The 57671-nt window shown below is 61.6% G+C and carries 48 protein-coding genes, 4 tRNA genes and 1 pseudogene (2 of these 53 only partly in view); 16 read left to right on the top strand and 37 right to left on the bottom strand.

Translation table 11 applies throughout. The features are described 5' to 3' along the window. Positions 1-1536 carry the 5' portion of a BCCT family transporter gene (locus tag J9893_RS06190; RefSeq protein ID WP_010672815.1) on the bottom strand. Its footprint begins 63 nt before the window's first position, so the window shows 1536 of its 1599 coding nt (coding positions 1-1536); its start codon is at positions 1534-1536; the stop codon falls past the left edge of the window. Between the two features lie 9 nt (positions 1537-1545). Beyond that, complete coding sequence (locus tag J9893_RS06185) at positions 1546-2073, bottom strand: hypothetical protein (RefSeq protein ID WP_210600923.1); 528 nt, start codon at positions 2071-2073, stop codon at positions 1546-1548. Positions 2074-2236: 163 nt separating this feature from the next. On the opposite strand from J9893_RS06185, the gene J9893_RS06180 reads away from it, so the two are divergent. Further along, entirely contained in the window at positions 2237-2716 is a 480-nt protein-coding gene (locus tag J9893_RS06180) for a MarR family transcriptional regulator (RefSeq protein ID WP_010672813.1), read from the top strand. A 267-nt stretch (positions 2717-2983) separates the two neighbouring features. Here the strand turns inward: J9893_RS06180 and J9893_RS21600 are convergent, their stop codons facing one another. The 7 genes and pseudogenes from J9893_RS21600 to plsY all read right to left on the bottom strand — a co-directional run bounded on the left by J9893_RS21600 (position 2984) and on the right by plsY (position 5102). Next, positions 2984-3352: a hypothetical protein gene (locus tag J9893_RS21600; RefSeq protein WP_246875514.1), complete on the bottom strand. Its 369-nt coding sequence runs from the start codon at positions 3350-3352 to the stop codon at positions 2984-2986. Between the two features lie 395 nt (positions 3353-3747). Continuing rightward, positions 3748-3927 (bottom strand): annotated as a pseudogene (locus J9893_RS21595) (IS3 family transposase); the annotation flags it as partial. A 98-nt stretch (positions 3928-4025) separates the two neighbouring features. Continuing rightward, positions 4026-4101, bottom strand: a tRNA-Asn gene (locus J9893_RS06170). 8 nt (positions 4102-4109) lie between these two features. Continuing rightward, positions 4110-4185 (bottom strand) — tRNA-Phe (locus J9893_RS06165). Between the two features lie 3 nt (positions 4186-4188). Then, a tRNA-Thr gene (locus J9893_RS06160) sits at positions 4189-4264 on the bottom strand. A gap of 52 nt (positions 4265-4316) precedes the next feature. Then, a tRNA-Phe gene (locus J9893_RS06155) sits at positions 4317-4392 on the bottom strand. A gap of 47 nt (positions 4393-4439) precedes the next feature. Then, positions 4440-5102, bottom strand: a complete 663-nt coding sequence (gene plsY / locus J9893_RS06150; protein ID WP_029314836.1) for a glycerol-3-phosphate 1-O-acyltransferase PlsY — start codon at positions 5100-5102, stop codon at positions 4440-4442. A 171-nt stretch (positions 5103-5273) separates the two neighbouring features. Between plsY and folB the strand changes: the two genes are divergently transcribed. The 3 genes from folB (at position 5274) to J9893_RS06135 (ending at position 6754) form a co-directional block, all read left to right on the top strand. Then, positions 5274-5645, top strand: a complete 372-nt coding sequence (gene folB / locus J9893_RS06145) for a dihydroneopterin aldolase (protein WP_010675798.1) — start codon at positions 5274-5276, stop codon at positions 5643-5645. Next, entirely contained in the window at positions 5645-6154 is a 510-nt protein-coding gene (gene folK, locus J9893_RS06140; protein ID WP_042865424.1) for a 2-amino-4-hydroxy-6-hydroxymethyldihydropteridine diphosphokinase, read from the top strand. The genes folB and folK overlap by 1 nt, the downstream gene beginning before the upstream one ends. Positions 6155-6271: 117 nt before the next feature. Beyond that, a complete protein-coding gene (locus J9893_RS06135; RefSeq protein WP_119197025.1) occupies positions 6272-6754 on the top strand; it encodes a YbaK/EbsC family protein in 483 nt (160 codons plus the stop codon). A 9-nt stretch (positions 6755-6763) separates the two neighbouring features. Here J9893_RS06135 and mdtD read toward each other — a convergent pair whose 3' ends face one another. The 4 genes from mdtD to J9893_RS06115 all read right to left on the bottom strand — a co-directional run bounded on the left by mdtD (position 6764) and on the right by J9893_RS06115 (position 11552). Then, positions 6764-8191 (bottom strand): multidrug transporter subunit MdtD, encoded by a 1428-nt coding sequence (mdtD, locus tag J9893_RS06130; RefSeq protein ID WP_349237067.1) that lies wholly within the window; start codon positions 8189-8191, stop codon positions 6764-6766. A 22-nt stretch (positions 8192-8213) separates the two neighbouring features. Beyond that, positions 8214-9341, bottom strand: coding sequence for a GTP-binding protein (locus J9893_RS06125; RefSeq protein ID WP_210600921.1), 1128 nt, complete (start codon positions 9339-9341; stop codon positions 8214-8216). A gap of 71 nt (positions 9342-9412) precedes the next feature. Further along, positions 9413-10819: a D-arabinono-1,4-lactone oxidase gene (locus J9893_RS06120; RefSeq protein WP_048208545.1), complete on the bottom strand. Its 1407-nt coding sequence runs from the start codon at positions 10817-10819 to the stop codon at positions 9413-9415. Between the two features lie 115 nt (positions 10820-10934). Continuing rightward, positions 10935-11552 (bottom strand): LysE family transporter, encoded by a 618-nt coding sequence (locus J9893_RS06115; protein ID WP_210600920.1) that lies wholly within the window; start codon positions 11550-11552, stop codon positions 10935-10937. A 76-nt stretch (positions 11553-11628) separates the two neighbouring features. Here J9893_RS06115 and J9893_RS06110 point away from each other — a divergent pair, with 76 nt between their 5' ends. Continuing rightward, positions 11629-12546 (top strand): LysR family transcriptional regulator, encoded by a 918-nt coding sequence (locus tag J9893_RS06110; protein ID WP_210600919.1) that lies wholly within the window; start codon positions 11629-11631, stop codon positions 12544-12546. On the opposite strand, the gene J9893_RS06105 is transcribed toward J9893_RS06110, so the two are convergent. The 3 genes from J9893_RS06105 to J9893_RS06095 all read right to left on the bottom strand — a co-directional run bounded on the left by J9893_RS06105 (position 12543) and on the right by J9893_RS06095 (position 19476). Further along, positions 12543-14114 (bottom strand): cyclic diguanylate phosphodiesterase, encoded by a 1572-nt coding sequence (locus tag J9893_RS06105; protein ID WP_210557702.1) that lies wholly within the window; start codon positions 14112-14114, stop codon positions 12543-12545. The genes J9893_RS06110 and J9893_RS06105 overlap by 4 nt on opposite strands. 231 nt (positions 14115-14345) lie before the next feature. Beyond that, complete coding sequence (gene acnB, locus J9893_RS06100) at positions 14346-16943, bottom strand: bifunctional aconitate hydratase 2/2-methylisocitrate dehydratase (protein WP_203763235.1); 2598 nt, start codon at positions 16941-16943, stop codon at positions 14346-14348. A 229-nt stretch (positions 16944-17172) separates the two neighbouring features. Then, positions 17173-19476, bottom strand: a complete 2304-nt coding sequence (locus tag J9893_RS06095) for a patatin-like phospholipase family protein (protein ID WP_041211778.1) — start codon at positions 19474-19476, stop codon at positions 17173-17175. Between the two features lie 273 nt (positions 19477-19749). Between J9893_RS06095 and J9893_RS06090 the strand changes: the two genes are divergently transcribed. Together J9893_RS06090 and J9893_RS06085 are read left to right on the top strand one after the other, a co-directional pair. Beyond that, positions 19750-21660, top strand: a complete 1911-nt coding sequence (locus J9893_RS06090) for a methyl-accepting chemotaxis protein (RefSeq protein WP_210600918.1) — start codon at positions 19750-19752, stop codon at positions 21658-21660. 144 nt (positions 21661-21804) lie between these two features. After that, complete coding sequence (locus J9893_RS06085; protein ID WP_104452207.1) at positions 21805-21987, top strand: hypothetical protein; 183 nt, start codon at positions 21805-21807, stop codon at positions 21985-21987. A gap of 73 nt (positions 21988-22060) precedes the next feature. On the opposite strand, the gene lpdA is transcribed toward J9893_RS06085, so the two are convergent. The 5 genes from lpdA to ampD all read right to left on the bottom strand — a co-directional run bounded on the left by lpdA (position 22061) and on the right by ampD (position 30022). Next, the gene (lpdA, locus tag J9893_RS06080; RefSeq protein ID WP_010675812.1) at positions 22061-23488 is read right to left on the bottom strand and encodes a dihydrolipoyl dehydrogenase; all 1428 of its coding nucleotides are present in this window, start codon (positions 23486-23488) and stop codon (positions 22061-22063) included. Between the two features lie 148 nt (positions 23489-23636). After that, complete coding sequence (gene aceF, locus J9893_RS06075) at positions 23637-25544, bottom strand: pyruvate dehydrogenase complex dihydrolipoyllysine-residue acetyltransferase (RefSeq protein WP_210600917.1); 1908 nt, start codon at positions 25542-25544, stop codon at positions 23637-23639. Positions 25545-25664: 120 nt separating this feature from the next. Continuing rightward, entirely contained in the window at positions 25665-28325 is a 2661-nt protein-coding gene (gene aceE / locus J9893_RS06070) for a pyruvate dehydrogenase (acetyl-transferring), homodimeric type (RefSeq protein ID WP_039040509.1), read from the bottom strand. An 83-nt stretch (positions 28326-28408) separates the two neighbouring features. Continuing rightward, on the bottom strand, positions 28409-29173 hold the full coding sequence (pdhR, locus tag J9893_RS06065; RefSeq protein ID WP_010675815.1) for a pyruvate dehydrogenase complex transcriptional repressor PdhR: 765 nt from the start codon (positions 29171-29173) through the stop codon (positions 28409-28411). Positions 29174-29449: 276 nt separating this feature from the next. Continuing rightward, entirely contained in the window at positions 29450-30022 is a 573-nt protein-coding gene (ampD, locus tag J9893_RS06060) for a 1,6-anhydro-N-acetylmuramyl-L-alanine amidase AmpD (protein WP_210600916.1), read from the bottom strand. A 128-nt stretch (positions 30023-30150) separates the two neighbouring features. Between ampD and J9893_RS06055 the strand changes: the two genes are divergently transcribed. From J9893_RS06055 to yacG, 9 genes are all read left to right on the top strand, one after another. After that, a complete protein-coding gene (locus J9893_RS06055) occupies positions 30151-30621 on the top strand; it encodes a retropepsin-like aspartic protease (RefSeq protein ID WP_210600915.1) in 471 nt (156 codons plus the stop codon). Between the two features lie 3 nt (positions 30622-30624). Beyond that, positions 30625-31488, top strand: a complete 864-nt coding sequence (gene nadC, locus J9893_RS06050) for a carboxylating nicotinate-nucleotide diphosphorylase (protein WP_210600914.1) — start codon at positions 30625-30627, stop codon at positions 31486-31488. A 312-nt stretch (positions 31489-31800) separates the two neighbouring features. Further along, on the top strand, positions 31801-32295 hold the full coding sequence (gene tapA / locus J9893_RS06045; RefSeq protein ID WP_210600913.1) for a prepilin-type N-terminal cleavage/methylation domain-containing protein: 495 nt from the start codon (positions 31801-31803) through the stop codon (positions 32293-32295). Positions 32296-32298: 3 nt separating this feature from the next. Beyond that, complete coding sequence (gene tapB, locus J9893_RS06040; protein ID WP_210600912.1) at positions 32299-34005, top strand: type IV-A pilus assembly ATPase PilB; 1707 nt, start codon at positions 32299-32301, stop codon at positions 34003-34005. Positions 34006-34132: 127 nt separating this feature from the next. After that, positions 34133-35374, top strand: coding sequence for a type II secretion system F family protein (locus J9893_RS06035; RefSeq protein ID WP_049637197.1), 1242 nt, complete (start codon positions 34133-34135; stop codon positions 35372-35374). A 77-nt stretch (positions 35375-35451) separates the two neighbouring features. Continuing rightward, positions 35452-36327, top strand: a complete 876-nt coding sequence (locus J9893_RS06030) for an A24 family peptidase (RefSeq protein ID WP_041211788.1) — start codon at positions 35452-35454, stop codon at positions 36325-36327. Positions 36328-36345: 18 nt separating this feature from the next. Further along, positions 36346-36960 (top strand): dephospho-CoA kinase, encoded by a 615-nt coding sequence (coaE, locus tag J9893_RS06025; protein ID WP_049637196.1) that lies wholly within the window; start codon positions 36346-36348, stop codon positions 36958-36960. A gap of 37 nt (positions 36961-36997) precedes the next feature. Continuing rightward, positions 36998-37720 carry a cell division protein ZapD gene (gene zapD / locus J9893_RS06020; protein ID WP_043154103.1) on the top strand — a complete coding sequence of 241 codons (723 nt, stop codon included), beginning with the start codon at positions 36998-37000 and terminating at the stop codon, positions 37718-37720. 10 nt (positions 37721-37730) lie between these two features. Then, the gene (yacG, locus tag J9893_RS06015) at positions 37731-37925 is read left to right on the top strand and encodes a DNA gyrase inhibitor YacG (protein WP_039040499.1); all 195 of its coding nucleotides are present in this window, start codon (positions 37731-37733) and stop codon (positions 37923-37925) included. Positions 37926-37980: 55 nt separating this feature from the next. Here yacG and mutT read toward each other — a convergent pair whose 3' ends face one another. The 16 genes from mutT to J9893_RS05935 form a co-directional block, all read right to left on the bottom strand. Continuing rightward, positions 37981-38385: an 8-oxo-dGTP diphosphatase MutT gene (gene mutT / locus J9893_RS06010; protein WP_171864957.1), complete on the bottom strand. Its 405-nt coding sequence runs from the start codon at positions 38383-38385 to the stop codon at positions 37981-37983. Positions 38386-38393: 8 nt separating this feature from the next. Beyond that, on the bottom strand, positions 38394-39578 hold the full coding sequence (locus tag J9893_RS06005) for a tetratricopeptide repeat protein (RefSeq protein WP_049637195.1): 1185 nt from the start codon (positions 39576-39578) through the stop codon (positions 38394-38396). 65 nt (positions 39579-39643) lie between these two features. Then, positions 39644-42364, bottom strand: coding sequence for a preprotein translocase subunit SecA (secA, locus tag J9893_RS06000; RefSeq protein ID WP_160837908.1), 2721 nt, complete (start codon positions 42362-42364; stop codon positions 39644-39646). Between the two features lie 57 nt (positions 42365-42421). Further along, positions 42422-43327 carry a M23 family metallopeptidase gene (locus tag J9893_RS05995; RefSeq protein WP_039040495.1) on the bottom strand — a complete coding sequence of 302 codons (906 nt, stop codon included), beginning with the start codon at positions 43325-43327 and terminating at the stop codon, positions 42422-42424. A gap of 140 nt (positions 43328-43467) precedes the next feature. Beyond that, positions 43468-44391, bottom strand: a complete 924-nt coding sequence (gene lpxC / locus J9893_RS05990; protein ID WP_210600911.1) for a UDP-3-O-acyl-N-acetylglucosamine deacetylase — start codon at positions 44389-44391, stop codon at positions 43468-43470. Between the two features lie 102 nt (positions 44392-44493). Then, entirely contained in the window at positions 44494-45645 is a 1152-nt protein-coding gene (gene ftsZ / locus J9893_RS05985; RefSeq protein ID WP_005305686.1) for a cell division protein FtsZ, read from the bottom strand. Positions 45646-45684: 39 nt separating this feature from the next. Then, positions 45685-46944: a cell division protein FtsA gene (ftsA, locus tag J9893_RS05980; protein ID WP_010675832.1), complete on the bottom strand. Its 1260-nt coding sequence runs from the start codon at positions 46942-46944 to the stop codon at positions 45685-45687. Continuing rightward, the gene (locus J9893_RS05975) at positions 46925-47677 is read right to left on the bottom strand and encodes a cell division protein FtsQ/DivIB (protein ID WP_029314839.1); all 753 of its coding nucleotides are present in this window, start codon (positions 47675-47677) and stop codon (positions 46925-46927) included. The genes ftsA and J9893_RS05975 overlap by 20 nt, the downstream gene beginning before the upstream one ends. A gap of 97 nt (positions 47678-47774) precedes the next feature. Next, complete coding sequence (gene murC / locus J9893_RS05970) at positions 47775-49229, bottom strand: UDP-N-acetylmuramate--L-alanine ligase (RefSeq protein ID WP_113978312.1); 1455 nt, start codon at positions 49227-49229, stop codon at positions 47775-47777. 110 nt (positions 49230-49339) lie between these two features. Then, positions 49340-50407: an undecaprenyldiphospho-muramoylpentapeptide beta-N-acetylglucosaminyltransferase gene (gene murG / locus J9893_RS05965; protein ID WP_113978314.1), complete on the bottom strand. Its 1068-nt coding sequence runs from the start codon at positions 50405-50407 to the stop codon at positions 49340-49342. After that, entirely contained in the window at positions 50404-51588 is a 1185-nt protein-coding gene (gene ftsW / locus J9893_RS05960) for a cell division protein FtsW (RefSeq protein WP_010675836.1), read from the bottom strand. The genes murG and ftsW overlap by 4 nt, the downstream gene beginning before the upstream one ends. Continuing rightward, the gene (gene murD / locus J9893_RS05955) at positions 51585-52868 is read right to left on the bottom strand and encodes a UDP-N-acetylmuramoyl-L-alanine--D-glutamate ligase (protein ID WP_113978317.1); all 1284 of its coding nucleotides are present in this window, start codon (positions 52866-52868) and stop codon (positions 51585-51587) included. Before murD ends, ftsW begins: the two co-directional genes overlap by 4 nt. 3 nt (positions 52869-52871) lie before the next feature. Further along, complete coding sequence (gene mraY / locus J9893_RS05950) at positions 52872-53954, bottom strand: phospho-N-acetylmuramoyl-pentapeptide-transferase (RefSeq protein ID WP_010675838.1); 1083 nt, start codon at positions 53952-53954, stop codon at positions 52872-52874. After that, positions 53948-55303 (bottom strand): UDP-N-acetylmuramoyl-tripeptide--D-alanyl-D-alanine ligase, encoded by a 1356-nt coding sequence (gene murF, locus J9893_RS05945; RefSeq protein WP_210600910.1) that lies wholly within the window; start codon positions 55301-55303, stop codon positions 53948-53950. The genes mraY and murF overlap by 7 nt, the downstream gene beginning before the upstream one ends. After that, the gene (gene murE, locus J9893_RS05940) at positions 55300-56784 is read right to left on the bottom strand and encodes a UDP-N-acetylmuramoyl-L-alanyl-D-glutamate--2,6-diaminopimelate ligase (protein ID WP_210600909.1); all 1485 of its coding nucleotides are present in this window, start codon (positions 56782-56784) and stop codon (positions 55300-55302) included. Before murE ends, murF begins: the two co-directional genes overlap by 4 nt. Before the next feature lie 95 nt (positions 56785-56879). Further along, a protein-coding gene (locus J9893_RS05935) for a peptidoglycan glycosyltransferase FtsI (RefSeq protein WP_010675841.1) crosses the window boundary here: on the bottom strand, positions 56880-57671 show its 3' end. 975 nt of this gene lie beyond the right edge of the window; 792 of the gene's 1767 nt are visible here — the last part of the coding sequence; its start codon lies off the right edge, out of view; it ends in the stop codon at positions 56880-56882.

The raw sequence follows: 57671 nt of genomic DNA, 5'->3' as shown, positions 1-57671 counted from the left end.
CTGCCTGTATTCGAACTGGTGCTGGCTCTCCTGTTTGAGCCCCTGCATCAGGGAATAGCACATGGCCAGCATGATGACCGAGAAGGGCAGCGCGGCGATGATGCTGGCGGCCTGCAGGGCGGCAAGCCCGCCGGAGACCAGCAGAATGGCCGCGACCAGCCCCTGGCCCAGCCCCCAGATGGCGCGGTGCAGCACCGGGGGATCCTGATCGCCGATGGAGAGCAGCGTCGTAATCACGAGCGTGCCCGAATCGCTGGAGGTGATGAAGTAGGTGCAGATAAGCAGGGTCAGCACCCCCTTGGCAATCCAGCCGAAGGTCTCCCAGTGCAGCAGTTCCACCGTCTTGTAGAGCGCCATGGTGACATCCTGATTGACCGCTTCCACTACGCCGCCGCCACCGAACAGCTCCAGGTTCATGGCTGTCCCGCCGAACACGGTGAGCCAGAGCATGCCGAGCAGGGAGGGCACCAGCAGGACACCGAGCACGAATTCACGAATCGTGCGGCCCTTGGAGATGCGGGCGATGAACATGCCGACAAAGGGTGCCCACGCAATCCACCAGCCCCAGTAGAACGCGGTCCAGCTAGACTGCCAGGCCGAGGTACCGTTGGCTTCGGTATTGGTCCAGAAGCTCAGCTTGACGATGTTCTGCAGGTAATCACCGATGTTCTGCACATAGGCGTTGAGGATGTAGGTGGTCGGCCCCAGCACCAGGAAGAGGCCCAGCACGAACACGCTTAACCAGATATTGAGTTCGGAGAGGATCTTCACCCCGCGCCCGACACCGGAGATGGCCGACAGGGTGGCAATCAGGCTGATGCCACCGATGAGCCAGAGCTGGTTCGCTTGTGACACGCCCATGCCGAACATCTGGTTGAGGCCGGTGTTCATCTGGGAGACGCCCAGCCCAAGGGAGGTCGCCACCCCGAACACGGTACCGAACACCGCCAGCACATCGGCGGCATGGCCCCAGAAGCCGTAGATGCGATCGCCAAGAATGGGATAGAGCACGGAGCGGATGGCCAGCGGCAACTTGCGCCGGTAGCTGAAGAAGGCCAGCGACAGGCCGACGATCACATAGATGGCCCAGGGGTGCAGACCCCAGTGGAAGAAGGTGAGGCGCATGGCGATCTGGGCCGCTTCCGGCGTCATGCCTTCGGTGATGAAGGGGTTGCCCTGCAGGTGATACATGGGCTCGGCGATGCTCCAGAACACCAGGCCTATGCCCATGCCTGCGCTGAACAGCATGGAGAACCATGCAAAGTAGCCAAACTCCGGTACCTGGTCGTCGTCGCCCAGCCGGATGCTGCCAAAGCGGCTGAACATCAGGTAGACGGCGAAGAACAGGAACAGGGCGACCACCAGGATGTAATACCACTTGAAGCCAGCAATGATGGTGTCCTTGGCCCCGGTAAACCAGGTGCCTGCGGTATCCGGATCAAAGACGCCGAACAGCAGGAAGAGGGTCACGACGGTGAGGGCCGTCATGGCCATGGTGGGATTGAGGCCTTTCAAAAGCCCTTTGGTTGCTCGCATCGGGCCTCCTTAGTCGTTGTTGAAAAAGTCTTCACCCACGTGATCGCCGGCACCGCCGATGGCGCGATAGGCCAGACGACCAGCCACCTGCTCACGGTGATCCACCAGGGTCACCGACGGCTGGCCGTTCACTGCGTGGCGTTTGCCGAGGAAGATAGCCATGGGCACCCCCAGATTGGAGACACCGCTGGTGATCCAGAGGCGGTTGAAGTCATAGGAGCCACCGATGAACTCCAACTGTGCCAGCCCATTGTCCAGACCCGCCAGATAAAAGTTCATGGCACTCTCGTCGGGGAAGAGGTGAACCAGCACATAGGCATAGCGCAGCTCATTGACCAACTCCTTTAGACTGAAATAACCTGTGTTACTGCAAGAGAGCGGCAGCTCGCCATCGTAGTGGTGTACCTTGAGGTTGTTGGGGTCCTCGTCATAAGCAGGTTGATAACGCACAAATGCCGCGGTATCAGGCAGTTCATAGCGAACTCTGACCACGCGCAGATCGGCAACCAGGGACTTGATATCCAGGTCGTCATGCATGATTTCACTCCTCAAATATCGGGTTGGAATGGGGCAATTGTCCGATAACCTAACACAATATTCATTAGAGCTAAAACCATTACATCAAAAACCATATTGACCTTGTTATGGATTAGGCGGAGAATTTCGCGCCTCTCCACAGCCCTGCGATGACCCAGACCCCATGGAAAAACATGATGAAGTGCTGATCGCCCTGCGCCAGATCATCCGTGCCATCGACATGCACTCCAAGCGCTTGATCAAGGAGGCCGGCCTGACCTCGCCCCAGCTCCTGCTGCTCAAGGGGATCGACGAGCTTGGCCAGATCTCCATGCGCCAGCTGGCGGATCACACCAACATGAGCCAGGCCACCGCGACCACCATCATGGACCGGCTGGAGAGCCGCCAGCTGGTGCAGCGCATTCGCAGCGAAACCGACAAACGCAAGGTGCATGCGACGCTCACTGACGCGGGACGCGCCCTGCTTGCCCAGGCTCCGACCCCCTTGCAGGAGAGTTTCATTCAACGCTTTCAGGCACTGGAGAACTGGGAGCAGGGGTTGTTGCTCTCATCCCTGCAACGCATCTCCGCCATGATGAATGCCGACGGCATCGATGCCGCCCCCGTGCTGAGTGTCAGCCCCCTGACCGAAGAGCGGGCCTGAAATCCTGAAGTCCGTTTACATGTTTTCAGTTAACTTCTGGCACTCAGAACCCGATATACCGCATCGGGGATTCTGCATTGCGAGGCCTAATGCGATCATTCTGGGTTATAACTACCCACCACCTTATGCACCATCTTCCTCGTCTACACCAGGTCCTACGGGCTTTGCTACAGCAACTCTCCTTTCAGTATCCCGTTCACCCGCTCTGCCAGCGCATTCTGATAACAGTCATACCCATCAGTCATCGAGTACTGTACTCCGTACCGTTCATACAGCGTCTGATTCAAGCCTGAGCAATACTGCACCCTGCCGTCCGAGTGATGGATAAACTCCCCGCTGCCACGCCGTTGCTTCAGTGCTCTGCGCCATCACAACCAACTCAGCATGCATCCCTTCGTGCACGTGATGCCCCGCTATCTTACGCGGGAAGGCATCCGTCACCAGGCTCAGGTAGAGTGGCCCGCTCTTTGCCGGCAGGTAAGTGATGTCGGCAACCAAGACCTGCCCTGGCGCCACCGCAGTGATTTTCACCAGGCCGGGTTTGAGCAAGTTGGGATGGCGATAGAAACGCTGAAAACTGTGGAGCGTCTTGTGATAGGCCCGTTTGGGCTGCACCAACAGACGGTGCTCGGCCAATATCCTAAACAGTCTGTCCCACCAGACCGTCAGCCCAGCATCGTCTTGGCCCTGCAGCAGATAATGCTACTTGTGGATGCCCACCCGTAGTGAACTTTGCGCACAAAGCTCACTACCTGCTGCCCTTGTGCATGACGCAGGTCGGCGACCCGATTGCGATTGTAGTCAGCCTAACGGTTTATTCCGAGGAACCAGCAAGCACTGAAGATGGTCAGCTTTTCGACATACCGCTGCGAGAGAGCTTACCAGGTCGTTTTTTACGATTGAGGCGCCTTCAAAGAACTGAGCCTCCAGGCTCATCAGCGCCAGCTACTCGAGCTCCTTGATACGCTGTTCAGACATTTGGTTGCCGGGATCAGGCATGATGTGATCCTGCCAGCTCTAATCGATGCTCCCTGGCTCCAACCCTGCAGACCATGCTTATGCAACCATACCAGAATGGTCGAATTGCCCTGAATGCCATATTGGAATTGTGTCTACTGGTAGGTGAGTTCACCTTTTTCAATCTGCTCGACCAGGGACAATTTAAACCTCAGTGAGTAATCGCGCTGTGTGCGTTTCACACCTTGTCCCATCGAGATCTCCATCTATTCGGGGAAGAAGGTATAAGCCATATTCAGGACGGGGACAATGGGAAAAGAAAAAGCCCAGCATTGCTGCTGGGCTTTTTATTTGGCTCCTCCTGCTGGGCTCGAACCAGCGACCTGCGGATTAACAGTCCGTCGCTCTACCGACTGAGCTAAGGAGGAATTATTCGTGGTGCCCAGAGACGGAATCGAACCGCCGACACGGGGATTTTCAATCCCCTGCTCTACCGACTGAGCTATCTGGGCAAATGGTGCCGGCTACCGGAATCGAACTGGTGACCTACTGATTACAAGTCAGTTGCTCTACCTACTGAGCTAAGCCGGCACACTTCAAACCATTGTGCATGAACACGTTTTTATTTCATGGCACCAAAATATGGTGCCCAGAGACGGAATCGAACCGCCGACACGGGGATTTTCAATCCCCTGCTCTACCGACTGAGCTATCTGGGCGTGGGCGCTATTAAACGGATTTTAGGGCAGGTGGTCAACGGGAAATTTCACTTTTCGTCTCGTTCGTCTCTTTTTTGCGCAGCATCATCCATTTTCATCACTTCTGCTGGCGGGACCGCTCCCCGGCGCCCCCAGAGGCGGGACTCCTCCCCCTTGAGCAGGCGGGTAATGTTCTCGTGATGACGGATCAGGATGAGACAGGAGAGCAGGGAGACCGGCAACGTGTATTCCGGTTTGAGCAGATAGGTAAAGAGCGGAGTCAGCAACACGGTCACGATGGACGCCAGTGACGAATAGCCGCTCACCAGCAGCACCAGCAGCCAGGTGGTGATGACGGCACCGCCCATGGCAAACCCAATGGGCAACATGGTACCGAGGGCGGTGGCGACGCCCTTGCCACCACGGAAGTGGAAGAAGAGGGGGTACATGTGACCCAGACAGGCTGCCACCCCGATAAAGCCGAGGTAGACGGGCTTGATCTGCAGATACCAGGCGAGGTAGACGGGGGCCATCCCCTTGAGCACATCGAGAAGCAGTACGATCAGCGCCGCCATCCGGCCGCCGAGGCGCAACACATTGGTCGCCCCCGGGTTGTGGGAACCATGGTCACGGGGATCCGGCAGACCCGTGATGCGGGAAACCAGCACGGCACTGGACAGCGAGCCGCCCAGATAGGCCAGAATAATCATCAAAATCGTCAGGGCCGTCATCTTGGTCGTTTTTACCACGATATGAATGGGGTATGATGCGGGCCACATTCCCAGGCCCGGGCTTGCCCGAAAGCGTGTCGCCCAAACCGGCCGCCAGCGGCAATCTGCTTGCCGGGCCTGCATCCCTGCGCTGTTTTCACAGCCCATCAAGAGTAAAGAAGAAGTACTGTCATGGACAAGGTGTTTATTCGCGGACTCGAGGTTTTGACCACCATAGGGGTATATGAGTGGGAGAAGGGCATTCGCCAGAAGCTCTGTTTCGACCTCGAGATGGGGTTTGACAACCGCCCAGCCGCCGCAACCGACGATATCAATCTGGCGCTGGATTACGCCACCCTCTCTCGCAAGATCTGTGATCACGCCCAGGGCAAGATAGTGGAGCTGGTCGAGACCATGGCCGAGCAGGTCGCCGCCCTGGTGCTGGAAGACGAGCGGGTACAGTGGGTCAAGGTGACCCTGACCAAACCGGGTGCCGTGCCCAATGCGGCAGGCGTCGGGGTCGAGATCCTGCGCCATCGCACGCCGGCTGCGAGCGCCAACTGATGACCCGCATCTATATCAGTCTGGGATCCAACATCGATCGGGAACGCCATATCCGCGCCGGCCTCGATGCCCTGCACGCCGAATTCGGCGAGTTGCAGGTCTCCCGGGTATTCGAGAGCGAGGCGGTGGGCTTCAACGGCCGCCCCTTCTACAACCTGGTGGTGGGTGCCGATACCGAGCTGCCCCTGGCAACCCTGTGCCAGCGGCTGCGCGCCATGGAGTTCGCTCACGGCCGCGAGCCGGATGCCAAAAAGTTCGCCCCGCGCACCCTGGATCTCGATCTGCTGCTCTACGGCGAGCTGGTCTGCGAGACACCGCTGGTGCTGCCCCGCGGCGAGATCCTCACCAACGCCTTCGTGCTCTGGCCGCTGGCGGAGCTGGCCCCCACATTCCGCCACCCCATCGATGGTCGCACCATCGGTGAGCTGTGGGCAGGTTACGACAAAGCCTCCCAGCGCCTTGACCCCATTCCCTTCCACTGGAAAGCGGGCGAATTGCAGCATCACTGAACAACAAGGGCACCCTCGGGTGCCCTTGTTGATGACTCCGCTGATGACGGATAAGAAACAGTGATTGGGCCTGCGCCGGTGCAAGTGGCAGGATGACCGCCATCACAGGAGAACCCCATGCCACTCGATGCCATTCACGACTTCAACCGTCAGTTGCTCACCGACCTGCCCCACCAGCGCTTCGAGCACGAACCCATCCTCGATTACGCCACCGACGAGCGGGTCAAGGCTCGCCTCGGCTGGCAGGCCGAGTTCAGCAAGACCCTTTTCCTCAAATTCAAGGATGGTCGCTTCGCCCTGCTGCTGACCCACAGGGACGGCCGGCTCGACAGCAAGGCGGTCAAGGCGGCGCTCGGTGCCAAACCCTCCATCTGTACCGCCGACGAGATGCAGACCGAGATTGGCTGCCTGCCGGGAGCCGTCTGCCCCTTCCTGCCCCGCGCCGACATCCCCCTGCTGGTGGATCCCGTGCTCATGAATCACCACGCCTTTACCTGGACGCCGGGCCACCCCGAGCAGACTTTCCTGCTGGAGACCACCCACCTGGCCGGACTGCTGGCCCGATTGCCCTGCGACGTGAGCTACCTGCCCTCCCCCTGAGCCTGGGACTCAGCGCTTTTCCCGCGCCAGCTGGGCGAAGATCAGCGCCGCCAGCATGGACATCAAGCCGATGCACAGATAGGTGAGGTGGAACCCCTCCAGCCAGCTGCCACTCTCCTCGGGCTGGCCGATGGAGAAGAGCCCCAGCAGGCTGGCGGCGATGGCCACCCCCAGGCTCATGGAGAGCTGCATCACCACCGACAGCAGACCGTTGCCGCTGCTGGCGTGCTCGCTGCTGAGATCCTGCAGGGTCAGGGTGTTCATGGCGGAAAATTGCAGGGAGTTGATGGCGCCAAAGACCGCCAGCCACACCAGCAGTACGCCGTGGGGCACCTGGTTGTCGATGAAATAGAAGCTCGCGATCATGGCCCCGAGCGCCAGGGTGTTGCCGATGAGGATGCGGCGATAACCGATGCGCGGAATGAGCTTGTTCACCAGCGTCTTGGTCAGCATGGCGCCGATCACCGTGGGGATCATGGTCATCCCCGCCTTGCTCGGGGAGAAGCCGAGCCCCAGTTGCAGGAAGAGCGGGGTGAGAAACGGCATGGCGCCGCTGCCGAGGCGGGCAAACAGATTGCCCCAGATACCGATGGCGAAGGTGGACGTCTTGAACAGCGTCAGACTGAACAGGGGCTGCTCCGCCGTGGCGGCATAGAGCCAGTAGCTCGCCATGGCGGCCAGACCGAACAATACCGCAAACAGGGCCCAGCCGGTTGAGATGCTGTGCTCCCCCAGGCCTTGCAGACCGACGGATACCAGCACCATGCCGACACTGAACAGCACAAACCCCTGCCAGTCAAACCTGGCGGTGTGCTGGCGCAGGTCGGGCATGAAGTGCCAGCTCGCCACGAAGCCGAGCAAGCCCACCGGCAGGTTGATGAGGAAGACCCAGTGCCAGCTCGCCACCTCCACCAGCCAGCCCCCCAGGGCCGGGCCGATGAGGGGGCCGAGCAGACCGGGGATGGTGACGAACGACATCACCCTCAGCAGCTCATGCTTGCTGTAGACCCGCAGCACCGCCAGACGCCCGATAGGCATCAGCAAGGCCCCCCCGACCCCTTGCAACACCCGGGCGATCACCAGCATGGGCAGGGTGTTGGCGATGGCACAGGCCAGGGAACCCAGGGTAAACAGCAGGATGGCGACCAGATAGACCCGGCGGGTGCCAAATCTGTCCGCCAGCCAGCCGGAGGCGGGAATGAGCAGGGCCACCGTCAGCATGTAGGCGATGATGACGGACTGCATCTGCAGCGGACTCTCGCCCAGGGCCTCGGCCATGCTGGGCAGGGCGGTGTTGAGGATGGTGCCATCCAGGGTCTGCATGAAAAAACCGACCGCCGTCAGCCAGGGCAGCCATTTGCGCTGGGCGGGCGTCACCATCGGGGAGCTGTCAGGCATGGTTCTGTCTCTCCTCATCACATAAGAAAAGACCCGCACGAGCGCGGGTCATATCAGCATATCAGGCATCCGGGTGGCCGAGCATGGCCTTGAGGTGCTCTTCCAGGCTGGGTTCGGGGGCCTTGAGGGTCGAGAGGAACAACTGCTCTATGCCAGCCCTGTCCTGGCTCTTCACGATGAACACCAGCCGGGACTGGGCCTTGCCTTCGGGCCACTCCCCCAGCGCCTGCAACGGATAGAGCTGGCCGTGCACGCCGTGGATCACCACGGGCTGGCTCTCCCCTTCCAGTTGCAATATCCCCTTGAGACGCAGCAGGGCATCGCCGTATTGCGCCTGCACCGCATCGATGGCGGCCAGCAGGCGGGAGGGCTTGAGCGGCTCGCCGATGCGCAGGGAGAAACTTTCGATATTGCCGTGCTCGAAGCGGGTGGGCGCGGCCGTCCCCACCTTGGCGGCAAACGGCGTCATCTTCGGCTGCATGGGCGAAGCCAGCCCCTGTTTCGGGGATTCGGTACGCAGCCAGGCCAGCAACTGGCGCACGTCGCGCCCCGCCGCCTCGTTGTAGGCGCCGAGCTTCTCCAGCACCGCGGGTGAGAGCACGCCATTGCTGACCCGCTGGATGGGAGCTGCCGGATTGAGGGCCGCCAGTTGGGCTTCCACCCGAGCAAGGGTCTCTTCATCCACCAGATCGCCCTTGCTCACCACCAGCAGATCCGCCAGCGCCACCTGTTTGACCGCCTCATATTGAGCCGCAAGCTGCTGCTCGATATGGCCGGCATCCACCACGGTGACGGTGCCGTCGAAGCGGTAGCGCTGGGCGATAAAGCCCTCTTCCCTCAACGTGAACAGCACGGGGGCCGGATCGGCCAGACCCGTGGTTTCGATGATCAGCCGTTTGAAGGGTTTGATTTTGCGCTGGATGGCTTTCATGAAGAGCCCCTGCAGCGCCTCCACCAGGGATCCCTGCACCGAGCAGCAGATGCAGCCGGAATCGAGCAGCACCACCTGCTCGTCCACCTGCTGTACCAGATGATGATCCAGCCCCACGGAGCCGAACTCGTTGATGAGCACGGCGCACTCCCCGAGCTCGGGCTGCTTGACCCAGTGGTTGAGCAGGGTGGTCTTGCCGCTGCCGAGAAAACCGGTCAGCAGGGTCACGGGGATGCGGGTGTCTTGCATGTCTGTCATCGGGTTGCCCCCCCTCTGATCGGCAGGAGGATGAGTAAGCGAGTGTCTTGCATATCGGTCATGTCAGATCCTTACCGGTTGGCGAACAGGTCGCCGAGCCAGCGGTTTTCGAAACGGCCATGGGGGTCAAGCTCCCGCTTCAGGGCCAGGAAGTCGTGCCAGCGCGGCAACAGGGCCGGGAAGTCGTAGAGGTCCATCGCCAGGTGCTTGCCGAAATGGGGAATGCCGCCGAGGGGCACCAGCAGTTGCTGCAACTCGCGCATCTGCTCCATGGAGCCCCCGACAAAGGTCCCGTCCGCCGCCAGATAGACCAGAAAACCTATCCAGCACACCGACTTGTCATGGGCGGCACTGAGCCAGGCCACGGAGGGACCGGTGCAGCGCAGGATGAAGGGGTAGTGCAGCACGCCGGGGTTCGCCTCCTGCCATGCCTGCAGGATTTCAAGGGCCTCCCCCATGCGTTCGAGGGGCACGGCCACCTCGCAGTTGATCTGGGGTGCAGGGATCCCCTTGCAGAGGATCTGGTAGACGTTGCCCACCAGATCCGAGGCGTCCTTGAAGCGGCGTACCGTCTCGAAGTGCTCGCCTGCCCTGGCCTCGTCCTTGGTGTCTCTGGCCATCTTCTGCAGGGTTGCGTCTATGGTGGCATTGAGCGCCAGGTTCATGCGCTCGTCCATGTCTCCCTCCAGCACCAGCGGCTCGCTGCCCCCGGCCCGGTAGCGGGCCACCTCGTCATCGGAGGCGGGATCCACCAGCCAGATGTGGCTCTCGCCGGTCCAGGCGAACCACCAGCTCTTCACGAAGGCGTGCTCCCGGTTGAGGCGCTCGTTGTGTTCCAGCAGGAAGGGGTAGTCGGTGGTGAACTTGGTGCAGCGCATGATGCGGTTGGGCACAGTGTTGAGGGTCACATCCAGCAGGATGCCGAGCATCCCCATGCCCATCACGAAGGCGCCGAAGCGCGGATCGGTGCGATCCACACGGATGATGTCGCCGCTCGCCAGCATCACGGTCAGGGCAGCCACCGCATCGCACAGGGCGGACTGGTGCAATCCCTGCCCATGGGTGCCGGTGCTGAGCGCACCGCCCAGGGTCTGGATGCCGATGACGCCGGGGGATGCCGGCAGCATGCGATCCATGGCGATGAGGTCGGCATAGACGGTATCAAGCGGCGTCCCCGCCAGGTAGGTCACCGTATCGGCAGTCTTGTCCAGCTGGCCGCGCAGGTGGTGCAGGTCCACCAGCAGCGCCTGGCTGCCTTCGGCGTAGACGCTGTGGATGGGTTCGAAAGAGAGGCCGGAGCCGATGAGCCGCAGCTTGCGCTCGGGGTATTCCCGCAGCAGTTGCTGCAGCTCGTCACGGGTCGTCGGGCGCCACACCTGATCAAGGGCGCCGAGGGGGTTGGTTCTGGACCAGTTGAACAGCACCTCCCGATTGCCAATCGCCTTGATGCTGTGAAATGCCTGGAACCTGACCGTCATACCGCGCCTCATCTGACTTCAAAATGAGCGCCAATTCTACCGAAAAGTGGCTGCCAAGGCATGAAAAACAAGACCCTACAGTCGGGGGTGGATAGGGGGAGCGCCCCTCCCCGCCTCAGCGCGTCTGCTGGGTCAATGCCAGCAACATGCCGAATCCCACCAGCAGCCCCCCGAACACCCGATCGATCCAGTGGCGTACCGCCAGCAGTCGGTCCCGCACCGCAGGGGTGGAGAAGAAGAGCGCCACCGCACCAAACCAGAGGGCGTGCGCCAGCGCGATGAAGGCGCCATAGCCGATCTGGACCGCCAGCGGCGTCTGCGGCTGCACCACCTGCATGAAGAGACTGACGATGAAGATGGTCGTCTTGGGATTGAGCACATTGGTCAGAAATCCGGTACGCAGCGCCCCCAGGCTGGAGAGGGCAGGCTGACAGATGCTCTCTTCATCGGCAGCCGGTTTGGCCCGCAGCATCTTGACGCCGAGGAAGATGAGATAGGCGGCCCCTGCCAGCTTGATGAGATTGAACAGCCAGAGGGATTGCTGGATCAGCAGGCCCACCCCCAGCAGGGTGTAGGCCACGTGCACGCAGACCCCGGCCGCGATGCCGATCGCCGTCAGCACGCCGGTGCGGCGCGAGAGCAGCAGGCTGTTGCGCGACACCATGGCAAAGTCGGGCCCGGGGCTGATGACGGCAAAGAGGGTAATGGCGACAACGGCTAACAGTTCGGTCATGAAAAGAGTCCTGATTAGAGAGGATATCGGCTATTTTATTTGCCAATAACACCAATAAAGAACGATGATTTCTGACATGAATGGTGAAAAAAACTCACAAAAAGCCCTCTCGCTTCCCTCCCTTACCGCCCTGCGCTGTTTCGAGGTGGCTGCCCGCACCGAGCATTTCGGCCGCGCCGCCGACGAACTGCACCTCACCCATGGCGCCATCAGCCGGGCGGTACGACTGCTCGAGGAGGATCTGGGGGTCATGCTGTTCGAGCGGCGCCAGCGCCGGGTCTTTCTGACCAACGCGGGTGAACGGTTCTATCAGGCGGTCAGAGAGGGGCTGGGCAGCATCCGCCAGACGGCGCAGGCCCTGCGCCAGCAGAGCCGTCCCCAATCACTGGTGCTCTCCTGCGAACCCACCCTTCTGATGCGCTGGCTGATCCCGCGCTGGCCCGCCTTCCAGGCCCTGCACCCAGAGCTGGACGTACACCTGATGGCGGGCGGCGGCGCCCTCAGCTTTGGCAGCGGCATCGATCTCGCCATCCGGCGCAACGACTTTCACTGGCCTGCCGAGCTCTACAACCAGTTGCTGTTCGAGGAGCGGACCGGCCCTGTCTGTCCGCCAGGCAAGGTGGCGCACTTTTTTGAATCCAGGGGGGATGTGCAGGCCCTCAAGCCAACGGCCCCCCGTCTGCACACCAAGACCCGTCCGGGCGCCTGGTTGGAGTGGCAGCAGCACGCAGGCATGTCCGCCGACGAGGAGGTGCCGGGTCAGACCTTCGAGCACTTCTATTTCAGCCTGCAGGCGGCAGTCGCCGGGCTGGGAGTCGCCATCGGCCCCTACCGCCAGGTGTGCGACGATATCGAGGCCGGTCTGCTGGTGGCACCGCTCGGCTTCGTCCCCGACGGCACCGGCTATCACCTGCTCGCCCCCGCGCCACCCGAACCCGGCAGCCCCCACGACATCCTGGTGAACTGGCTGCACAGCCTGGTGGGCGCGGCCTAGCCCTGGGCGGTGCGCCCGGCGGCGACCTGTATCTCTCCCGCCGTCAGCTCCCGGCAGAACTGGCGTATCGGCATGGGGCGGGCAAACAGGTATCCCTGCAGATACTGGACCCCCTTGCCTCTCAGATAGGCGGCCTGCTGCTCCGTCTCCACCCCTTCGGCCACCAGGGACAAACCCAGCCGTCCCCCAAGGTCGATGACGTTGTCCACGATGTGCTCGGAGAGGGACTCCGTCCCGATACGGCCGATGAAGGAGCGGTCGATCTTGAGATAGTCCACGTGGAATTGCTGCAGATAGATGAGGCTGGAGTGGCCGGTGCCAAAGTCATCGATGGCGAGCTGCACCCCCATCTCGTCGAGCTGGCGAAACAGGGAGAGGGTCTGCGGGCTGGTCACCAGCAGCTCCCGCTCCGTGAGCTCCAGCACCAGCACCACCCGTCCCGGCACGAAGTGGCCGAGGAAGTCGCGGCACTCCGTCACCAGGGAGAGGTCCCGGCAGTGGATGGCACTGATGTTGAAGCTGATGTGAAACGCCTCGGGCAACTGCTCCTGTACCGGGTGGAGTGTCTTGGCCACCGTCTTCATCAGGTTGACCGTCATGGGCACGATCAGGCCAGACTCTTCCGCCTGGGGGATGAAGAGATCGGGGCGGATCAGCCCCTCGGTGGCATGTTGCCAGCGCATCAGTACCTCGGCTCCCACCATCTTGCCGCCCTTGCTGGCGATCAGCGGTTGCAGATAGGGGACAAATTCCCTGGCTCGCAGCCCGCGTCTCAGCTCGTCCGTCAGGGCCCCCGGCCGCCCAAGCAGCCACCACACCAGCAGTGAGAGCACCAGCGAACTGGCTCCCAGCCAGATCAGTTGCAGATGGCGAGCCTCCCACAGGGCACGCCAGTAGATCGGCATGGCATAACCGGCGTGGATGGTGAAGGGGTAACGCTGGGAGGCGAGTATCAGGGCAAACTTGCTGTGCAGTTTCGGCGGATCGCTTTGGAAGTGGCCGGACTCATCGAGCCAGGCGGACCCCACCTGCAAGAAGAGCTCGCTGGGATCGCTGCTCAGGGTGAGCATGAAACTGAGCTGGCTGCTGTCAATGGCGCTCAGTGCCGCATCACGCCCCCGCTCCTGACGCACCACCAGCAAGGGGTGATTCTTGCGCACCAGGTTGCCGCTCATCAGCAGCAACTTGCGATCCGTGTAGCGGGAGCCGTCATCCACTTCCCTGGCAGGCCCGAACAGCGAGGTGCAGTTGATGATCCCCTGTCGCACCAGATTGATGGAGCGCAGGAACGGCTCCAGCGCCACCCGCTTGCGCAGCAGCAACAGGTTGTCGCTGCAGGAGCGACCGGCCAGCGGCAATACCTCGAGGTTGGCCCGCTCGGCCTGATCCAGCATGCGCTCCAGCAAGGTTCTGGCCTTGCTGGCTGACGCACTGGCATCGTTCTTCAGCTCCTGCTCGTAGCTGTCATGCACCATCCACCCTCCCACCACCAGGGGCAGGGCTAACACCAGCAGGGCACAACCAAGGCGCCACTTCATGCGGGCCAGATCAATCCGGAACAGAAACATAGCAACCACGCCGCAATGCGCGGGCCCGCTTCGCAGGTACCGCGGTATAAAAATGCCCACCAGGAAACGGTGGGGCCATCATGGCCAGACAACGAAAGCGCAACGCGCGTACCAGGCAAATCGACGACGCCGTTGCTGGGCATGGCGGGTCATTATCGCGCAGCCCCCTGAAATGGAAAATGCCGCGTCGAGACGCGGCATTGTTATTTTCAGTGGTCAGACCGGCGAGTCTCAGACAGCTTGCTGCAGGATCACCGCATCGGCCTTCTTGGTGTAGGAGGCGATCTCGTTGAAGTTCAGGTAGCGGTAGGTGTCAGCCGCAGTGGCGTCCAGGGTCTTGGCATACTGCAGATACTCTTCCACGGTCGGGATCTTGCCGATGATGGCGGCAACCGCGGCCAGCTCGGCAGAAGCCAGATAGACGTTGGCACCCTTGCCCAGACGGTTCGGGAAGTTGCGGGTGGAGGTGGAGACCACGGAGGCCCCTTCCGCTACCCGCGCCTGGTTGCCCATGCAGAGGGAACAGCCCGGGATTTCGATGCGAGCACCGACGCGACCAAAGATGCCGTAGTAGCCCTCTTCGGTCAGCTGATCCTTGTCCATCTTGGTGGGCGGCGCGATCCACATGCGGGTCGGCAGCTCGCCCTGATACTTCTCGAGCAGTTTGCCGGCGGCGCGGAAGTGGCCGATGTTGGTCATGCAGGAACCGATGAACACCTCGTCAATCTTGTCACCTGCCACGTCGCTCAGCAGACGGGCATCGTCCGGATCGTTCGGCGCGCACAGGATCGGCTCCTTGATGGTGGCCAGATCGATCTCGATGATTTCGGCGTACTCGGCATCCTTGTCCGCTTCCATCAGTACCGGGTTGGCCAGCCACTCTTCCATCCCCTTGATGCGGCGGGTGATGGTGCGCACGTCGCCGTAGCCTTCGGAGAGCATCCACTTCAGCATCACGATGTTGGACTTCAGATACTCGATGATCGGCTCTTTATCCAGCTTGATGGTGCAACCAGCGGCGGAGCGCTCGGCGCTGGCGTCCGCCAGCTCGAATGCCTGCTCCACTTTGAGGGTCGGCAGACCTTCGATCTCGAGGATGCGGCCGGAGAAGATGTTCTTCTTGCCCGCTTTCTCGACGGTCAGCAGCCCTTTCTGGATGGCGGCATACGGGATGGCATGGACCAGGTCACGCAGGGTGATACCCGGTTGCAGCTCGCCCTTGAAGCGCACCAGCACGGATTCCGGCATGTCCAGCGGCATCACGCCGGTGGCGGCGGCGAAGGCCACCAGACCGGAGCCCGCCGGGAAGGAGATGCCGATGGGGAAACGGGTGTGGGAGTCACCACCGGTACCCACGGTATCCGGCAGCAGCATGCGGTTCAGCCAGGAGTGGATGACGCCGTCGCCTGGACGCAAGCTCACACCGCCGCGGTTCATGATGAAGTCCGGCAGGGTGTGGTGGGTCTGCACGTCGATGGGCTTGGGATAAGCCGCGGTGTGGCAGAAGGACTGCATGGTCAGATCGGCGGAGAAGCCGAGGCAGGCGAGATCTTTGAGCTCGTCGCGGGTCATCGGGCCCGTGGTGTCCTGGGAGCCGACCGTGGTCATCTTGGGCTCGCAGTAGGTGCCGGGGCGAATGCCCTTCACGCCGCACGCCTTGCCCACCATCTTCTGAGCCAGGGTAAAGCCCTTGCCGGTATCGGCCACCGGCTGCGGACGACGGAACACGGTGGAGAACGGCAGACCCAGCGCTTCGCGGGCCTTGTCGGTCAGGCCGCGGCCGATGATCAGCGGAATGCGGCCACCGGCGCGCACTTCATCGATCAGCACCTCGGTCTTCAGTTCGAACCGGGCCAGCACCTCGTCGGTGCCGTGGCGGGTGATCTTGCCCTCATAGGGGAAGATGTCGATGACATCGCCCATTTCCAGCTTGGAGACGTCCACTTCGATGGGCAGGGCGCCGGCATCTTCCATGGTGTTGAAGAAGATCGGGGCAATCTTACCGCCGAGGCAGACACCGCCGGCGCGCTTGTTCGGCACGTGCGGAATGTCGTCGCCCATGAACCAGAGCACAGAGTTGGTGGCGGATTTGCGGGAAGAACCGGTACCGACCACGTCACCCACGTAAGCCAGCGGGAAACCTTTCTCTTTCAGGGCATCGATAGTCTTGATGGGGCCGATGACGCCATCCTTGTCCGGGGTGATGCCGGGGCGGGAGTTCTTCAGCATCGCCAGGGCGTGCAGCGGAATGTCCGGGCGGGACCAGGCGTCCGGCGCCGGCGACAAGTCGTCGGTGTTGGTTTCGCCGGTCACCTTGAAGACGGTGACGGTGATCTTCTCGGCCAGGGCCGGGCGGTTCAGGAACCACTCGGCGTCAGCCCAGGATTGCAGCACCTGCTTGGCGTGGGCATTGCCCGCCTTGGCCTTCTCTTCCACGTCGTGGAAGGAGTCGAACATCAGCAGGGTGTGGGAGAGGCCCTTGGCGGCAAGAGGAGCCAGGGTCGCATCGTCCAGCAGGTCGATCAGCGGCTGAATGTTGTAACCACCCTGCATGGTACCGAGCAGCTCGACGGCTTCGGCGGCAGTCAGGATGGGGGAATGGGCCTCGCCCTTGGCGACGGCGGTGAGGAAGCCGGCTTTCACATAGGCCGCTTCATCAACACCCGGGGGAATGCGGGAGGACAACAGTTCTTTCAGAAAGTCCTGTTCGCCGGCGGGCGGATTCTTGATCAGCTCAACCAGGGCGGCGACCTGCTCTGCGTCCAGAGGTTTGGCAACCACGCCTTCGGCGGCACGTTCTGCGACGTGTTTACGGTATGTTTCAAGCACGACTAATTCCTCTTTGGTCTTTTTTTTGGGGTTCGCCCAAGCTCGCGGCGATCGTCCTTGCGGGACACCCGTAGGGTGCCCCCCACTATATAAGTTTTAACGACTAATTAAAATCCAAACCCTGTGCAGTTATTCATCAAACCAGCATAACCATATAAACCCATTAGGTTTTTTTAGAGTGACAAGCCGCCCACCCAAGGTGAGTTAACAAAAAGGCAGCATTTCGCCCTTATTGGAACGTAGTGCCCAATTGCAGATAGAACATGTCGTGCCCCCCCTCCGCCACGCCATAGCCGAGGAAGATGGGACCGAGGAAACTCTCCACCCCCATATAGAGGGAACCCGAGGTATAGGAGGATTCGATGCTGATGTCCTCCCCCTTGTCCCAGACCCCCCCTTGCTCGAGGGAACCCCCGAGGAACAGGGGCGCCTTGAAGGCACCGAAATCGTTGTCCGCCACCCGGTAGATGTAGCGCAATCCGCCGAACAGGCTGTAGCGACCGCTCAACTGGTAATGCTGGAAGCCGGACATGCGGAACAGCCCGCCCAGATCCTGCACGAACAGTGGTACCGTCTCCTGGGAGCTTGAGCCGCCCCCTTCCAGCATCAGGTTGAGGCTGTGTCTGTCCCAGGACCAGGGCTTGATCATCACCAGCCGGTAATTCACCCCCTCGGCCTGCTCGGAGGGCGCGTCCGCGGGGTCGAGATCGACGTAGGAGTAGCCACCCTTGATGTCCCAGTAGACCCCCTGATAGGGGAAGTAGCGGCTGTCGAGGGTGTCGTGCTCGAAGCGGATGTAGGGTCCCCAGGCGGAGGCATCGGCATCCGCGTTGGTGAGGTTCTGGATCTCCACGCTGCCGATCTTGCCCTCCAGCCCAAGGGAGAAGCGGCTCCAGGGCTGGCGATTCCAGCCGACGGCGAGATCCACGCTGGTGAAGCTGTACTCGGAGTCCAGATAGCTGACCCCGGACGAGGACCTGCTCTCTTCCGGGAAGAAGACGCGTCGCTGGGTCTTGTCGTAGGCCAGGCTCGTCTCGCCGAAGTAGGTCTGGGAGGGCTCCAGCGGGGTGTAGAAGTCGGTCTTGAGGTGCTTGGCGGTCCCGAGGGACGCCTCGGTCAGCCACTCGCCTCCCCAGTCGTTCACGTTGGTCAGGGTGTAGGACATGCCGACGTTGTAGTTGGAGCTGCTCTCGAAGTCATCGGAGAACCCGAGCTGGAAGTTAAGATAACCCGGCCCCCAGTTCTTCTCGCTGGCGTCCACCACCAGCACGTTCTCCCCGTCCCGCTCCTCCACCTCGTAGGTGATCCGATCGAACGACTCCAGGGCGTAGAGGCGACGGATCCCCGCCTCCAGGCTCTCGTAGGTCTGCACCTTGTCCGGACGCACGTTCAGCATGGCCCGCACCGTGTCGTCGGAGAGGCGCGACTTGTTGATGATCTCCACCTTGTCGATGTAGTAGGCGGGCTGGCCGCTGCGCTCGGCGCGCCGGCTCAGCTTGCCGTTGCGATAGTCGGCGTAGGCGGCGGGCGAGAGAGAGAGCGCATCGAGCCGGGCCGCAGCACTGTTGGCGACCGCCTCCCCGATCTTGATCCCCTCCGGCATCAGGGCGAAGTCGGCGATCCCCATGTTGCCGAACTCGGGGGTCAGCAGGATGTCCCTGGGGCCCAGCAGCGCCTTCTGCTTTTCGGTCCCCACCTGGGTCATGTAGGTGGTGAGCTGATCGATCATGGCCAATCCCGACTTGAGGGACTCCCGGGTACGCAGCTTGGCGCTGATGTCCACCGCGATCACCACGTCGGCCCCCATGGCCTTGGCCACGTCCACCGGCATGTTGTTGACCGTGCCACCATCGGCCAGGATGCGGCCGTCCCAGTCCACCGGCTTGAGGGCACCGGGAATGGACATGGAGGCCTGCATCGCCTTGGCGAGGCTGCCGTGATCCAGCACGAAGGGGGTCACCGTCTCCATGTCGGTCGCCACCGCGCGATAGGGGATAGGCAGGTTGTCGAAGCTCTTTTGCGCCGGCAGGTTGGAGGTGGCGTGGCGCAGCAGGCTGGCCATGGACTGTCCCTGGAAGAAGCCGTCCGGCAGCTGGGTCTGGTCACCGTTGACCCCGATGTCGGTGCGCAGCTGGTACTTCTCGGTCTGCTGCTTCTTGCGCAGGGAGAGCTCGTCGCGCCCCACCTTGTCCTGATAGCCCTTGTTCCAGTCGATGGCCAGCGTCGTGCGCTCCACCTCCTCGGCGCTGAGCCCCATGGCATACATGCCCGCCACATAGGAGCCCATGCTGGTCCCGACGATGATGTCCACCGGGATGTGCTTTGCCTCCAGCACCTTGAGCACCCCGATATGGGCCGACCCCTTGGCACCGCCGCCGCTCAGTACCAGGGCGATCCTCGGACGCTCCATCTTGGTTGCCCCCGGGTTTCTGGCCGAAGGCGCGGGATCATTGGCTCCGGCCGCCGCCATGAACGGCAGGGTCGCCAGCAGGAGCACGAGCAGGTGGGTCCATCCCCGATGAAAGATGCGCATATGAGAGTCCATAAATCCGGTGCGAGTCGAGCGGGCAGGCCGCCAGTCAGGTGCAGCCTACTATAAGTGCAAGCACTTTAACCGCAAGCCGGGGTGCTGGCGAGGGGTCGCCCCGCTTGCGACGATGTCTTGGCAAAATCGGGCGCCAATCCAGTCCAATCCGGGTGTGAGCGCAAACGTTAATCGACAATAAACGCCCCCGCCGCCTCAAGAGCGCGCCAAATCAGCCGCTATTATGAGTTCAACCCTGGTTCACACTTCCGAGTCACCCTTATGTTCGCAAGCCTGACACTGAAACAGAAAATTCTGGCCACCGTCATCCTCGCCGTGGCCCTCTCCTGCCTGCTGGTGGGCTATTTCAGCCAGCGTTCTGCCCAGCAGCTGATCGAGGACCGCATGTTCGAGCAGGAGCTGCCCAACCTGACCCAGCGCATCGGCAAGGAGATCGAAAAGGATCTCACCTCGGTCGCCAATGCCGCCAGACAGCTTGCCAACGACCGCTTCGTGCTGGACTGGGTCGAGCGCGGCATGCCCAAGGAGCAGGAGTCCATCCTCATCAACCAGCTCAAGGACATGACGAGCCAGTATGGTCTGGTCACCGCCTCCTTCGCCGATCGTCAGAGTGCCGCCTACTACAACCAGGACGGTTTTCTGCGCATCCTGAACCACGAGCAGGACAACTGGTTCTATGACTACACCAAGAGCCGCCAGGATCTGATGCTCAGCATCTTTCGGGAGAGCAACGGCGAGGTGAAACTGTTCGTCAACTTCCAGCAACTCGACGGACGCGGCCTCGCCGGCCTCGCCAAATCCCTCGACAGCATGGTCAGCATGCTCGCCAACTTCCGTATCGGCGACAGCGGCTTCGTCTTCATGACAGACGGCAGCGGCAAGGTGAAGCTGCACCCAGACGCCGCCCGCATCGATCGGGACAACCTGACCCAGCTGGCCAGCGGCAGCAGCACCAACCTGCTCAACAAGCAGCCCTTTGCCGCCACCCGTGCCGAGGTCGACGGCCAGCCAGTGATCCTGGCCAGCAGCTACATCCCCCTGCTCGACTGGTATCTGGTGGCCCAGGTGCCGGAGGCCGAGATTTATGCCGAACTGGACAGAGCACGCCTGCACATGGTGCTGGTCAGCCTGGCCATCGCCGTCGGCATGGGGTTGCTCGGCGTTCTCCTGGCGGGCTCCGTGAGCCGCCCCCTCAACGAACTGGCCCGCCTGTTCCGCGAACTCGGCAGCGGTGATGGCGACCTCACCCATCGCCTCAAGGTCGATGGCCGTGACGAACTGGCCCAGGTGGCGACCGGCTTCAACAACTTTGTCGCCAAGATCCACGGCTCCATCGAACAGGTGGCGAGCAACTCCCGCCAGCTCGCCGCCACCGCCAACGAGGTGGCCGCCAAGGCCCAGCTCACCCAGCACAACTGCACAGCCCAGCGGGATCGCACCGTCCAGGTCGCCACCGCCATCCACGAGATGGGAGCCACCGTCAGCGAGATCGCCGGCAATGCATCCCTGGCAGCCGACGTCGCCAAGCAGGCCAACGAGCAGGCCGATGCGGGGGCCCAGGTCGTCGCCCAGGCCCGCCACGGCATCGTCGGCCTCTCCGGTGAAATCGAACAGGTCGCCGGGGTCATCGAGTCCCTGGCGAGCCAGACCGACTCCATCGGCAGCATCCTCGACACTATCCGCAGCATCTCGGAGCAGACCAACCTGCTGGCCCTCAACGCCGCCATCGAGGCCGCCCGTGCTGGCGAGCAGGGCCGTGGCTTCGCCGTGGTGGCCGACGAGGTGCGCAACCTCGCCAGCCGCTCCGCCGCCTCCACCGCCGAGATCCAGGGCATGATCAACAGCCTCCAGGAGCAGAGCGCCCGCGCCGTCAGCGCCATGGCCCAGGGCCGCAACCAGAGCCTGCGGGTGGTGACCCAGGCCGACGAGGCCAACGGCGCCCTCGACCAGATCACCGGACACATCACCCAGATCAGCGACATGAACATCCAGGTCGCCACCGCCACCGAAGAGCAGTCCAGCGTGGTCGGGGAGATAAACCGCAACGTGGAGGACATCAACCAGCTCACCATGGAGACCGCCGACATCGCCCATCACCTGACCGAGTCGAGCCGCAACCTGCAGCACCTCTCCGGCGAGCTCGACAAGCTGGTCGGCAACTTCCGGCTGTAACTTTTGACTCCCATTTCATCACCCGACAGAAGGCGCTGCGGCGCCCGCTGTCGCCACCACGGCAAGCCGTGACGCAGGCGCTTTTGCACCGCCTCCACCGGCTTCTGAAAATGCCCCATAATCAGGAAAACGCGAGGAGGTATGATGGGCAAGCTGGTCGTGATGATAGTGCTGGGGGTGCTGCTCAGTGCCTGCAGCAGCGGGCCCGTGCGGGTGCACGGGGCCGATGTGAGCGTGGACGATACCCGGATCCGGGTCAGCGACGGGAATCGCGGAGGCGACGGCACCTTCTGCCCACCGGGACAGGCCAAGAAGGGGCGCTGCTGACCGCAGGGTGCCGAAAGACAGACAACAAAAAGCCGCTCCATGGAGCGGCTTTTCTTATGAAACGGGCAGAAGATTATTTTTTCTTCTTGGCCTTGGCGTTCGGCAGGTCGGTGATGGAGCCTTCGAACACTTCGGCAGCCAGACCCACGGACTCGTGCAGAGTCGGGTGAGCATGGATGGTCAGCGCGATGTCTTCAGCGTCGGCACCCATCTCGATGGCCAGACCGATTTCACCCAGCAGTTCACCGCCGTTGGTACCCACGATGGCACCACCGATGACGCGGCCGCTCTCCTTGTCGAAGATCAGCTTGGTCATGCCGTCGGAGCAGTCGGACGCGATGGCGCGACCGGAAGCAGCCCACGGGAAGGTGGCGACTTCGAAGTTCAGACCCTGTTGCTTGGCTTCCTTCTCGGTCAGACCCACCCAGGCCATCTCTGGCTCGGTATAGGCGATGGACGGGATCACTTTCGGATCGAAGTAGTGCTTCTTGCCGGCGATGACTTCGGCCGCCACGTGGCCTTCGTGTACACCCTTGTGGGCCAGCATGGGCTGACCGACGATGTCGCCGATGGCGTGGATGTGGGCCACGTTGGTACGCAGCTGCTTGTCGACTTCGATGAAACCGCGCTCGTTGACGGCAACACCGGCCTTCTCGGCATCCAGCATTTTGCCGTTCGGCACACGGCCTACGGCAACCAGCACGTTGTCGTAGCGAACCGGCTCGGCCGGGGCGTGCTTGCCTTCGTAGGAGACGTACAGGCCGTCTTCACGGGCTTCAACAGCGGTGACCTTGGTCTCCAGCATGATGTTGAATTTCTTGGCAACGCGCTTGGTGTAGATCTTGACGATGTCTTTGTCGGCAGCCGGTACCAGCTGGTCGGCAAATTCCACCACGTCGATCTCGGAACCCAGGGAGGAGTACACGGTACCCATCTCCAGACCGATGATGCCGCCACCGATGACCAGCAGCTTGCCAGGAACGGTCGTCAGCTCCAGCGCATCGGTAGAGTCCCATACGCGGGGGTCGTCATGGGGGATGAACGGCAGCTTCACCGGACGGGAACCGGCGGCGATGATGGCGTTGTCGAAGGTGACGGTGGTCTTGCCGTCGGCGCCTTCCACTTCCAGCGTGTTCGGACCGGTGAACTTGCCGAAGCCGTTCACGACCTGGACTTTACGCATCTTGGCCATGCCAGCCAGACCGCCGGTCAGCTGGTTGATGACCTTCTCTTTCCACAGACGCACCTTGTCGATGTCGGTCTGCGGGGCACCGAAGACGATGCCGTGCTCGGCCAGCGCCTTGGCTTCTTCAATGACTTTGGCGACGTGCAGCAGTGCCTTGGACGGGATGCAACCCACGTTCAGGCAGACGCCACCCAGGGTGGAGTAACGCTCGACGATAATGGTATCCAGACCCAAGTCAGCCGCACGGAAGGCAGCGGAATAACCGGCAGGGCCAGCACCCAGTACTACGACCTGGGTTTTGATTTCTTTACTCATCATGACCTCTTTGTCGTTCTTATATCCCCGGACAGCACAGTCTTATGCCAAACAAGGCCGCTGCAGCCGTGAAAAAAACGGGGCAAGTTTACAATCCTGTTAACGAAATGAGAAGCAAAAAGGGCGGGCTCTGGGCCCGCCCTCTCACTTACAGGACCAGTCGACGAATGTCGGACAACACACCACTCAGGGTGGTGATGAAGCGGGCACCGTCGGCGCCATCGATGACGCGGTGGTCGTAGCTCAGAGCCAGCGGCAGCATCAGGCGCGGCACGAACTCTTTACCGTTCCACTTCGGCTTCATCTCGGACTTGGAGACGCCCAGGATGGCCACTTCCGGCGCGTTGACGATCGGGGTAAAGCTGGTACCGCCGATGCCACCCAGGCTGGAGATGGTGAAGCAACCGCCCTGCATGTCGGCAGCGGTCAGCTTGCCGGCACGGGCCTTCTTGGAGATCTCGGCCAGATCGCGGGACAGCTCGTGGATGCCCTTCTTGTTGACGTCGCGAACCACCGGAACCACCAGACCGTTGGGGGTATCCACCGCCACACCGATGTGGATGTACTTCTTCATGATCAGCTTGCTGCCGTCTTCGGACAGGGCGCTGCAGAAGCGCGGATGGGCTTCCAGGGCCTTGGCGGCCGCCTTCAGGATGAACACCAGCGGGGTGATCTTCACGTCCAGCTTCTGCTTCTCGGCCAGGATGTTCTGCTCTTTGCGGAACGCTTCCAGATCCGTGGTATCGGCTTCGTCGAACTGGGTGACGTGGGGGATCATGGCCCAGTTGCGGTGCAGGGCAGGACCGGAGATCTTCTGGATACGGGTCAGTTCCAGCTCTTCGACAGGGCCGAACTTGCTGAAATCAACCTTCGGCCAGGCCACGACGCTCATGCCGTTGCCGTTGCCGTTGCCAGTGCCGGTACCGGCAGCCGGAGCGGACTCGGCGCGCTTGACCGCATCCTTCACGTAAGCCTGCACGTCTTCTTTGACGATGCGACCCTTGCGACCGGAGGCTTTCACCTTGGCCAGGTTGACACCGAACTCGCGCGCCAGACGGCGTACAGCCGGGGAGGCGTGGACGTAGGCGTCGTTGGCGACGAAATCGGAGGCGGCAGCAGCCTGGGCAACCGGTGCAGGAGCGGCGGCAGCCGGAGCGGCAGCAACGGGCGCTGCGGCAGGAGCCGGAGCAGCCACGGCAGCCGGAGCGGCACCCGCCACTTCGAATACCATGATCAGGGAACCGGTGGAGACCTTGTCACCCGCCTTCACCTTGATCTCCTTGACCACACCGGCGAACGGCGCAGGCACTTCCATGGAGGCCTTGTCGCCTTCCACGGTGATCAGGGACTGGTCGGCTTCAACCTTGTCACCCACGGCGACCATGATTTCGGTCACTTCCACTTCGTCACCGCCGATGTCCGGCACGTTGACGTCCTTGGCACCGGCGGCAACCGGAGCAGCGGCAGCCACGGGGGCAGCAGCAGGAGCCGGCGCGGCAACAGCGGCCGGGGCAGCGCCCGCCACTTCAAAGACCATCACCAGGGAGCCGGTAGAAACCTTGGCGCCGGCGGCAACCTTGATCTCGACCACGCGACCGGCGAACGGTGCCGGCACTTCCATGGAGGCCTTGTCACCTTCCACGGCAATGATGGACTGGTCGGCTTCAACCATGTCGCCCACGGCAACCATGATCTCAGTCACTTCGACTTCGTCGCCACCGATGTCCGGCACGTTGACGTCCTGGCGAGCGGCAGCAGCAGGAGCGGCGGCCGGCGCGGCAGCAACCGGGGCAGCAGCCTGGACCGGAGCCGGTGCGGCAGCACCCTCGGCTTCGAAGACCATGATCTGGGAACCGGTGGCAACCTTGTCGCCCACCTTGATCAGGATCTCTTTGACGATACCGGCGGCGGGGGCCGGGACTTCCATGGAGGCCTTGTCACCTTCCACGGCGATCAGGGACTGGTCCAGTTCGACCTTGTCACCCACGGCCACCATGATCTCGGTGACTTCAACTTCATCGGCACCGATATCCGGCACCATAATCTGTTTGGACATTGCGCTTTATCCTCTTGCGTGCATCCGCGTGGCAGCCTGAGCATCACCACGCGCATCCCGCGTTATCCGTTTAAACCCAGGCAAGGTCGCGCCGGATACCCGGCGCGACACTCAATCCTCTTACGCGTACAGCGGGTTGACCTTGTCGGCATCGATGCCGTACTTGGCGATGGCTTCGGCCACAACCTGCTTGTCTACCTCGCCGCGCTTGGCCAGTTCGGTCAGGGCAGCAACCACTACGTAGAACTCGTTCACTTCGAAGTGACGACGCAGGTTGGCACGGCTGTCGGAGCGGCCGTAACCGTCGGTACCCAGTACACGGTAGTTCTCGGTCGGAACGAAGGCACGCACCTGATCGGCGAAGGACTTCATGTAGTCGGTCGCGGCGATGGTGGCTTCGCTGCCCAGTACCTGAGCGATGTAGGGCACACGCGCTTCGGCGGTCGGGTGCAGCATGTTCCAGCGATCCGCGTCCTGACCGTCACGAGCCAGTTCGTTGAAGGAGGTGACGCTGAACACGTCGGAACCCACGCCGTACTCGCTGGCCAGGATTTGGGCGGCAGTACGCACGTGACCCAGGATGGAACCACAACCCAGCAGCTGTACCTTGGCCTTGGTGCCGGCCACGGTTTCCAGCTTGTAGATACCCTTGCGGATGCCTTCCTCGGCGCCTTCCGGCATGGCCGGCATGGCATAGTTCTCGTTCAGGGTAGTGATGTAGTAGAACACGTTTTCCGGGTTCTCACCGTACATGCGGCGCAGGCCGTCCTGTACGATCACCGCCACTTCATAGGCGTAAGACGGGTCGTAGGAGATGCAGTTCGGGATGGTGTTGGCCAGGATGTGGCTGTGACCATCTTCGTGCTGCAAGCCCTCTCCGTTAAGAGTGGTACGACCGGAGGTCGCGCCCAGCAGGAAGCCACGGGCTTGCTGGTCACCGGCTGCCCACGCCATGTCGCCGATCCGCTGGAAGCCGAACATGGAGTAGTAGATGTAGAACGGGATCATCGGGCAGTCGTTGGTGCTGTAAGAGGTGGCAGCAGCCAGCCAGGAGGACATGGCGCCCAGCTCGTTGATACCGTCTTGCAGAACCTGACCCTGCTTGTCTTCCTTGTAGTAGGAGACGATGTCGCGGTCTTGCGGGGTGTACTGCTGACCGTGCGGGCTGTAGATACCGATCTGGCGGAACAGGCCTTCCATACCAAAGGTACGGGCTTCGTCAGCAAGGATCGGGACGATGCGCTTGCCGATGGACTTGTCTTTCAGCATCACGTTCAGGGAACGCACGAACGCCATGGTGGTGGAGATTTCGCGCGCCTGTTCACCCAGCAGCGGACCGAAGGCATCCAGCGCCGGGATTTCCAGCTTGGTGGTGCTCTCGCGCAGACGGGTCGGTACATAGCCCTTCAGTGCGGCACGGCGGGCGTGCAGGTACTTGTGCTCTTCGGTACCCTCTTCGATCTTCAGGTACGGCAGGTTTTCCAGCTGCTCGTCGGTGACCGGCAGGTTGAAACGATCGCGCAGGTGACGCACGGAGCCCAGATCCATCTTCTTGACCTGGTGAGCAATGTTCTTGCCTTCGGCCGCTTCGCCCATGCCATAGCCCTTGATGGTCTTGGCCAGGATCACGGTCGGCTTGCCCTTGGTCTGTGCAGCCTTGGAGAAGGCGGCGAACAGTTTGCGGGGGTCGTGACCACCGCGGTTCAGGGCGAAGATCTCCTCGTCGGTCATGTCTTTGACCAGCGCGGCGGTTTCCGGGTAACGGTTGAAGAAGTGCTCGCGCACGTAGGCACCGTCACGGGACTTCATGGTCTGGTAGTCACCATCCACGGTCTCGTTCATCAGCTGGATCAGCTTGCCGGAAGTGTCTTTCTTCAGCAGCTCATCCCACTTGCGACCCCAGATGACCTTGGTCACGTCCCAGCCAGCGCCGGCGAACAGACCTTCCAGCTCGTTGATGACCTTGCCGTTGCCGACAACCGGACCATCCAGACGCTGCAGGTTGCAGTTGACCACGAACACCAGGTTGTCGAGCTTTTCACGCACGGCAACGGTCAGGGCACCCTTGGCTTCCGGCTCGTCCATCTCGCCGTCACCCAGGAAGGCGTAAACGGTCTGCTCGGAGCAATCCTTGATGCCACGGTCGGTCAGGTACTTCAGGAAACGCGCCTGATAGATGGCGGCGATGGGGCCCAGACCCATGGAAACGGTCGGGAACTGCCAGAATTCCGGCATCAGTTTCGGGTGCGGGTAGGAAGGGATACCCTTGCCATCCACTTCCTGACGGAAGTTGTCCAGCTGCTCTTCGGTCAGGCGACCTTCGGCGAATGCACGGGCGTAGATGCCCGGGGAGATGTGACCCTGGAAGTAGACCAGATCGCCACCGTCCTTCTCGTTGCGGGCACGGAAGAAGTGGTTGTAGCAGACTTCATAGATGGTCGCGGAAGAAGCGAAGGAAGACATGTGACCACCCAGGTCCAGGTCTTTCTTGGAGGCGCGCAGCACGATCATCATGGCGTTCCAGCGGATGATGGCGCGAATGCGGCGTTCCATTTCCAGGTCGCCCGGGTAAGCCGGCTCGTCGCTGGACGGAATGGTGTTGATGTAGTCGCGGTTTGCCTTGGCAGCCACGTCCACACCGCTTGCGCGGGCTTTCTCGGCCAACTGTTCAAGGATGAACTGAGCGCGTTGCGGACCCTCTTCACGCAGCAGGGATTCCAGAGAGGCAAGCCACTCCAGCGTTTCTATCGGGTCCACATCGTTCTTCAGGATATCAGACATGGCTGGTTCCTATGTTGTTGTGATTGCACGGCATTGCACGGCGAAGGGCGCAAGCATTCGACAATTAAGAAAGCCTTGTGGGATTAGTTTTCCTGCTGACGGATCCGACGCATGGATCGCTGGATCCGGCTGTCTTCCCTCTGCATATCCAACAAGGTGTCCTCGATAAAGGCCAGGTGCTCATGACAAGCAGCCCTGGCCCGCTCCGGAGCCCCCGACAGGATAGCCTCGATCAGGCTCGCACGATGGCGACGGATCTTGGCGACCACTCCCGGACGGCGATTCAAAATTTCGTTATTGCGTAAAATGTTCTGCTCGAGCATGGGGCCCATGGCCCGCAACAGGTGCAGCAGCACCACGTTGTGGGAGGCCTCGGCCACGGCCAGATAGAACTGGGTCACGGCGGCCGATTCGACCACCAGCGACCCTTGCTGACCGGCTTCTTCGATGGCGGCTTGCGCCAGGCGAATCCGTTCGAAATCAGCCTCGGTGCCCCGCAGCGCCGCATAGTAGGCACAGATGCCTTCCAGCGCGTGACGAAACTCCAGCAGGTCGTACTGGGCTTCCGGGTGAGTGCTGAGCAGTTCGAACAGGGGGTCGGCGATCCCCTTGCTCAGGGCATTTTGTACGTAAGTGCCACCGCCCTGACGACGATACAAGAGTCCTCTCGCTTCCAGGCGCTGGATGGCTTCGCGCAAGGAAGGGCGCGACACCTGAAACTGGATGGCGAGTTCCCGCTCGGGCGGCAACTTCTGGCCCGGCTGCAGGCTGCCTTCCAGAATCATGCTTTCCAGCTCGGCGACAATGGCGTCGGCCAGCTTGGGCTGAGTTATCTTGATATAGGGCATGAGGCTACTTTGTTAAATTGGTATTACCAATTTTATGGTTGGGGCGAAAATTAGCAGAGGGCTTGAAAAAAGTCCACCCAAAAGATGATCTGAATCAAGAAGCTCGGTTGCCACTTTGGGGGTAAAAACGCGGAATCATGATATAGCTCATAGAAAATGGTCTGACCAATATTTGTGAGCTTGCTCACCGATAACATTTGGCCAACAGCATGAAAAATGGCTTGCTAGACAAGGCAAGCCATTGATTCTAAAAACACAAAATAATTTTTAGATTTTTCACTCAAAGTGAAGCTTTTCCCGATAGCGAGGCCATTCGAAACTGTCACCCGGATCCGTCTTGCGGCCCGGCGCGATGTCGCAGTGGCCGACAATACGGTCCGCCGTGATGGCGGGATAACGGTGAACAATCGCCCGGCTGAGGTCCGACAGCACCTCGTATTGCTTGTCGCTGTAGAGAAGCTCGTCGGTCCCTTCCAGTTCAATCCCGATGGAAAAATCGTTGCATGCCTCCCTCCCTTCCCAGATCGAGACTCCCGCATGCCATGCCCTGGCGCCAAAAGGCACGTACTGTACCAGCTCCCCATCGCGGCGGATCAGACAGTGGGCCGAGACCCTCAGTTGGTGAATACCGGCGAAATAGGGGTGAGCACCGGGATCGAGGCGCCCCAGAAACAGATCGTCGATAAAGGGGCCACCAAACTGCCCGGGGGGCAGGCTGATACCGTGTATCACCAGCAAGGAGACATCCTCCGGGCTGAGCCTCTCATTGTGATGGGGGGAAGGCACCTTGCGGGCCTGCTCGCACCATCCTTCTCGATCGATGGAAAACAGGGTTGTGGGTTGTGTCATCGTCTGCTCGACTCACAAATGGAAGCGATGTGCCTCTGGCGGGATGGGAAAACTGGGAACAAGTCTCTGAATTCATGGATAACGCTATGTTAGGCTGAGCCATTCACTCGCGCGATATGGGACACACTATGCACCCGATGGCACGCCGTCTCTGGCTGCTCGCCTGGCTCTCGCTGCTGGGTCTGCTGACCCTCTACTTTCATGGTCGTGAACAACCGTCGGTGACCGCCAACGGGGAGCTGCTGCTCAAGGCCGATGCCAGCGGTCACTATCGTCTGGAGGGTGCCATCAACGACCAGCCGGTGCAACTGCTGCTGGACACGGGGGCCACCCGGGTAACCATACCGAGCCAGGTGGCGTCACGCCTCGGTCTCGTCGCCACCGGTCGCAGCCTGGTCAATACGGCGGCGGGCCAGATCCAGGTTCAGACCGGCCGGATCGAAAGCCTGGCGATGGGTCCGCTGACCCTGTACGATTTGTCCGTCTTTATCAATCCGGCTGCCGACGGGGAGGAGATCCTGGTGGGCATGAATGCCCTGGGCCGGCTGGAATTACGTCAGAAAGACAGGCAGTTGCTTCTCAGACCCTTGCAGGAATAAGGCATGTTACAACAGGACATCCGCCGCGCCGTGCGCGCCGCACTACTCGAAGACTTGGGCGATGCCCTCACCACACTGGATCAACCGGATGCCAGCGCCGATATCACCGCCCAGCTGATCCCGGCCGACCGCATCTCGACGGCGCGGGTCATCACCCGCGAGGCCGGCGTATTCTGCGGTCAACCCTGGGTCGACGAGGTGTTTGCCCAGCTCGGTGGCGAAGTGAAGGTCGAGTGGAAAGTGCAAGATGGTGAACGCCTTGCCCCCAATCAGGAGCTGTTTCGCCTCCACGGCCCGGCCCGGGTGCTGCTGACCGGCGAGCGCAATGCCCTGAACTTCGTGCAAACCCTGTCCGGCGTCGCCACCCTGACCGCCCGTTATGTGGCCGAGCTGGAGGGAACGGACTGCCGATTGCTCGACACCCGCAAGACCCTGCCGGGTCTTCGCACCGCCCAGAAGTATGCGGTCACCTGTGGCGGCGGCAAGAACCACCGCATCGGTCTCTATGACGCCTATCTCATCAAGGAGAACCATATCCTCGCCTGCGGCGGTATAGCGCCGGCGATCGCACAGGCACGCTACCTCAATCCGGGCAGGCCGGTGGAAGTGGAGGTGGAGTCCCTGGCCGAGCTGGAGCAGGCGCTGGCAGCCCGTGCCGACATCGTGATGCTGGACAACTTCGACATACCCATGATGCAGGAAGCCGTTCGCCTCAATCAGGGCAGAGCCAAGCTGGAAGTCTCCGGCAACGTCACCCTCGATACCCTTGCCGGATACGCCGCGACCGGGATCGACTTCATCTCGGTGGGAGCGCTGACCAAGCATGTGCGGGCACTGGATCTCTCCATGCGCTTTGTCGAGGCTTGAGCAAGCCCCATCCGTTGCTCGTGCCCAAAAATATTACAGGGCTCGAAACTTGCAAAAGGCGCCATCGGCGCCTTTTCTTTATGCAGGATCCCACGACATAAGGAGTATGAAGATGAGCCCTCCCGCCTCATGACAAGTGCCAATAGAAGCCATTTAATCTTTGATTTTTCTACACATTTCACTAAATGACATAAAAGCGGCGAACAAGGTCCCCGCCTCTGTTGCCAACCCGAAGCGCTCGGATAAGATGCTGGAGTGTGGATAGATTTCCACCGGCACTTTTCAGGAACCATGGACAAAAGGATATTTGACATGAAAAAACAGTCAGGGTTTACGCTAATCGAATTGATGATAGTCGTTGCGATCGTCGCCATTCTGGCCGCCATCGCGTTGCCGGCGTATCAGACATATACGTTACGAGCCAAATTTTCTGAAGTAATAGCTGCAGCTGGACCAGCTAAAACAGCCTTTGAGGTATGTGCTCAAGGGTTGGATGTTGCACCTGCAGATATTAACACAAGCACTGCAGGTGCTGGGGCAGAGTGCGTAGATGCAGCAAATAGCGCTTTGGCATCTGCCATTGTCAATTCCAATACTGACAGAATTGATATCTCTTCAGCAGCAGGCGATACGTTGGCGGCAGCAAGCGGAGCCAGAGGGGTGAATATTCAAGTTAAAAGCGGTGCAGACTTTGATGCTCTGGATCCAGCAAACCCCACCTTTGTCTTGTCTGGTACGATTGAAGACTCAAAGCAAGTTAATTGGACAAGAACAGAAGGAACCTGCGCTCAAGCTGGTATGTGCTAACGCATGACCTCTAGCCTCAATAGCGGCCTGGCCACCAGCCTGGCCGCTTCCTCCCTCCTCAGTGAGCCGGACTCACTGCGCTACCTGAGCCAGGCCAGGGCGCAGCGCAAGCCCTTTGTCACCTTTCTGATCGAGAACGATATCCTCGACAGCAAGGCGCTGGCGGATTTTTGCGAGCTGGAGTATGGGGTACCTCTGCTGGATCTTGCCGCCTTCGACTTGGCCGAGATCCCGCAGAAATACCTCAATCAGAAGCTGATCGAGAAACACCACGTTCTGCCCATCTACACACAAGGTCACACCCTCTATATCGCCATGTCAGACCCGACTAATGTGTCGGCCCTGGAGGATTTCGGCTTCAGCTTCGGCCTGCACACGGAAGCCCTGCTGGTCGAGGAGAGCAAGCTCACCGCAGCCATCGGCAAGCTGATGGAGAGCGAGCAGGATACCCTGGGTATGGATCACATCGACGAGGCCGAAATCTCGGAGCTCGAGGTCTCCGACGAGGGCTCGCGGCTCGATGAGGGGGTCAATACCACCGACGACGACGCCCCCATCGTCAAGTACATCCACAAGATCATGATGGACGCCATCAAGCGCGGCGCCTCGGACCTGCATTTCGAACCTTACGAGACCAAGTACCGGATCCGCTTTCGGATCGACGGCATACTGCACGAAATCGCCACCCCGCCAGTGAACCTGGCAAACCGTTTCGCGGCGCGCTTAAAAGTCATGGCGCGGCTCGACATCGCCGAGCGGCGTCTGCCCCAGGATGGCCGCATCAAGCTCAAGATTTCGCGCAACAGATCCATGGACATGCGGGTCAACACCCTGCCCACCATGTGGGGCGAGAAGATCGTCATCCGGCTACTAGATTCATCTGCAGCCAGGCTCAATATCGATCAACTCGGCTTTGACGACCGCCAGAAGGGACAATACCTGCACGCCCTCTCCAAACCCCAGGGGATGATACTGGTCACCGGCCCCACCGGCTCGGGCAAGACGGTATCGCTCTATACCGGTCTCAATATCCTCAATACCAACGAGGTCAACATCTCCACCGCCGAGGATCCGGTGGAGATCAACCTGCCCGGCGTGAACCAGGTGCAGATCAACCCCAAGGCGGGGCTCACCTTCGCCAGCGCCCTGCGCTCCTTCCTGCGCCAGGATCCCGACATCGTCATGGTGGGGGAGATCCGGGATCTGGAAACCGCCGAGATCGCCATCAAGGCCGCCCAGACCGGCCACCTTGTGCTGTCCACCCTGCACACCAACTCGGCGGCCGAGACGCTCACCCGGATGATGAACATGGGTGTCCCCGCCTTCAACATCGCCTCCTCGGTCACCCTCATCATGGCCCAGCGCCTCGCCCGCAAGTTGTGCGATCACTGCAAGGCGCCCGAGGTGGTGCCGGAAGCCGAGCTGCTGGAGCTGGGCTTTACCCAGCAGCAACTGGCCGCCGGCTTGCGACTGTTCAAGCCCGTGGGGTGCAAGGAGTGCTCGGGAGGCTACCGAGGACGGGTCGGGATCTATGAGATCATGCTGATGTCAGACAACATCGCCAAGCTCATCATGCAGGGCGCCAACTCGCTGCAAATCGCAGCCATCGCCCAGAAGGAAGGGATGCGCACCCTGCGCACCTCCGGCCTTGAAAAAGCCCGCCTGGGAGTCACCAGCCTGGCCGAAATAAACAGGATCACTACCAACTGAGTACGCTGTGTTCGAGTCATCTCACCGGGTGAAGCCGCTGCCATCACCCCGATGATGTTCTTCAAGCCAAGATGAGCCGGATGGGCAGCAGCACCCGGCTACCGTCGCCCAATTGCAGGATGCAGTGATGGCCACATTAGCTCAAAAACAGAACGCACCAAAAAAGGTCTTCTCCTTCCGCTGGCACGGGTTCAATCGCAAGGGACAGAAGGTGTCTGGCGAGTTGCAGGCCGACAGCATCAATACCGTCAAGGCGGAGCTGCGCAAGCAGGGCGTCAATGTCACCAAGGTCAGCAAGCAGGGACAGGGGCTGTTCTCCAAGGGCGGCGCCCGGATCAAGCCGATGGATATCGCCGTCATCTCCCGTCAGATCACCACCATGCTCTCCGCCGGCGTTCCTCTGGTGCAGAGCCTGCAGATCATCGCCCGAGGCCATGAAAAGACGGCGGTGCGCGAACTAATCGGCCAGATCGCCGCCGATGTGGAGACCGGCACCCCGCTGTCGGAGGCGCTGCGCCGCCATCCCCGTTACTTTGATGATCTCTACTGCGATCTGGTCGAGGCAGGCGAGCAATCCGGTGCTCTGGAGACCATCTACGACCGGATTGCCATCTACCGCGAGAAGAACGAAGCCCTCAAATCCAAGATCAAGAAGGCCATGTTCTATCCGTCCATGGTCATTCTGGTGGCCATCGTCGTCACCTCCATCCTGCTGCTCTTCGTCATTCCCCAGTTCGAGGATATCTTCAAGAGCTTCGGTGCCGAGCTGCCCGCCTTTACCCGGTTCGTCATCACCATCTCCCGCTTTATGCAGGAGTGGTGGTACGCCATCTTTGGCGGCGCGGCTCTCGCCGTCTTCCTCTATGTGCGGGCCTGGCGAAAATCCCAGAAGGTCAGGGACAACACGGACAAGTTCATCCTCACCATTCCCGTGGTGGGCAACATACTGCACAAGGCGGCCATGGCCCGTTTTGCCCGCACCCTCTCCACCACCTTCTCCGCCGGTATCCCACTGGTGGATGCCCTGGTCTCGGCGGCCGGAGCATCGGGCAACTATGTCTATCGCACTGCGACCATGGCCATTCGCAACGAGGTGGTGGCCGGCATGCAGATCAACGTCGCCATGCGCACCGTGGATCTTTTCCCCGACATGGTGACCCAGATGGTGATGATCGGTGAGGAATCCGGCGCCATCGACGACATGCTCTCCAAGGTCGCCGCCATTTTCGAACAGGAAGTGGACGACATGGTCGACGGCCTCACCAGCCTGCTCGAACCCATCATCATGGTGGTGCTCGGGGTGCTGGTCGGCGGCATGGTCGTGGCCATGTACCTCCCCATTTTCAAGCTGGGCTCTGTGATACACTGACCCCCTCGACAGAGGGCCGGGCGGTACATTTCCCCCGGCCATCTGTCATCCCCGTTCCCGACACAAGCGATTGATCTATGGTGCCTTTGATCGAACTGGCCCAGGGCTTGCCCTGGCTCTATCTCTCCTTGATTTTCCTTTTCTCCCTGATGGTGGGCAGCTTCCTGAACGTGGTGATCCATCGCCTGCCCATCATGATGGAGCGGGCCTGGTATGCCGAATACAGCGACTATTTCGGTGACGGTGAAGAGACTCCTCCTGCAACCGGACGGTACAACCTCATGGTGCCTCGCTCCCGCTGCCCCCACTGCGACCACCCCATAGGGGCGCTGGAGAACATTCCCCTGTTGAGCTGGCTATGCCTCAGAGGGCGCTGCCGCAACTGCCACGCCCCCATTTCGGCTCGCTATCCCCTGGTCGAGCTGCTCACCGCCCTGCTGTCGGTCTCGGTAGCAGCCGCGCTTTCCCCCGGCTGGGGCACCCTTGCCGCTTTGTTGCTCACCTGGACATTGGTCGCACTGACCTTCATCGACCTGGACAAGATGCTCTTGCCGGATCAGCTCACCCTGCCCCTGCTCTGGGGTGGCCTGCTGTTCAATCTGGCGGGCGGTTTCGTGCCCCTGGCCGATGGGGTGGTCGGCGCCATGGCGGGTTATCTGGTGCTCTGGAGCCTCTACTGGGCCTTCAAGCTGCTGACCGGCAAGGAAGGGATGGGGTACGGGGATTTCAAACTGCTGGCGGCGCTGGGCGCCTGGCTCGGCTGGCAAGCCTTGCCCATCGTGCTGCTGCTCTCTTCGCTGGCGGGCGCCATCATCGGCATCGGTCTCATCCTGCTGCGCAACCACCACCAGGGCAAACCCATTCCCTTTGGCCCCTATCTCGCCATCGCGGGCTGGATAACGCTGCTGTGGGGCGATAGCATCACCCGCTGGTATCTTGATGTCGTGCTCTAGCAAAAGGATCTCTGACCCATGTATGTAGTCGCAATCACAGGGGGAATCGGCAGCGGCAAGACCACGGTTGCCAACCGCTTTGCCGAGCTGGGCATCGAGGTGGTGGATGCGGACATCATCGCCCGCGAGGTAGTGGAGCCCGCCACCCCTGCTCTGGCTGCCATCGCCGCCCATTTTGGCCCGGATGTCGTTGCCCCCGATGGCCAGCTCGATCGCCGCCGGCTGCGAGAGCGGATCTTCACCGATTCGCAGGCCAAGGAGTGGCTCAATGCCCTGCTCCATCCCCTCATCCGCACCGAGATGCTGCGCCAGTGTGCGGCAACCCGCTCCCCCTACTGCCTGATGGTCGTCCCCTTGCTGGTGGAAAACAGGCTCACTTCCCTCGCCGATCGGGTACTGGTGATCGATGTGGACGAAGCGACGCAAATCGAGCGTACCTGCCGCCGCGATGGCGTCAGTCGGGAACAGGCCCAGGCGATACTGGCGTCCCAGGCGAGCCGCAGCGAGCGCCTGGCGATGGCCGACGACGTCCTGGACAACCAGAGTGGTACGAGTGAGACCATCTGGCAGCGAATTTTCGCCCTGCACCAGACATATCTGGCATTTGCCTCTCAACAAGCCCACCAACTGTGAGTACACTAGGCCGGTTTATGGCTGGCCAGGATTAGGCATGATTTACGATTTTCCCCTCAATGAAAAAAGCCGGACCTATCTTCGTCTGGAGTCCCTGTTTTCCCAGATCCGCGACAATCTGGAGAGTGACCAGTCCTGGGCACATATCGCCTTCTTCAAGGGGTTGTTCGATTTGCAGGAGTTGCTGGAGCGTGGTGACCTGCGTGCCGATCTCATCAAGGATCTGGAGCGCCTCGGCCAACGCCTAAACCACTGGGCCAGTCTGCCTGACGTCGATCTCGAGCAGATCCAGCGGATGCAGCAGGAGAGCACCCAGCTCTCCCGCAACCTGCTGAACTCCCCGCGCCCCGGCGCCCGTCTGAAAGAGGATCGCCTGCTCGGCTCCATTCGTCAGCGCTTCTCCATTCCGGGTGGTCTGTGCGCCTTCGATGTGCCGCAACTGCACCACTGGCTGGCGACCCCGGCCGTCACCCGCCACCAGCAGATGCAGCAATGGCTGAGTGACATCACCCTGCTGATGAACGCCATCTCCCTGTTGCTGCGCCTGTGGCGCGAGTCGGGCAACTTCAGCGACCAGGTGGCCACCAACGGCTTCTTCCAGGATACTGCCGAAGGGGCTGAACTGATCCGCATCCGTCTGGCGGGCACCCAGCCCTGCTATCCAACCCTGAGCGGCCACAAGAACCGCTTCGCCCTGCGCTTCCTGCCGACGACGGAGCAGCAGATAGGCGACGTCTCCTTCCAGCTCGCCTGTTGTTGAGGAGCGCCCCATGGTGACCAAGGTAAAGTGTCCGACCTGTCAGAGCGAGATCGAATGGGGTCCGCAGAGCCCGTTTCGCCCCTTCTGCAGCAAGCGCTGCCAGCTGATCGACCTCGGCGAGTGGGCGGATGAACAGAAGCGCATCCCGGGCGAGATCAACCCGGATCTGCTGCCCGACCCGGAACAGGGCGATCCCTGGCAATAAACACTTCACGATCAAAAAAGGGCCCTCAGGCCCTTTTTCGTTGGTATCGATCCTTTCAGGCAAGCGAGGCCTGCAACCGCGCGACGATGGGGCCGTTGGCATCCGGGAAGCGGTATTCGTGCAGCGAGGCCAGTGGCACCCAGCGGCACTCCTGCCCCTCCTTGCCAAAGGGCTCGCCGTGGAAGCGGGTCACCTTCCAGATATCCAGCAAGACCTGCTTGTCGGGGTAGTCGTGGTGCAGCTCCATGAAGGGGGCACAATCCTGCACCCGGATCCCGATCTCTTCCCACAATTCCCTGTCCAGCGCGGTGAGCAGATCCTCCCCCGACTCCACCTTGCCACCGGGAAACTCCCAGCGATCCCCCTGATGGCGATCGGCTGAGCGTTTGGCGATGAAGATATCGCCCCGTTCGTTCTCGATGACGCCCACCGCCACCCAGATCCGTTTCTTCTGTTCCATCATTGTCCTCAGCGTAAACACGGCAAACGGGCGATCCAGGGGGCAAGCCGAATGGCCTGCTGATCCCCCCGGGCCCTGAAGAGATCCTGCCCGACATGCTCATTGCCCGGCGGCGCAACCTGCGGCCAGGGCACCGCACCGGGCGGAGTGAAACAACGATCGTGTACCCGCGCGCTCTGGCGCAGATAGCGCCATAAACAGTCTCGCAAGAACCACTGGTCGATGTTCGGTGTTTCCATGGTACTGGGCTGATAGCTCGCCATCAGCGGCGCAAGGGGAGGCAGCACACCGGCCACACCGCCCCACATGCCGGCCAGCACCAGATCGGTGTGGCTCCACCAGTCACGCATGATATGGAACCAGCGCCCCGATGCAAGCCAGTCATCGACCGCAAGCCGCTCCCGCAGATTCAGCACGGAGTCCGCATCGCGCACAAGAAAGCGCCCCACTCCGGGATCATTGGCGACCTGGAAGCGCCAGCAGAGGCGCTGACGCTGGGATTGGCCATCGGGCTGCACCTTTATCTCGGCGCCATGTTCTTGCAGGCAGGCCAGAAACCCCTGAGGGACACTGCCATCCACATAAAAACGCACCCGCCAGCCCGGATAGAGGTAAGCTGCGGCCAGCACATTGTCGAGCGCTCCCCGCAAATAGCGGGGCTGTACTCCCCACAAGGAGAAGGCGATGACTGCCTGCTTCTCCCCCTGCTCCGCGAGCCAGTCATCCGGCCCCTCTGCCGGCAGCACCCACCCCGCGACAGGCTGCGAGACGGCCTCATCCTTGAGAGTCAGGGCACGGGTTCCCGCTTGTGCCGCTTCTTCATGGCGTCCCAGCTTGGCAAGGGAAGTGCAAAGCCCGTCATGGACCAGATAATCATCCGGCTCGCGCCGCACCAGTTCGACCAGGTGCATCACGGCCCGCTCATGTTGTTCGGAGCGCGAGAGGCAGACACAGAGATTGCGCAGCACCTCAGTGTTATCGGGTGCGGACCGGTACGCCAGCGTCAGCACCTGGGCCGCCGAGGCGGGATCGCCGGACAAAAAGAGGTAATAGGCAAACTGCAGTTGCAGGGGAACAGATTTGTTCGTCTCTGCGTTCAGCCTGCTCAGCACACAACGGATCGCCTCCTGGCGTCTCTCCTGCAGCCAGTGCCCATGTGCCTCCCCATCCCATCCCGCCGGCAATCTGCTCATCGTCCCCTCCTTGGTCCGAAAATGAATACACCGCCCGGAGGCGGTGTATTCATCATGGCAGGGTGTCAGGTCAGCTGACCGTGACAGTGCTTGTATTTTTTACCCGAACCACAGGGGCAGGGATCATTGCGCCCGATCTTCTGCTCGTCGCGCACGAAGGTGGTATGGCCCTCGCCCCCACCCGTATCCTCGTCAGCCAGCTGGTTTTCGGCCGTGGCATGGGTGTAGGTACGGGGAGCGGCTTCGGCCTGCTGGCGCTGCTGCTCTTCCATCGCCTCCACATCCCGCTCCTGCACCTGTACCCGGCTCAGGATGCTGACCACGTCGCGCTTGAGGGTTTCCAGCATCTGGGTGAACAGATCGAAGGATTCGCGCTTGTACTCCTGCTTGGGGTTCTTCTGGGCGTAGCCGCGCAGATGGATGCCCTGGCGCAGGTGATCCATGGCCGCCAGGTGCTCCTTCCACAGACCATCCAGCGTTTGCAGCATCACCGCCTTCTCGAAGTTGCGCAGCACCTCCTTGCCGACCAGCTCTTCCTTGTGGGCATAGAGCTTGGTGGCTTCATCCAGGATGCGTTCGCGCAGCTTCTCTTCATACAGCTTGTCGTCTTCCGCCAGCCACTGCTGCAGCGGCAGATCCAGGGCGAAATCGGACTTCAGACGCGCTTCCAGACCCGGCACGTCCCACATCTCTTCCAGGGACTGGGGCGGGATGTACTCATCGATGATGGCGCCGTAGACGTCGTCACGGATGACGTGAATGGTCTCGGAGATGTCGTTGGTGTCCAGCAGTTCGTTGCGCTGCTCGTAGACCACCTTGCGCTGATCGTTGGCCACGTCGTCAAACTCGAGCAGGTTTTTACGGATGTCGAAGTTGCGACCTTCCACCTTGCGCTGGGCATTCTCGATGGCCTTGGTCACCCAGGGATGCTCGATGGCCTCGCCCTCTTCCATGCCCAGCTTCTTCATCATGCCGGTCACGCGGTCGGAGGCGAAGATCCGCATCAGGGTATCTTCCATGGAGAGGTAGAAGCGGGAGGAACCCGGATCACCCTGACGACCGGAACGGCCGCGCAGCTGGTTGTCGATACGACGGGATTCATGGCGCTCGGTACCTATGATGTGCAGACCACCGGCGGCCAATACCGCATCGTGACGCACCTGCCAGGCCGCTTTCAGCTCGGCAATCTGCTCCTCGGTCGGGTTCTCCAACTGGGCGATTTCCGCCTGCCAGTTGCCGCCCAGCACGATGTCGGTACCACGACCGGCCATATTGGTGGCGATGGTGACGGCGCCGGTCTGGCCTGCCTGGGCGACTATCTCCGCTTCCATGGCGTGGAACTTGGCGTTCAGCACCTTGTGCGGGATATTTTCCTTGGTCAGGATGCCGGAAAGCAGCTCGGAGTTCTCGATGGAGACGGTACCGACCAGCACGGGCTGGCCGCGCTTCACGCACTCGCGGATGTCCTGCACGATGGCCGCGTATTTCTCCTGGGCGGTCAGGTAGACCAGATCGCCCATGTCTTTGCGCACCATCGGCTTGTTGGTCGGGATGACCACGGTATCCAGGCCATAAATCTGCTGGAATTCAAAGGCTTCGGTATCGGCAGTCCCCGTCATGCCCGCCAGCTTGTCGTACAGACGGAAATAGTTCTGGAAGGTGATGGAGGCCAGGGTCTGGTTCTCGTTCTGGATCTTGACCCCTTCCTTCGCCTCGACCGCCTGGTGCAGACCGTCTGACCAGCGACGACCCGGCATGGTGCGGCCGGTGTGCTCGTCGACGATGACGATCTCGTCCTTCTGGACGATGTAGTCGACGTTGCGCTCGAACAGGGTGTGCGCACGCAGGCCGGCATTGACGTGATGCAGCAGGCTGATGTTGGTGGCGGAGAACAGGGAGTCATCCTCGGCCAGCAGTCCCTCTTTCTTGAGCAGCTCTTCCACGAAGATCTGGCCGTTTTCGGTCAGCAGCGCCTGGCGGTTCTTCTCGTCCACCGTGTAGTGGCCGTCGCCGGTGTACTCCTCGGAGTCTTCCTTGTCCTGCTTGACCAGCAGCGGGATCAACTTGTTGATCTGGGTGTACATGGCGGAGCTGTCTTCCGCCGGACCGGAGATGATGAGCGGGGTGCGGGCTTCATCGATGAGCACCGAGTCCACCTCATCCACCAGCGCGTAGTTGAGCGGACGCTGTACGCGCTGCTCCGGCGAGAATGCCATGTTGTCGCGCAGGTAGTCGAAACCGAATTCGTTGTTGGTACCGTAGGTGATGTCGGCAGCGTAGGCATCGCGCTTCTGGGACGCATCCATGCCGGGCACGTTGCAGTCCACCGTCATGCCGAGGAAGGCGAACAGCGGGCGGTTGGCTTCCGCATCACGCTTGGCCAGATAGTCGTTCACCGTCACGACGTGCACACCGCGGCCGGTCAGGGCGTTCAGGTAGGCCGGCAGGGTGGCCGTCAGGGTTTTACCTTCACCTGTCTTCATTTCGGCGATGCGGTTGGAGTTCAGCACCATGCCGCCGATCAGCTGGACGTCGAAGTGACGCATGCCGAACACACGGCGGGAGGCTTCACGGACGGTGGCGAACGCTTCCGGCAGCAACTGCTCCAGTGTTTCGCCCTGCTCCAGACGTTGACGGTACTCGGCGGTCTTCGCCTGCAGTTCCTGATCGGACAGTGCCTCGAATTGAGGTTCCATCGCATTGATTTGTTTTACAATTTTACGCAAAGCCTTGAGCGTTCTGTCGTTCCGGCTGCCGATAATCTTGGTGAGCAGTGTGCTAATCATGGGTACCAACTGTTTTGGTTATATAAGCGTTCCGTCACTGGAACCTGAAGAAAAAACCTAACCCCGTCTGGCATTCAGAAAGCGCGCGGGGTTGACCTGACGACCATCTTTCAACACTTCGTAATGCAAATGAACTCCGGTTGCACGACCGGTTCGCCCCATCAGGGCAATCTTCTGGCCCTCATCGACCAGGGTGCCCACATCCACCAGCAACTTGGAATTGTGGGCATAGCGGGTGACCAGACCATTGCCATGGTCAATCTCCACCATGTTGCCAAACTCCGGATGGCGCCCCGCCCAGCTGACAATCCCCTTGCCTGTCGCCAGGATGGGGGTGCCGGGCCTGCCGCGGAAATCCACCCCTTTGTGCATCTTGGCGCGACCGTTGAACGGATCGACCCGCCCACCGAAACCGGAGGAGATCCAGACACGCTCCTGCTTGACCGGTGAGCCGGGGATGAAACCCGCATCGGTGATATGGTGGTTCATGATGAAGGATTCAAGTACCGACAGCTGTTCTTCGCGGCTGCTGAGCTGACGGCTGAGGTGTTCCATGGAATCTTGCAGTTCACCCAGGCTGACTTCCAGGTCTGCATCGTAGGAAGGGCCGCCCATCGGGGGCAGCTCCTTGAAGTTGAACTCCTCGGGATCGAGGTCCGCCTTCTCGGTCAGGCGCTCGCCGAGGGCGTTGAGGCGACCAAGTTGTCCCTGCATGGTGCCCACCTGGGCGGCCAGCATGGCAAGCTGTTCGCGGGCTTCATCGGCCCCTTGCGTGGATTTTTGCTGCTGCGCCAGGGTCAGCGCCACTTCCAGCGCCTCCATTTTCTGCTGCCAGCTCTGCCAGAGCCAGCCGCCCCCCAAGGCCAATACAGTGAAGAGAATACCGCCGACCCAGGCCAGCCGTTGTTTGGGTAAGTGCAACCTGCGGCGCTGCTTACCGTGGAGGATCAGGGTAATACTCATAGAAATCTGTCTTCTCGGTCAGGTGAGGCCAAAGGCCTGCACGGGCAATAAAACCGGGAGATAATCGGTATTAAAGGATGGAATAAACAAATGACAGGACGTCGGTGCGGAGAGATGACCGACGTCCTGTTGCACAGCTATCAGGCCAGAACCAGACCGTTGTCGTAGTAAGCGATAGGCGCTTTGTCGCCCTCACCCTCGAAGGTCACCAGTTCCCAGGCCTCCTGCTGGGCCAGCAGGGCACGCAGCAGCTTGTTGTTCAGGGCATGGCCCGTCTTGTAGGCACGGAATTCACCGATGATACTGCGATTGCACATGTACAGATCGCCGATGGCATCCAGCATCTTGTGCTTCACGAACTCGTCTTCGTAGCGCAGACCATCTTCGTTCAGCACCCGGTAGTCATCCAGCACCACGGCGTTTTCCAGGCTGCCGCCCAGTGCCAGGTTCTGGGAACGCAGGTACTCGATGTCACGCATGAAGCCGAAGGTACGGGCACGGCTGATCTCTTTCACGAAGGAGCTGCCGGAGAAGTCCAGCACGCAACGCTGGTTGCGGCCTTCAAACACCGGATGCTGGAAATCGATCTCGAGATCCATCTTGAAGCCGTTGCGATAGGAGTGGAATTCCGCCCACTTGTCGCCGTCTTCAACCCGGATGCTCTGCTTGATCCGCACGAACTGCTTGGGTGCGTTCTGTTCACGAATACCCACTTCCTGCAGCAGATAGATGAACGGATGCGCACTGCCGTCCATTACCGGGATCTCGGGGGCATCAACCTCGACATAGAGGTTGTCGATGCCCATCCCGGCCAGAGCGGCAGACAGATGTTCGATGGTCGACACGCGAACACCGGCTTCGTTCACCAGAGCGGTACAAAGCACGGTATCACGCACCTGATCGGCGTTGGCTGGCAGCGCGACCACAGGATTCAGATCGGTACGCAAGTAAACGATCCCTGTGTTAACAGGCGCCGGACGGAACGTCATAGTGACTTTCCGGCCCGAATGCAGGCCCACACCGGTGGCCTGGACACTCGTTTTCAAGGTTCTTTGTCTAATCATGGGCGTATCCGCTTTAACAGCTCAAATTCCTGACCAGATGGTCGTTGCCGGGCCATCTTAGCACAATCCTTAAGCAACAAACAAACCAGAGCCATCAGAGGCTTAGTCTGCCTGCTTGCGCAGGAACGCAGGAATATCGAGATAATCCGGTTCGCGACGAGCTTGCGGCTCGGCGTTCACCACCTTGGCCGGGGCCTCTTCCATCACGCGAGACTGCAGGGCTTCGCTGATCAGGGGCTGACGGGCCGGACGCTCTTGAACCATGTTGTTCTTGACCAGAGTGATGTCGGGCTTGCGCTCGGCACCGATACCGGTCGCCACTACGGTAACGCGCAGTTCGTCGTGCATTTCCGGGTCGATTACGGTACCCACCACCACGGTAGCGTTCTCGGACGCGAAGGCCTTGACCGCGTTACCCACGGTCTCGAACTCTTCGATGGTCATGTCCATGCCAGCAGTGATGTTGACCAGGATGCCGCGGGCACCGGCCAGATCCACGTCTTCCAGCAGCGGGCTGGAGATGGCCTTCTCGGCCGCTTCTTCGGCACGGTCGTCACCGGAGGCGGAGCCGGTACCCATCATGGCGGTACCCATCTCGCGCATCACGGTACGCACGTCCGCGAAGTCGACGTTGATGAGGCCCGGGCGGGTGATCAGCTCGGCGATGCCCTGTACTGCACCCAGCAGCACGTCGTTGGCCGCCTTGAAGGCGTCCAGCAGGGAGATGCCGCGACCCAGCACCTTCAGCAACTTGTCGTTGGGGATGGTGATCAGTGAGTCGACGTTCTTGGAGAGCTCTTCGATGCCGTGAGCGGCGAAGCCCATCCGCTTCTTCCCTTCGAAGGAGAACGGTTTGGTCACGACGGCAACGGTCAGGATACCCATCTCGCGGGCCACTTCGGCCACGATCGGGGCAGCACCTGTACCAGTACCACCACCCATGCCGGCAGCGATGAACACCATGTCGGAACCGGTCAGCAGCTCGCGCAGCGCTTCCCTGTCTTCCATGGCGGCGTCACGACCCACTTCCGGGTTGGCCCCGGCACCCAGACCCTTGGTGATGCCACCGCCGATCTGCAAGGTGGTATTGGCACTGGAGTTGCGCAGTGCCTGGGCGTCGGTGTTCACGGTGATGAACTCGACACCTTCGATGTTTTGACGAACCATGTGCTCGACTGCGTTGCCGCCGCCGCCACCCACACCTATCACCTTGATGACGGCTTCGTCAGTGTGGCTATCCATAAATTCAAACATGTTGTCTCTCCGCTTTATTTGCCTGACTCAGCAAAATCTTTAGAACTCGCCACGCAACCAGTTGCTGACCCGTTTGACCAGCCCACCTACGCTTGCCTTGGCGGCATATTCCTTGTTACTGCCGGTGGATTGGTTGGTGCGGCCGTACTGCAACAACCCGACCGCAGTCGAGTACACCGGTGCCTGTACGTAGTCACTCAATCCCCGGATATTCATGGGCTCGCCCACCCGGACCTGGCTCTGGAAGATCTGCTCTGCGCACTCCACAATGCCTTCGATCTGGGCCGCGCCACCGGTCAAGACCACACCGGCGGCCAGCTGATGCTTGACCCCCTGTGCCTTCAATTCGCTCTGCACCCGCACCAGCTCGTCATTCACCATGGAGAGCAACTCGGTGTAACGGGGTTCAATCACTTCCGCCAGTGTCTGCCGTTGCAGGCTGCGCGCCGGGCGACCGCCGACACTGGGCACTTCGATATTGTCTTCCTTGCTGACCAGGCGGCCGAGGGCACAGCCATAGCGCACCTTGATCGCCTCCGCATCCAGCGGCGGCGTGCCGAAGGCATAGGCGATGTCGCTGGTCACCGTGCTGCCCGCATAGGGAATCACCTTGGTGTGGCGCAGGGCGCCGCCGGTAAAGAGCGACATGTCCATGGTGCCACCACCGATGTCCACCACGCAGACACCAAGCTCCTTCTCGTCTTCGGTCAGCACGGCGTAGCTGGAGGCCAGGGCGGAGAAGATCAGCTGATCCACCCGCAGACCCACCTTCTCCACACACTTCTCGATGTTGCGCGCCATGTCGTTGTGGCAGGTGATGAGATGCACCTTGGCTGCCATCCGCACGCCGGAGAGGCCAACCGGGTTCTTGATCCCTTCCTGATAGTCGATGGCGAACTCCTGAGGCAGCACGTGCAGCACCCGGAGCTCGTCAGACAACCGCACCGACTTGGCGGTGTGGATGACGTTGTCCACATCCTCCTGGGTCACCTCTTCGTCGGAGATGGGCACCATGCCGGTCTCGTTGCGGCAATCGATGTGCTTGCCGGACAGCCCCAGATAGACGGAACTGATCTGGCAGTCTGCCATCATCTCGGCCTCTTCCACCGCGCGGCGCAGGGACTTGACCACGGAGTCGAGGTCATTGACCCCGCCCTTCTCCATCCCGCGAGAAGCGTGGCTGCCCATGCCGATGACATTGAGTTCGCCATCAGGCAATACTTCGCCAACCAGTACCGCCACCTTGGTCGTGCCGATATCCAGTCCGACAATCAAATTTCTATCTGCGGTGTTGGTCATTCACTTTCTCTTCGCTTTTCTTCCAGCCAACTGCCATCCCGGTGTCGTATCGAAGATCCACGTAAGCAACCCGCTCACGGGGCTCGATGACCGGAAAGGCATCGATAAACCGCTGCAGACGAAGCGCGATATCCGAGCGCCCCACAAACAGCTGAATGTTGCCATCCAGGGTCAGTTCCCAGGCATGGCGGGGGGTCAGATTCACCCCCAGCAACTTGTATCCCTTGGCCGCCAGCAGCGTTTCGTACTGATGGCTGGCTTCCAGCACCTTGGCGGCCTGATCATCGGGCCCGGACAACTGCATCAGGGGCTTCTTCACCCTGTCCGGGGCACTGAATACCTCACCCTTGGTGTTGACGAAGCGGTTGCCGTTCCAGCGAGCCGCCACATCCTGTTCCGTGAGATAGACCTTGATCTTGTTCGGCCACTTCTTTCGTACCGAGACCTGGGCCACCCAGGGCAGAGCGTTCAGACGCGCCTGCAATTCGTTCACATCCAGCTCGAAGAAGTTGCGAAGTTCGGCACCATCCAGCACGGCAGCACGCAACTCATCGGCCTTCAAATATTCGTGTTGCCCCTGCAGCAACAGCTCGCTCATGGGCAACCGACTGGCATCCGTCAGCCAGTCTTTAACATCCAGCGCAGTCTGGTAGAGCCCCCACATGACCAGGATGAAAAATGCCACCCCGGCGATGAAGCCCCCCTTGGTGCGCCCTTGTGCCCTTGCCTCCACCCGATCGATCCCCGTAAAACGCGCCATGCCGGCCACTTGCAGACCGGTTCGCCATTATATAGGCCTCGGCTTGGCGGTCAAAATACTCATTGGGCCCTCAGGCACCGGATTTCATGCTATCCACGCTCAATTTCATCTCGCCGAGACGACGGGCCAGCGCACCGACGTTACCCGCCCCCTGGGTCAATACCAGATCCCCCTCGCCAATCAGGTCGGCCAGCACCGCGGGCACATCGTCCGGCGTTGCGACAAAGATGGGCTCCAGGGTGCCGCGGGAGCGGATGGAACGGCACAAGGCACGGCCATCGGCACCGGGAATGGGCTCCTCACCGGCGGCATAGACCTCCAGCATCACCAGCACGTCCACCTTGGAAAGCACATCCGCGAAATCTTCGTAGAGATCCCGGGTCCGGCTGTAGCGGTGCGGCTGGAACACCATCACCAGCCGCTTCTCGGGCCAGCCGGCGCGAGCGGCGTTGATGGTCACCTTCACTTCGCTCGGGTGATGACCGTAATCGTCCACCAGCATGGCCTTGCCACGGCCGGTTTCAAACTCGCCATATTGCTGGAAGCGGCGCCCCACCCCTTCAAACTTGGAAAGTGCCTGGATGATGGCCTCGTCGCCGATGCCGTCTTCGGTTGCCACCGCAATGGCGGCGGCGGCGTTGAGGGCGTTGTGGATGCCCGGCAGATTCAGGGTCACCTCCAGCTCACCCGCCCCTGCACGGCGCACCCGGAAACTGCTGCGATTGCTGGTCTGCACGAAGTCCAGCACCTGCACATCGGCATCATCGCTCAGACCGTAGGTGAGGGTGGGACGGGCGATCTCCGGCAGCATGGCGCGGATCACGGGGTCATCCACGCACACCACGGCCAGGCCGTAGAACGGCAGGTTGTGCAGGAAATCGATGAAGGTGGCCTTCAACCTGGAGAAATCGCCACCATAGGTGTCCATGTGATCCGCTTCGATATTGGTCACGATGGAGACCATGGGTTGCAGATGCAGGAAGGAGGCGTCGCTCTCGTCCGCCTCGGCAATCAGATAACGGCTGCTGCCCAGGCGGGCATTGGTGCCGGCGCTGTTGAGCAGACCGCCGATGACGAAGGTGGGGTCGCGATCCGCCTCGGCATAGATGCTCGCCACCAGACTGGTGGTGGTGGTCTTGCCGTGGGTCCCAGCAATGGCGATGCCGTGACGGAAGCGCATCAGTTCCGCCAGCATTTCAGCGCGGCGCACCACGGGAATACGCAGCTCGCGGGCAGCCAGCAGCTCGGGGTTGTCCTGCTTGATGGCGGTGGAAACCACCACCACGCTGGCACCGTCCACATGCTCGGCACTGTGACCGACAAAGATGTGTGCGCCCAAAGAGGCCAGGCGTTCAGTCACCCCGTTGCGGGCCAGATCCGAGCCGGTCACCTGATACCCTTCATTGGCAAGCACTTCCGCAATACCGCCCATACCGGCGCCACCGATGCCGATGAAGTGGATGCGACGCACGCGGCGCATTTCGGGGATAACGGTACGCAGTTTTGCCAGTTCAACCTTGGTCATAGTTCTTTCTCAATTCGCGGCCACAGGCCATTTTCATTCGGCGACATTCATCAGTTCGAAGACAGAAGCGGGGCCTTGGCGGCACATCTGGGCCTTCCATCTCGTTTGGCTCAGCCGGTGGCGAGCCGTTTGCACTCATCGGCAACCCGTTCGGCGGCATCGATGATGGCGACCCGGCGCGCGGCCTGGGCCATGTTCAACAGGGTTTCCCTGCGCCCGGCGAGCCAGGATAGGCGCGACGCCAGCGCCGCCGGCGTCAGCTCGGACTGGGGCAGGAACTCGGCCGCACCGCCGTCGACCAGGGTCAGGGCGTTGCGGGTCTGGTGATCGTCCACCGCATGGGGCAGGGGCACGAAGATGGCGGCCACACCGGCGGCGGCCACTTCGGAGACGGTCAATGCGCCGGCGCGGCACACCACCAGGTCCGCCCAGGCATAGGCATCCGCCATGTCCTTGATAAATTCACTCACCTCGGCCTCGACCCCCAGCCCGGCATAGGAAGCAGCCACGGCCTCCTCGTTGCCCTTGCCGCATTGGTGACGCACCTCGATGGGCACACCGGCAGCTGCAACCGCAGGAGGCACCTGCTCGTTGAGGACCCGGGCCCCCAGGCTGCCACCAACCACAAGCAGGCGCAGAGGATCGCTGCTGCTGCGCAGTTGGGGATCCGGCAGCGCCACCACCTCGGGGCGCACCGGGTTGCCCACCACTGCGGTACGGGCATTGGGGGCGAAGGCACCCGGGAAGGCCATCAGTACCCGCCTGGCGATACGGGCCAGCAGCTTGTTGGTCAGGCCGGCGGCGGCATTCTGCTCGTGCAGCAGCAGCGGAATGCCGGACAGCCAGGCGGCCACGCCACCCGGGCCGGAGGCGAAGCCCCCCATGCCCAGCACCACATCGGGCTGGATGGTCTTGAGCACCTGGCGGGCCTGCAGCACGGATTTGATGACACGGTAGGGCGCCGCGAGCAGACGCTTGATGCCGTTGCCACGCACCCCCTGGATGTCAATGAAGGAGATGGGATAACCATGGGCAGGCACCAGCTCCGCCTCCATCCGGTCGGCAGTGCCGAGCCAGTGGATGGTCCAGCCCTGGGCCTTGAGGCGATCGGCGACGGCCAGGCCGGGGAACACATGGCCCCCGGTACCACCCGCCATCACCAGTAACGTCTTGCTCACGCAACCTCCCGCACGCGCGCCTGGGCACTTGCCTGGCGCAACTCGAAATCGATACGAATCAACATGCTCACCGCCACCATCATGATGATGAGACTGGAGCCGCCATAACTGACCAGTGGCAGGGTCAGCCCCTTGGTAGGCATCATGCCGCTGGCGGCACCGACGTTGACGAAAGTCTGGAAGCTGAACCAGATGCCGATGCCGATGGCCAGATAACCTTCATAGAGCCGCTCGGCCACCAGCGCCTGGTGACCCAGCTTGAGCGCCTTCACCGCCAGCGCAAAAATCAGGAAGAGTGCGCCAAGCACCCCCACGTAGCCCAGCTCTTCGCCCAGAATGGCGAACACGAAGTCGGTGTGGGCCTCCGGCAGGTACTCCATCTTCTGGATGGAGTTGCCGAGCCCCTCGCCAAACCAGCTCCCCCGACCAAAGGCCATCAGGGACTGGGTCAGCTGATAGCCGCTGCCAAAGGGATCGGCCCAGGGGTCGAGGAAGGAGGTCACCCGCCGCATCCGGTAGGGCTCCGCGATGATCAGGGTCACCACGGCGCTCACACCCACCAGGATGAGACCGATGAACTGCACCAGCCGGGCACCGGCCAGGAACAGCATGCCGAGGGAGGTGACGAACATCACCACCACTGACCCGAGATCCGGCTGGGCCAGCAGCAGGATGGCCACCACGAACAGCACCGCCATGGGTTTCATGAAGCCGATGAAGCGCTCGCGCACCTCGCTTTGACGGCGCACCAGATAACCCGCCAGATAGACGAACAGCGCCAGCTTGCCGAACTCGGCCGGCTGCAAGTTGAAGGGGCCCAGCGGCAGCCAGCGTACCGAACCGTTGACGCTGCGCCCCACCAGCAACACCATCACCAGCAACACGATGGCCAGCAACAACATGGGGCCGTTGTAGTGCTGCCAGCGTGCCATGGGCACCTGCAACACGAACCAGGAGATACCCAGCGCCATCACCAGGAACATGCCGTGGCGCTTCACGAACATGAAGGGATCGTTGTTGATGGCGATCCCCTCAGGAATGGAAGCGGACGCCACTATTACCAGCCCGACGCCCATCAGGGCGAGGGCCAGTACCACCAGTTGCCGATCATAAAGACCGGCGGGGCGTGCCGGTAGCAACCAGCGCTGTAAGAATCCCGCAACCACGCGCAGGGCGTTCATAAGCCCATCACCAGTTCGGTGAAGCGATCGCCGCGCGCTTCAAAGGATTTGAACTGATCCAGGCTCGCGCAGGCCGGCGCCAGCAGCACCCAGTCACCAGGCCTGGCGTCGGCCGCCGCCTTGGCGACAGCAGCGTCAAGATCGGCAACCCGCTCGGTCTGTTCGCCCAGGGCCAGCAGCACCTCGGCATCCTGACCAAAACAGTACATGTGATCGATCTGGCTGCCGAGCAGCGCCTGCACCGGGCCGAAGTCCTGCCCCTTGCCCTGGCCACCGGCCAGCAGCAGCAGGCGGCCCTTGACCGCTTCACGCACCCCGGCCACGGCGGCCAGGGTCGCCCCCACGTTGGTGGCCTTGGAGTCGTTGATCCAGCGCACCCCATTTACCTCACGCACGAAGCGGGCACGGTGAGGCAGGCCTTCAAAGCGGCGCAGCACGGCAAGTTGTGCCTCGCGGGGAATGCCCACCGCATCGCACAGGGCCATGGCCGCCAGGGCATTGGCCTGGTTGTGGGCACCCACTATCTTCATCTCGTCCACCGCCAGGAGCGGCTCACCGTGCAAGGTCAGCCAGTGACGGCCCTCCAGCTCGCAGCGACCGTAGCCGTTGCAGTCGAGGCCGAAACTCTGCCACACCTGACCCACATCGGGCAGGGTCTGGGGATCGTCGCGATTGATCAGGATGTGCTGGGAGTACTGATGGATCTCCATCTTGGCGGCGCGGTAATCCGCCATGCCGGTATAGCGATCCATATGATCTTCACTGAGGTTCAAGACCACGGAGGCGGCGGCCCGCAGGCTGTAGGTGGTCTCCAGCTGGAAGCTGGAGAGCTCCAGCACGCAGAGATCCATGGGCTGCTTGAGGAGCGACAGCGCCGGGGTGCCGATATTGCCCCCCACACCGACCTTGAGTCCCGCCTCGGCGATCATCTCACCCACCAGGGTGGTGACCGTGCTCTTGCCGTTGGAGCCGGTGATGGCGATGACGGGCGTCTGGGTTTCACGCACGAACAGTTCGATGTCACCGACGATGCGCACCCCGAACTCGGCGGCGGCCTTCAACTCCGGAGTCGCCAGGGCGATGCCCGGGCTCGCCACTATCATGTGCGCCTGCTTGAGCCGCTCAGCGTCCAACCCGTGGATGAGCTCCACCTCGGGGGGAAGCTCGTCCTTGCCCGGCGGGTTGGCACGGGTGTCCATCACCAGCGGCGTGACGCCGCGGTCGAGGAAGTAATCGACGCAGGAGAGTCCGGTTTTGCCGAGTCCGATGATGATGACCATGGCTTACCTCACCTTCAGGGTGGCGAGGCCAAGCAGCACCAGCATGAGGGTGATGATCCAGAAGCGCACGATGACACGCGGCTCCGGCCAGCCCTTCTTCTCATAGTGGTGATGGATGGGGGCCATGCGGAAGATCCGCACGCCGCGCAGTTTGTAGGATCCGACCTGCAGGATCACCGAGACGGTCTCCATCACGAAGACGCCCCCCATGATCACCAGCAGGAACTCCTGGCGCACCAGCACGGCGATGGTACCGAGCGCGCCGCCCAGGGCCAGGGAACCCACGTCCCCCATGAAGACCTGGGCCGGGTAGGTGTTGAACCAGAGGAAGCCCAGGCCCGCGCCCACGATGGCGGTACAGACGATCACCAGTTCGGAGGTGTAGGGCACGTAGGGAATGTGCAGGTAGTTCGCGAAGTTGACGTTGCCGGTCGCCCAGGCGATCAGGGCGAAGCCCCCCGCCACCATCACGGTGGGCATGATGGCGAGGCCATCCAGGCCATCGGTCAGGTTGACCGCGTTGGAGGTACCGACGATGACGAAGTAGGTCAGCAGGATGAACATCAGGCCGAGCTGGGGCATCACATCCTTGAGGAAGGGGACCACCAGCTGGGTCTGGCCATCGTGGGTGGCCGTAGCGTAGAGGAAGACCGCCACACCCAGCGCGACCGCGGACTGCCAGAAGTACTTCCAGCGGGCGATGAGGCCATCGGTGTTCTTGCGCACCACCTTGAGATAGTCATCGGCAAAGCCGATGGCACCATAGGCCCCCAGCACGAACAGCACCAGCCAGACATAGGGGTTGTCGAGGCGGCACCAGAGCAGCACAGAAGTGAAGATGGCGGCAATGATCATCAGGCCGCCCATGGTCGGGGTGCCCTTCTTGCTGAGGTGGGATTCGGGACCGTCGTTGCGGATCACCTGGCCGAACTTCATGATCTGCAGGCGACGGATGAGGCGCGGCCCCATCCAGAGCGCCACCACCAGACCGGTGATGATCGACAGGATGGCGCGAAACGTCAGGTAGGAGAAGACGTTGAAGAAGGTGAAGTGCGGGGTGAGCAGTTCCGCCAGCCAGACTAGCATGTGGCTGACTCCTGATGGCCCTTGACCATCTCGACGATATCTTCCATGCGGGAGCCACGGGCGCCCTTGACCAGAATCGAAATTTCCTGATGTGTCTTTATCATTTGCGCAAGCACTTCAAACAACGACGCCTTGTTATCGAAATGTCGGCCAGCCGCGGCATCTGCGGTGTGGCGACTCTGTTCCCCTACGGTCAGCACGGCATCGAGGCCCTGCTCACGGGCGTGGTGTCCGACCCGGGCATGCTGCGCGGCGGACTCCTCACCCAACTCTTTCATGTCACCGAATACCAGCACCTTGTAGCCGTTCATGGCGGTCAGGGCATCGATACCCGCCAGCACGGACTCCACGCTGGCGTTGTAGGTGTCGTCCACCAGGGTGAGGCCACCCCAGCGTTGTACGCAGAAACGGCCCTTGACCGGCGCCATCTGCTCCAGCCCCGCCTTGATGGACGCAAGCGATGCGCCCAGGGCCAGGGTCCCGGCGGCAGCAGCCAGGGCGTTGGCCACGTTGTGGCGACCCGGAATGGCCAGGGTCAGGTTCACCTCTCCCTGGGGCGTCACCATCACGAACCCGGCACAACCCTGCTCGTTGAGCACGATGTCGCGGGCGTGGAACGGCTGACGCTGATCCTCGAGGGAGAAGGCGCAGTGGATGCCCTTTTCACGCCACTTCGGCCAGAACTCGTTGTCGGCATTGACGATGGCGGTGCCGCCCTCGCCTAACCCTTCGAAGATTTCGCTCTTGGCATGGAACACACCTTCCAGGGAGCCAAAGCCTTCCAGGTGCGCGGCAGCGACGTTGTTGATGATGGCGGCGTCGGGTCTGGCGAGCGACGTGGTCCAGGCGATCTCGCCCGGGTGGTTGGCTCCCAGCTCCATCACCGCGAACTGGTGTTGCGGCTCGAGGCGCAGCAGGGTCAGCGGCACCCCCACCTCGTTGTTGAAGTTGCCGGCGGTGGCCAGCACCTCCCCTTCACAACGCAGGATGGCCGTCGCCATCTCCTTCACTGTGGTTTTGCCACAGCTGCCTGTGATGGCGAGCACTTTCGGATTGATGCGCTCGCGCACCAGCCTGCCCAGACGCCCAAGCCCCTTGAGGGTGTCGCCCACCACCAGTTGTGGAATGGCCAGCGGCAATTCGCGCTCCACCAGCAGGGTACTGGCGCCGGCGGCAACCGCCTGGTCGCAGAAATCGTGGGCGTCGAAATGCTCGCCGCGCAGGGCCACGAACAGCGCCCCCGCGCCCAGGGTACGGGTGTCGGTGCTGACCGCCGTGATCTCATGGTCGCCCCCGATCAGACGGGCATCGAGCACCTGCGCCAGGTCGGCAAGCCTGAGGGTCATCATTTGAATGACTCCATTAATGTGTGCAAGGCGGCTGCGACGGTTTCCCGATCGCTGTAGTGCCGCTTGTCGGTTCCAATGATCTGATAATCCTCGTGGCCTTTGCCGGCCACCAGGATGATGTCCTCTTTGCTCGCTTGACTCAGTGCCAGCTGGATTGCCTTGGTCCTGTCGTGCTCGATCTGCACGGCGCCGGGATCGCGAAGACCCGCCACCATGTCGGCCATGATCCGGGCCGGCTCCTCGGTACGGGGATTGTCGTCGGTCAGGATCACGCAGTCCGCATGCTGCTCCGCCATGGCAGCCATCATGGGACGCTTGCCGCGGTCCCTGTCGCCACCGCATCCCACCAGGCACCAGAGCCGGCCGTGACAGTGCACCCGCAGGACCTGCAAGGCCTTCTCCAGCGCATCCGGGGTGTGGGCGTAATCGACCACGGCGAGCGGCGCATCGCCACCGCCGAAGCACTCCATGCGACCGGTCACCGGTTGCAGTCTGGGGGCCGTCGCCAGCAGGTCATCGAAGTCGTAGCCGAGCACCAGCATGGCGCCCATGGCGCCCAGCACGTTGCTGACGTTGAAGCGGCCGAGCAAGGGGGCGGATAATACACCATTCCCCCAGCTGGAGTTAATGCGCGTATCGAAACCTTGTTGGTGGAAATAGGGATCCTGCGCCGTCAGTTGTCGTCCGGCATGGTTTTCAATCGGACCATGAACCCCGAAGGCCACCGCACCGGGATAGGTCGCCAGCCATTGCCGTCCCAGATGATCATCGGCGTTGATGACGGCGCAAGGCTCATCCACCAGCTTCAGCAGCTCCTCCTTGGCGGCGGCATAGGCCTCCATGGTGCCGTGATAGTCCAGATGATCCCGGCTCAGGTTGGTGAAGACTGCCGCGGCAAACGGCAGGGCCGCCACGCGATGCTGCACCAGACCGTGGCTGGAGACCTCCATCGCCACCAGATCGGCCCCCTGCTGCTGCAAGGCGGCCAGATTGGCCTGCACCTGGACCGCGCTGCCCGTGGTGTTCTCTGCTTCGATGAGCTCGCCGAACAGACCGTTGCCTATGGTGCCCATGACCCCGGCCTTGCCCCCCAGCAGGGTGCGCCAGTTGGCCACCAGCAGGGCCGTGGTGCTTTTGCCGTTGGTGCCCGTGATGCCCACCAGTTGCAGCTTTTGCGCAGGGTGACCGTAGAAATGACCGGCCAGCTCGGAGAGGCGAGCGGGAAGATCCCTCATGCCGATGCAGGGGATCTGGGTCGCCGGAGGGACGAATTCTCCGTCCTCCTCAAACAGCACGGCGGTCGCTCCCTGAGCCACCGCCTGTTCGATGAAGCGCCTGCCATCCACCTGATGGCCACGAATCGCCACGAAGAGCGAGCCGGGACCGACCCGCCGGCTGTCGAGCTGGAGATCGGTGAGGGAAAGCGCCGGGGCATCGATGCCGAAGCGGCTCATCAGTTGATCAAGTGTGCGGGGCGGCATGGGAAGCCTCCGAAAATGCGGGAATGCGGGCGCTCTTACACGCCATGGAAAACGCCCCGACAGCAGCGGGGCCGATGGAAAAAGCCGGATGCCCGTCAAGTACGCGGTGCGCCATTGTTGGCCTCCGTGCGGGCAAGCTTGGCGGGCACCTCGGGCGGGATCGCATCGGGACGGATGTTGAAGAGCTGCAACACGCCTCCCATGGCCTCCGCAAAGGGCGGGGTCGCCACGGCACCGCCGTAGTAGGCATCCCCCTTGGGCTCGTTGATCACCACCACCATGACGAAACGGGGATTGCTGGCCGGCGCGAAACCGGCAAACCAGGCCATGTAGTCCTTGCCATAGCCCCCAGCCACGGCCACCTTGGCGGTACCACTCTTGCCACCGACCCGATAACCGGGGATCTGGGCCTTGGGAATGGCATTGCTGACCACGTACTCCAGCGCCTGCAACATGGCTGCGGCGTTGTTGTGATCGATGACCTGCTCACCCTTGGGCGGCTTGGTCACCTTGATGATGGAGAGCGGAACCCGCTTGCCCTTGTTGGCCAGGGTGGCGTAGGCGGAGGCCAGCTGCAGCGGGGTCACTCGCAGACCATAACCGAACGACAGGGTGGCTCGCTCGATGTCGGACCAGCGGCGACGCTGGGGCAGCATGCCGCTGCTCTCCCCCATCAGGCCGCTGCCGGTGTCCATGCCGAAGCCCACCATGCTCAGGGTGTTGATCATCTCCTGGGCCGGCATCCGCAGCGCGATGCGCGACATGCCGATGTTGGAGGAGTAACGCAGGATGTCATACAGGTTGGTCGCCTTGTGGATACTCACGTCACGGATCTGCTTGGCCCCGATGAAGAGGGGGCCGCCCGGGATGAAGTCCTTCCAGCTCGT

Source organism: Aeromonas sp. MaB10011B (assembly GCF_017939325.1).
Lineage (GTDB): Bacteria > Pseudomonadota > Gammaproteobacteria > Enterobacterales > Aeromonadaceae > Aeromonas > Aeromonas caviae.
The sequence above is the reverse complement of the archived record's forward strand: the minus strand, read 5'-3'. Positions and strand labels throughout refer to the sequence as shown.

Bases quoted from the DNA above. Each gene is read 5' to 3' on its own strand.
- lpdA (WP_010675812.1), bottom strand. From the start codon at position 23,488: ATGAGTAAAGAAATCAAAACCCAGGTCGTAGTACTGGGTGCTGGCCCT.
- nadC (WP_210600914.1), top strand. From the start codon at position 30,625: ATGTTACAACAGGACATCCGCCGCGCCGTGCGCGCCGCACTACTCGAA.
- ftsZ (WP_005305686.1), bottom strand. From the start codon at position 45,645: ATGTTTGAATTTATGGATAGCCACACTGACGAAGCCGTCATCAAGGTG.
- murD (WP_113978317.1), bottom strand. From the start codon at position 52,868: ATGGTCATCATCATCGGACTCGGCAAAACCGGACTCTCCTGCGTCGAT.
- murC (WP_113978312.1), bottom strand. From the start codon at position 49,229: ATGACCAAGGTTGAACTGGCAAAACTGCGTACCGTTATCCCCGAAATG.
- coaE (WP_049637196.1), top strand. From the start codon at position 36,346: ATGTATGTAGTCGCAATCACAGGGGGAATCGGCAGCGGCAAGACCACG.
- J9893_RS06180 (WP_010672813.1), top strand. From the start codon at position 2,237: ATGGAAAAACATGATGAAGTGCTGATCGCCCTGCGCCAGATCATCCGT.
- lpxC (WP_210600911.1), bottom strand. From the start codon at position 44,391: ATGATTAGACAAAGAACCTTGAAAACGAGTGTCCAGGCCACCGGTGTG.
- aceF (WP_210600917.1), bottom strand. From the start codon at position 25,544: ATGTCCAAACAGATTATGGTGCCGGATATCGGTGCCGATGAAGTTGAA.
- J9893_RS06095 (WP_041211778.1), bottom strand. From the start codon at position 19,476: ATGCGCATCTTTCATCGGGGATGGACCCACCTGCTCGTGCTCCTGCTG.
- J9893_RS06085 (WP_104452207.1), top strand. From the start codon at position 21,805: ATGGGCAAGCTGGTCGTGATGATAGTGCTGGGGGTGCTGCTCAGTGCC.
- ftsW (WP_010675836.1), bottom strand. From the start codon at position 51,588: ATGAACGCCCTGCGCGTGGTTGCGGGATTCTTACAGCGCTGGTTGCTA.
- folB (WP_010675798.1), top strand. From the start codon at position 5,274: ATGGACAAGGTGTTTATTCGCGGACTCGAGGTTTTGACCACCATAGGG.
- tapA (WP_210600913.1), top strand. From the start codon at position 31,801: ATGAAAAAACAGTCAGGGTTTACGCTAATCGAATTGATGATAGTCGTT.
- zapD (WP_043154103.1), top strand. From the start codon at position 36,998: ATGATTTACGATTTTCCCCTCAATGAAAAAAGCCGGACCTATCTTCGT.
- murF (WP_210600910.1), bottom strand. From the start codon at position 55,303: ATGATGACCCTCAGGCTTGCCGACCTGGCGCAGGTGCTCGATGCCCGT.
- J9893_RS06005 (WP_049637195.1), bottom strand. From the start codon at position 39,578: ATGAGCAGATTGCCGGCGGGATGGGATGGGGAGGCACATGGGCACTGG.
- murE (WP_210600909.1), bottom strand. From the start codon at position 56,784: ATGCCGCCCCGCACACTTGATCAACTGATGAGCCGCTTCGGCATCGAT.
- aceE (WP_039040509.1), bottom strand. From the start codon at position 28,325: ATGTCTGATATCCTGAAGAACGATGTGGACCCGATAGAAACGCTGGAG.
- yacG (WP_039040499.1), top strand. From the start codon at position 37,731: ATGGTGACCAAGGTAAAGTGTCCGACCTGTCAGAGCGAGATCGAATGG.
- J9893_RS06055 (WP_210600915.1), top strand. From the start codon at position 30,151: ATGCACCCGATGGCACGCCGTCTCTGGCTGCTCGCCTGGCTCTCGCTG.
- mraY (WP_010675838.1), bottom strand. From the start codon at position 53,954: ATGCTAGTCTGGCTGGCGGAACTGCTCACCCCGCACTTCACCTTCTTC.
- J9893_RS06090 (WP_210600918.1), top strand. From the start codon at position 19,750: ATGTTCGCAAGCCTGACACTGAAACAGAAAATTCTGGCCACCGTCATC.
- secA (WP_160837908.1), bottom strand. From the start codon at position 42,364: ATGATTAGCACACTGCTCACCAAGATTATCGGCAGCCGGAACGACAGA.
- J9893_RS06030 (WP_041211788.1), top strand. From the start codon at position 35,452: ATGGTGCCTTTGATCGAACTGGCCCAGGGCTTGCCCTGGCTCTATCTC.
- J9893_RS06035 (WP_049637197.1), top strand. From the start codon at position 34,133: ATGGCCACATTAGCTCAAAAACAGAACGCACCAAAAAAGGTCTTCTCC.
- mutT (WP_171864957.1), bottom strand. From the start codon at position 38,385: ATGGAACAGAAGAAACGGATCTGGGTGGCGGTGGGCGTCATCGAGAAC.
- J9893_RS06110 (WP_210600919.1), top strand. From the start codon at position 11,629: ATGAATGGTGAAAAAAACTCACAAAAAGCCCTCTCGCTTCCCTCCCTT.
- J9893_RS06135 (WP_119197025.1), top strand. From the start codon at position 6,272: ATGCCACTCGATGCCATTCACGACTTCAACCGTCAGTTGCTCACCGAC.
- J9893_RS06120 (WP_048208545.1), bottom strand. From the start codon at position 10,819: ATGACGGTCAGGTTCCAGGCATTTCACAGCATCAAGGCGATTGGCAAT.
- tapB (WP_210600912.1), top strand. From the start codon at position 32,299: ATGACCTCTAGCCTCAATAGCGGCCTGGCCACCAGCCTGGCCGCTTCC.
- pdhR (WP_010675815.1), bottom strand. From the start codon at position 29,173: ATGCCCTATATCAAGATAACTCAGCCCAAGCTGGCCGACGCCATTGTC.
- ftsA (WP_010675832.1), bottom strand. From the start codon at position 46,944: ATGACCAACACCGCAGATAGAAATTTGATTGTCGGACTGGATATCGGC.
- ampD (WP_210600916.1), bottom strand. From the start codon at position 30,022: ATGACACAACCCACAACCCTGTTTTCCATCGATCGAGAAGGATGGTGC.
- J9893_RS06125 (WP_210600921.1), bottom strand. From the start codon at position 9,341: ATGACAGACATGCAAGACACCCGCATCCCCGTGACCCTGCTGACCGGT.
- J9893_RS06185 (WP_210600923.1), bottom strand. From the start codon at position 2,073: ATGCATGACGACCTGGATATCAAGTCCCTGGTTGCCGATCTGCGCGTG.
- J9893_RS05995 (WP_039040495.1), bottom strand. From the start codon at position 43,327: ATGAGTATTACCCTGATCCTCCACGGTAAGCAGCGCCGCAGGTTGCAC.
- folK (WP_042865424.1), top strand. From the start codon at position 5,645: ATGACCCGCATCTATATCAGTCTGGGATCCAACATCGATCGGGAACGC.
- J9893_RS06105 (WP_210557702.1), bottom strand. From the start codon at position 14,114: ATGTTTCTGTTCCGGATTGATCTGGCCCGCATGAAGTGGCGCCTTGGT.
- J9893_RS06115 (WP_210600920.1), bottom strand. From the start codon at position 11,552: ATGACCGAACTGTTAGCCGTTGTCGCCATTACCCTCTTTGCCGTCATC.
- plsY (WP_029314836.1), bottom strand. From the start codon at position 5,102: ATGACGGCCCTGACGATTTTGATGATTATTCTGGCCTATCTGGGCGGC.